At 60.4% G+C, this 56301-nt stretch carries 53 protein-coding genes, 1 other RNA gene and 1 riboswitch (2 of these 55 running past the window's edge); of the genes, 35 read left to right on the top strand and 19 right to left on the bottom strand.

All coding sequences use genetic code 11. The features are described from left to right. Together ssrA and smpB are read right to left on the bottom strand one after the other, a co-directional pair. Positions 1-183: a transfer-messenger RNA gene (gene ssrA, locus AB5Y71_RS14155) on the bottom strand; it reaches 177 nt to the left of the window's first position. 166 nt (positions 184-349) lie between these two features. Next, a complete protein-coding gene (gene smpB / locus AB5Y71_RS14150) occupies positions 350-838 on the bottom strand; it encodes an SsrA-binding protein SmpB (protein WP_005334498.1) in 489 nt (162 codons plus the stop codon). Positions 839-1007: 169 nt separating this feature from the next. Here smpB and AB5Y71_RS14145 point away from each other — a divergent pair, with 169 nt between their 5' ends. Further along, positions 1008-1442, top strand: a complete 435-nt coding sequence (locus AB5Y71_RS14145; protein WP_005334496.1) for an SRPBCC family protein — start codon at positions 1008-1010, stop codon at positions 1440-1442. After that, the gene (locus AB5Y71_RS14140) at positions 1435-1782 is read left to right on the top strand and encodes an RnfH family protein (protein WP_058059898.1); all 348 of its coding nucleotides are present in this window, start codon (positions 1435-1437) and stop codon (positions 1780-1782) included. The genes AB5Y71_RS14145 and AB5Y71_RS14140 overlap by 8 nt, the downstream gene beginning before the upstream one ends. An 81-nt stretch (positions 1783-1863) precedes the next feature. Here the strand turns inward: AB5Y71_RS14140 and AB5Y71_RS14135 are convergent, their stop codons facing one another. Next, a complete protein-coding gene (locus AB5Y71_RS14135) occupies positions 1864-3138 on the bottom strand; it encodes an amidohydrolase (protein WP_058059899.1) in 1275 nt (424 codons plus the stop codon). A 180-nt stretch (positions 3139-3318) separates the two neighbouring features. Then, positions 3319-5775 carry an acyl-CoA dehydrogenase FadE gene (gene fadE / locus AB5Y71_RS14130; protein ID WP_368171838.1) on the bottom strand — a complete coding sequence of 819 codons (2457 nt, stop codon included), beginning with the start codon at positions 5773-5775 and terminating at the stop codon, positions 3319-3321. Between the two features lie 254 nt (positions 5776-6029). On the opposite strand from fadE, the gene lpcA reads away from it, so the two are divergent. The 3 genes from lpcA to AB5Y71_RS14115 all read left to right on the top strand — a co-directional run bounded on the left by lpcA (position 6030) and on the right by AB5Y71_RS14115 (position 8209). Further along, positions 6030-6608, top strand: a complete 579-nt coding sequence (lpcA, locus tag AB5Y71_RS14125; protein ID WP_005334485.1) for a D-sedoheptulose 7-phosphate isomerase — start codon at positions 6030-6032, stop codon at positions 6606-6608. A 164-nt stretch (positions 6609-6772) separates the two neighbouring features. Further along, a complete protein-coding gene (locus tag AB5Y71_RS14120; protein WP_194495833.1) occupies positions 6773-7582 on the top strand; it encodes a class II glutamine amidotransferase in 810 nt (269 codons plus the stop codon). A gap of 291 nt (positions 7583-7873) precedes the next feature. Further along, on the top strand, positions 7874-8209 hold the full coding sequence (locus tag AB5Y71_RS14115; RefSeq protein ID WP_040095299.1) for an Hpt domain-containing protein: 336 nt from the start codon (positions 7874-7876) through the stop codon (positions 8207-8209). A gap of 39 nt (positions 8210-8248) precedes the next feature. Here the strand turns inward: AB5Y71_RS14115 and yvcK are convergent, their stop codons facing one another. After that, positions 8249-9163: a uridine diphosphate-N-acetylglucosamine-binding protein YvcK gene (gene yvcK, locus AB5Y71_RS14110; protein WP_019446542.1), complete on the bottom strand. Its 915-nt coding sequence runs from the start codon at positions 9161-9163 to the stop codon at positions 8249-8251. 113 nt (positions 9164-9276) lie between these two features. Here yvcK and AB5Y71_RS14105 point away from each other — a divergent pair, with 113 nt between their 5' ends. Then, complete coding sequence (locus AB5Y71_RS14105) at positions 9277-10461, top strand: FIST signal transduction protein (protein ID WP_368171837.1); 1185 nt, start codon at positions 9277-9279, stop codon at positions 10459-10461. 31 nt (positions 10462-10492) lie between these two features. Further along, a complete protein-coding gene (locus AB5Y71_RS14100; RefSeq protein WP_368171836.1) occupies positions 10493-12589 on the top strand; it encodes an ATP-binding protein in 2097 nt (698 codons plus the stop codon). A gap of 248 nt (positions 12590-12837) precedes the next feature. Here AB5Y71_RS14100 and AB5Y71_RS14095 read toward each other — a convergent pair whose 3' ends face one another. The 3 genes from AB5Y71_RS14095 to narQ all read right to left on the bottom strand — a co-directional run bounded on the left by AB5Y71_RS14095 (position 12838) and on the right by narQ (position 15867). Then, positions 12838-13413, bottom strand: coding sequence for an LON peptidase substrate-binding domain-containing protein (locus AB5Y71_RS14095; RefSeq protein ID WP_005334473.1), 576 nt, complete (start codon positions 13411-13413; stop codon positions 12838-12840). A 103-nt stretch (positions 13414-13516) separates the two neighbouring features. Further along, entirely contained in the window at positions 13517-14155 is a 639-nt protein-coding gene (narL, locus tag AB5Y71_RS14090; RefSeq protein ID WP_005334471.1) for a two-component system response regulator NarL, read from the bottom strand. Beyond that, positions 14155-15867, bottom strand: a complete 1713-nt coding sequence (narQ, locus tag AB5Y71_RS14085; protein ID WP_005334468.1) for a nitrate/nitrite two-component system sensor histidine kinase NarQ — start codon at positions 15865-15867, stop codon at positions 14155-14157. Before narQ ends, narL begins: the two co-directional genes overlap by 1 nt. Before the next feature lie 78 nt (positions 15868-15945). Next, positions 15946-16086: riboswitch (molybdenum cofactor riboswitch) on the top strand. Here narQ and moaA point away from each other — a divergent pair. The 16 genes from moaA to AB5Y71_RS14005 all read left to right on the top strand — a co-directional run bounded on the left by moaA (position 16074) and on the right by AB5Y71_RS14005 (position 28977). Further along, positions 16074-17069 carry a GTP 3',8-cyclase MoaA gene (gene moaA / locus AB5Y71_RS14080; protein WP_041202018.1) on the top strand — a complete coding sequence of 332 codons (996 nt, stop codon included), beginning with the start codon at positions 16074-16076 and terminating at the stop codon, positions 17067-17069. It overlaps the preceding riboswitch by 13 nt. A gap of 239 nt (positions 17070-17308) precedes the next feature. Next, on the top strand, positions 17309-17851 hold the full coding sequence (gene napF / locus AB5Y71_RS14075; protein WP_064336554.1) for a ferredoxin-type protein NapF: 543 nt from the start codon (positions 17309-17311) through the stop codon (positions 17849-17851). A 29-nt stretch (positions 17852-17880) separates the two neighbouring features. After that, positions 17881-18135 carry a chaperone NapD gene (locus tag AB5Y71_RS14070; protein ID WP_031227438.1) on the top strand — a complete coding sequence of 85 codons (255 nt, stop codon included), beginning with the start codon at positions 17881-17883 and terminating at the stop codon, positions 18133-18135. Positions 18136-18236: 101 nt separating this feature from the next. After that, complete coding sequence (gene napA, locus AB5Y71_RS14065; RefSeq protein WP_319889900.1) at positions 18237-20726, top strand: nitrate reductase catalytic subunit NapA; 2490 nt, start codon at positions 18237-18239, stop codon at positions 20724-20726. Positions 20727-20742: 16 nt separating this feature from the next. Continuing rightward, positions 20743-21480, top strand: coding sequence for a ferredoxin-type protein NapG (napG, locus tag AB5Y71_RS14060; protein ID WP_100653339.1), 738 nt, complete (start codon positions 20743-20745; stop codon positions 21478-21480). Continuing rightward, positions 21477-22352, top strand: coding sequence for a quinol dehydrogenase ferredoxin subunit NapH (gene napH / locus AB5Y71_RS14055; protein WP_368171835.1), 876 nt, complete (start codon positions 21477-21479; stop codon positions 22350-22352). Before napG ends, napH begins: the two co-directional genes overlap by 4 nt. Then, positions 22352-22807: a nitrate reductase cytochrome c-type subunit gene (locus AB5Y71_RS14050; RefSeq protein ID WP_005334452.1), complete on the top strand. Its 456-nt coding sequence runs from the start codon at positions 22352-22354 to the stop codon at positions 22805-22807. The genes napH and AB5Y71_RS14050 overlap by 1 nt, the downstream gene beginning before the upstream one ends. A gap of 11 nt (positions 22808-22818) precedes the next feature. Further along, the gene (locus AB5Y71_RS14045) at positions 22819-23409 is read left to right on the top strand and encodes a cytochrome c3 family protein (protein WP_005353459.1); all 591 of its coding nucleotides are present in this window, start codon (positions 22819-22821) and stop codon (positions 23407-23409) included. Positions 23410-23651: 242 nt separating this feature from the next. Then, complete coding sequence (gene moaB / locus AB5Y71_RS14040; protein WP_107685088.1) at positions 23652-24158, top strand: molybdenum cofactor biosynthesis protein B; 507 nt, start codon at positions 23652-23654, stop codon at positions 24156-24158. 9 nt (positions 24159-24167) lie between these two features. Continuing rightward, on the top strand, positions 24168-24692 hold the full coding sequence (gene moaC, locus AB5Y71_RS14035) for a cyclic pyranopterin monophosphate synthase MoaC (protein ID WP_236268391.1): 525 nt from the start codon (positions 24168-24170) through the stop codon (positions 24690-24692). After that, positions 24689-24934, top strand: a complete 246-nt coding sequence (gene moaD, locus AB5Y71_RS14030; RefSeq protein WP_120415736.1) for a molybdopterin synthase sulfur carrier subunit — start codon at positions 24689-24691, stop codon at positions 24932-24934. Before moaC ends, moaD begins: the two co-directional genes overlap by 4 nt. Before the next feature lie 2 nt (positions 24935-24936). Then, positions 24937-25410, top strand: a complete 474-nt coding sequence (moaE, locus tag AB5Y71_RS14025; RefSeq protein WP_368171834.1) for a molybdopterin synthase catalytic subunit MoaE — start codon at positions 24937-24939, stop codon at positions 25408-25410. Positions 25411-25497: 87 nt separating this feature from the next. Beyond that, positions 25498-26226, top strand: a complete 729-nt coding sequence (modA, locus tag AB5Y71_RS14020; protein ID WP_368171833.1) for a molybdate ABC transporter substrate-binding protein — start codon at positions 25498-25500, stop codon at positions 26224-26226. Between the two features lie 111 nt (positions 26227-26337). Then, positions 26338-27018 carry a molybdate ABC transporter permease subunit gene (gene modB / locus AB5Y71_RS14015; RefSeq protein ID WP_005361814.1) on the top strand — a complete coding sequence of 227 codons (681 nt, stop codon included), beginning with the start codon at positions 26338-26340 and terminating at the stop codon, positions 27016-27018. A 14-nt stretch (positions 27019-27032) separates the two neighbouring features. Further along, the gene (gene modC / locus AB5Y71_RS14010; RefSeq protein WP_368171844.1) at positions 27033-28115 is read left to right on the top strand and encodes a molybdenum ABC transporter ATP-binding protein; all 1083 of its coding nucleotides are present in this window, start codon (positions 27033-27035) and stop codon (positions 28113-28115) included. Positions 28116-28200: 85 nt separating this feature from the next. Next, the gene (locus tag AB5Y71_RS14005) at positions 28201-28977 is read left to right on the top strand and encodes an alpha/beta fold hydrolase (RefSeq protein WP_368171832.1); all 777 of its coding nucleotides are present in this window, start codon (positions 28201-28203) and stop codon (positions 28975-28977) included. A 71-nt stretch (positions 28978-29048) separates the two neighbouring features. Here AB5Y71_RS14005 and moeB read toward each other — a convergent pair whose 3' ends face one another. Together moeB and moeA are read right to left on the bottom strand one after the other, a co-directional pair. Beyond that, on the bottom strand, positions 29049-29804 hold the full coding sequence (gene moeB, locus AB5Y71_RS14000) for a molybdopterin-synthase adenylyltransferase MoeB (RefSeq protein WP_113739138.1): 756 nt from the start codon (positions 29802-29804) through the stop codon (positions 29049-29051). Continuing rightward, a complete protein-coding gene (gene moeA, locus AB5Y71_RS13995; protein ID WP_368171831.1) occupies positions 29801-31027 on the bottom strand; it encodes a molybdopterin molybdotransferase MoeA in 1227 nt (408 codons plus the stop codon). The genes moeB and moeA overlap by 4 nt, the downstream gene beginning before the upstream one ends. A gap of 309 nt (positions 31028-31336) precedes the next feature. Between moeA and folE the strand changes: the two genes are divergently transcribed. Continuing rightward, on the top strand, positions 31337-31993 hold the full coding sequence (folE, locus tag AB5Y71_RS13990; RefSeq protein WP_042054628.1) for a GTP cyclohydrolase I FolE: 657 nt from the start codon (positions 31337-31339) through the stop codon (positions 31991-31993). Between the two features lie 411 nt (positions 31994-32404). After that, a complete protein-coding gene (locus AB5Y71_RS13985; protein WP_368171830.1) occupies positions 32405-34060 on the top strand; it encodes a methyl-accepting chemotaxis protein in 1656 nt (551 codons plus the stop codon). Between the two features lie 125 nt (positions 34061-34185). Here the strand turns inward: AB5Y71_RS13985 and AB5Y71_RS13980 are convergent, their stop codons facing one another. Then, a complete protein-coding gene (locus AB5Y71_RS13980) occupies positions 34186-35916 on the bottom strand; it encodes a formate--tetrahydrofolate ligase (protein WP_368171829.1) in 1731 nt (576 codons plus the stop codon). 67 nt (positions 35917-35983) lie between these two features. Here AB5Y71_RS13980 and AB5Y71_RS13975 point away from each other — a divergent pair, with 67 nt between their 5' ends. Beyond that, on the top strand, positions 35984-36412 hold the full coding sequence (locus AB5Y71_RS13975) for a hypothetical protein (protein ID WP_201957808.1): 429 nt from the start codon (positions 35984-35986) through the stop codon (positions 36410-36412). A gap of 58 nt (positions 36413-36470) precedes the next feature. Here AB5Y71_RS13975 and AB5Y71_RS13970 read toward each other — a convergent pair whose 3' ends face one another. Continuing rightward, entirely contained in the window at positions 36471-37370 is a 900-nt protein-coding gene (locus AB5Y71_RS13970; RefSeq protein WP_368171828.1) for a LysR family transcriptional regulator, read from the bottom strand. Between the two features lie 109 nt (positions 37371-37479). Here AB5Y71_RS13970 and AB5Y71_RS13965 point away from each other — a divergent pair, with 109 nt between their 5' ends. The 4 genes from AB5Y71_RS13965 to AB5Y71_RS13950 all read left to right on the top strand — a co-directional run bounded on the left by AB5Y71_RS13965 (position 37480) and on the right by AB5Y71_RS13950 (position 40469). Continuing rightward, entirely contained in the window at positions 37480-38040 is a 561-nt protein-coding gene (locus AB5Y71_RS13965; protein ID WP_005334411.1) for a YceI family protein, read from the top strand. After that, positions 38040-38777, top strand: coding sequence for a hypothetical protein (locus AB5Y71_RS13960; protein WP_120415745.1), 738 nt, complete (start codon positions 38040-38042; stop codon positions 38775-38777). The genes AB5Y71_RS13965 and AB5Y71_RS13960 overlap by 1 nt, the downstream gene beginning before the upstream one ends. A 182-nt stretch (positions 38778-38959) precedes the next feature. Beyond that, entirely contained in the window at positions 38960-40084 is a 1125-nt protein-coding gene (locus AB5Y71_RS13955) for an adenosylhomocysteinase (protein WP_005361782.1), read from the top strand. Positions 40085-40160: 76 nt separating this feature from the next. Further along, complete coding sequence (locus AB5Y71_RS13950) at positions 40161-40469, top strand: SelT/SelW/SelH family protein (RefSeq protein WP_019445942.1); 309 nt, start codon at positions 40161-40163, stop codon at positions 40467-40469. Between the two features lie 114 nt (positions 40470-40583). Here the strand turns inward: AB5Y71_RS13950 and AB5Y71_RS13945 are convergent, their stop codons facing one another. Then, positions 40584-42293 carry a lysophospholipid acyltransferase family protein gene (locus AB5Y71_RS13945; protein ID WP_368171827.1) on the bottom strand — a complete coding sequence of 570 codons (1710 nt, stop codon included), beginning with the start codon at positions 42291-42293 and terminating at the stop codon, positions 40584-40586. 181 nt (positions 42294-42474) lie between these two features. Then, a complete protein-coding gene (gene pepT / locus AB5Y71_RS13940; protein ID WP_368171826.1) occupies positions 42475-43698 on the bottom strand; it encodes a peptidase T in 1224 nt (407 codons plus the stop codon). Positions 43699-44712: 1014 nt separating this feature from the next. Between pepT and speA the strand changes: the two genes are divergently transcribed. Further along, on the top strand, positions 44713-46614 hold the full coding sequence (gene speA, locus AB5Y71_RS13935) for a biosynthetic arginine decarboxylase (protein WP_005344160.1): 1902 nt from the start codon (positions 44713-44715) through the stop codon (positions 46612-46614). 84 nt (positions 46615-46698) lie between these two features. On the opposite strand, the gene AB5Y71_RS13930 is transcribed toward speA, so the two are convergent. Together AB5Y71_RS13930 and AB5Y71_RS13925 are read right to left on the bottom strand one after the other, a co-directional pair. Then, positions 46699-47223 carry a hypothetical protein gene (locus tag AB5Y71_RS13930; protein WP_236356988.1) on the bottom strand — a complete coding sequence of 175 codons (525 nt, stop codon included), beginning with the start codon at positions 47221-47223 and terminating at the stop codon, positions 46699-46701. Next, complete coding sequence (locus AB5Y71_RS13925) at positions 47220-49217, bottom strand: alkyl/aryl-sulfatase (protein ID WP_368171825.1); 1998 nt, start codon at positions 49215-49217, stop codon at positions 47220-47222. The genes AB5Y71_RS13930 and AB5Y71_RS13925 overlap by 4 nt, the downstream gene beginning before the upstream one ends. A gap of 262 nt (positions 49218-49479) precedes the next feature. Between AB5Y71_RS13925 and AB5Y71_RS13920 the strand changes: the two genes are divergently transcribed. Next, positions 49480-49668, top strand: coding sequence for a hypothetical protein (locus AB5Y71_RS13920; protein ID WP_368171824.1), 189 nt, complete (start codon positions 49480-49482; stop codon positions 49666-49668). Positions 49669-49748: 80 nt separating this feature from the next. Here AB5Y71_RS13920 and AB5Y71_RS13915 read toward each other — a convergent pair whose 3' ends face one another. The 3 genes from AB5Y71_RS13915 to AB5Y71_RS13905 form a co-directional block, all read right to left on the bottom strand. Further along, positions 49749-50036 (bottom strand): hypothetical protein, encoded by a 288-nt coding sequence (locus tag AB5Y71_RS13915; protein WP_107685105.1) that lies wholly within the window; start codon positions 50034-50036, stop codon positions 49749-49751. A gap of 267 nt (positions 50037-50303) precedes the next feature. Beyond that, positions 50304-52310 (bottom strand): methyl-accepting chemotaxis protein, encoded by a 2007-nt coding sequence (locus AB5Y71_RS13910; RefSeq protein WP_368171823.1) that lies wholly within the window; start codon positions 52308-52310, stop codon positions 50304-50306. Between the two features lie 192 nt (positions 52311-52502). Continuing rightward, on the bottom strand, positions 52503-53798 hold the full coding sequence (locus AB5Y71_RS13905; RefSeq protein WP_368171822.1) for a hypothetical protein: 1296 nt from the start codon (positions 53796-53798) through the stop codon (positions 52503-52505). 251 nt (positions 53799-54049) lie between these two features. Between AB5Y71_RS13905 and AB5Y71_RS13900 the strand changes: the two genes are divergently transcribed. The 3 genes from AB5Y71_RS13900 to AB5Y71_RS13890 form a co-directional block, all read left to right on the top strand. Continuing rightward, on the top strand, positions 54050-54433 hold the full coding sequence (locus AB5Y71_RS13900; protein ID WP_064340989.1) for a Rid family detoxifying hydrolase: 384 nt from the start codon (positions 54050-54052) through the stop codon (positions 54431-54433). A gap of 22 nt (positions 54434-54455) precedes the next feature. After that, positions 54456-55745: a serine dehydratase subunit alpha family protein gene (locus AB5Y71_RS13895; protein ID WP_368171821.1), complete on the top strand. Its 1290-nt coding sequence runs from the start codon at positions 54456-54458 to the stop codon at positions 55743-55745. Positions 55746-55809: 64 nt separating this feature from the next. Then, on the top strand, positions 55810-56301 hold the 5' portion of the coding sequence (locus AB5Y71_RS13890) for a transcriptional regulator (protein WP_005334376.1). 162 nt of this gene lie beyond the right edge of the window; the window shows 492 of its 654 coding nt (coding positions 1-492); the start codon lies at positions 55810-55812; its stop codon lies off the right edge, out of view.

The raw sequence follows: 56301 nt of genomic DNA, 5'->3' as shown, positions 1-56301 counted from the left end.
TGACCTTCCGATTCCCTAGGACACAGGCAAGCTAGGGTAGAAGGGCTCTATGCAGGTTATTAAGCTGCTAGTGCGTAGTTTTCGTCGTTTGCGACTATTTTTTTGCGGTTTATTAACGAGGCCTACCGCACCTCGGCATGCACCTTGGGTTTCGTGAATCTTGTCGAATCCAGAATCAGCCCCAAGTTGTTAATTGCGATTGTACGCAAAAATGCTGTCATAGCAAGGCGTTGATACCCATTCCCTCTGGCAGCCAGTCTGTTTGCCGATTTATTGTACGCAGCTGAGCCTGAAGAGCCAGCTGCGCCGGGGGAAGGTGAACTGGCGTTCTGATCCTGCCAGTCGCAGGTTAGCCGCGATGCTTGTTCTTCATGATGCGAGCTTTTTCCCGATCCCATTCGCGGGCCTTGGTATCTTCGCGCTTGTCGTGCTCTTTCTTGCCCTTCACCAGGCCGATCTCGACCTTGACCCAGCACTGTTTCCAGTAGAGGGCGAGGGGAACTATGGTGTAGCCCTGACGGGCAATCAGGCTTTCGAGCTTGTCGAGTTCACGACGGCTCAGCAGCAGTTTGCGGGTGCGGGTCGGGTCACATACCACGTGGCTGGAGGCCGCTTGCAGTGGCAGGAAGCTGGAGCCGAACAGATAGGCCTCGCCATCGCGGAAGATGACATAGGCTTCGCTGATGTTGGCCTTGCCCGCCCGCAGGGATTTGACTTCCCACCCTTGCAGGGACAGACCCGCTTCGATCTTCTCTTCGATGAAGTATTCGTGGCGCGCGGTTCTGTTGAGTGCAATGGTGCTGGACCCGGCTTTGTTTTTACTGTTTTTTTTGCTCATGACGGGCGATTTCCGGCAATGACTAGGAGGCTCGTATTATACGTAGGCAGGGGCGGCTGTAAAACGCGCAGCAGGTCAAGTGGTGGCTTTCTGAGCGGTTTGGCTGAGGTTTTACCTCCACAACCCCAAACATGGTGATAAAATCGCGCCGATTGGATGAGGAAAAGCCATGCCCCGAATTACGCGCAGTGCCCTGGTGATGTTCAGTGCAGAACAGATGTTCAAGTTGGTTAACGATGTGGATGCCTATCCGCAGTTTTTGCCCGGCTGTGTCGGCAGCCGTGTCCACGAGGCTGGCGATGACTACATGATGGCGTCGGTCGATGTGGCCAAGGCGGGGATTGCCAAGACCTTTACCACCCGCAATCAGCTGGATGTGAACCGTCAGATCAGGATGGAGCTGGTGGATGGCCCGTTCCGCAAGCTGGCGGGCTGGTGGACCTTTACCCCGCTCGATGTCGACGCCTGCAAGGTGGAGTTTGATCTCGATTTCGAGTTTACCTCCAAGCTTATCGAGGTGGCCTTTGGTCAGGTATTCCGCGATCTGGTGAGCTCCATGGTCTCCGCCTTCTCCAACCGGGCGAAGGAGGTCTACGGTGTCTGACCAGCTCAATATCGAGGTTGTCTATGCCTTGCCGCAGCAGCAGACGGTGATTGCCCTGCGGGTGGCGCCCGAGACCTGCGTGCTGGCGGCCATCGAGCAGTCCGGCATCGTGCAAAAGCACCCCGAGATTGACTTGTCGGTCAACAAGTTCGGCATCTACAGCCGCCCAGTGAAAGGGAGCGAGCCGCTGCACGACGGGGATCGTATCGAGATCTACCGCCCGCTCATCGCCGATCCCCGCGAGATGCGCAAAAAGCGGGCCGAGAAGGCCAAAGAGGAGGGGAGAGCCGATAGCGTGACCGGTGGCCGCCCCGATGTACATCGCAAGCTCCGCGAGTAGTGCTCAGGTTTTTCGTGCAGAAAAAAGGCGCCAAGGCGCCTTTTTTTGATCCCGTTAGCCGGTGAGCTTGCCGAGGGGATATCAAGAGAGGGCTGCTTCTATCACACCCAGCCGGGCGCGGGCCCAAGCGGCCAGTAGCTCTACCCCGCTTTGCATCACCCGCTCATCGAAATCGAATTCGTTGTGATGGTGCGGCGCCGCCAGATCGGCCCCCAGGATGAGGTAAGCCGCTTCGCCCCCCTGCTTTTGCACCCGCTCCATCAGAAAACCGGCATCTTCGCTGGCGCCAAAGCGGCGAGTCTGGATGGTGGCAAGCCCTTGCTTGCGGGCCAGCGCCGCCAGCTCGGCCTGCAGCGCCGGGCTGTTGTCGAGGGCAATGGCCTCGCCCTGTTTGATGATGCGGTAGGTGACGCCGTGGGCGAGGGCGGTACCTTCGACGATGCGCTGTACCTGACTGAACATGTAGTCGTTGAGCGTGCTATCGGCGCCGCGGGTTTCACCGCGTAGCTCTGCATGATCGGGGATGACGTTGCGGCCGCTGCCAGCGTGAAGCTGGCCGACGTTGATGCGGGTCATGCCGTCGCGGTGGCGGGGAATGCCGAGCATGGCGGTGGTGGCCATGCAGGCGGCTGCCAGCGCATTGCTGCCGGCATTGGGTTCGAGCCCCGCGTGAGCGGCGGTGCCCATAAAGTGGACGTCGAACTTGGTGGAGCAGAGAAATTCGGTGGGATTGATCACCAGCTCGCCGCTGCCAGCGTGAATACCGATATGTAGCGAGAGCAGGGCATCCACGTCATCGAGTGCGCCACCGGCAGCCAGCGCCTTGCCACCGCGGCACCCCTCTTCGGCGGGCTGGAAGAAGAGCTTGATGCGGCCGCACAGCTGCTCCTTCATCGCCATCAGCTGGCTGGCCAGCCCCATGCCGATGGCGGTGTGGCCATCGTGGGCGCAGGCATGCATCCATCCCTTGTTGTGGGAGGCAAAACCCTCCTGCTGCGGCTGGTGCTGTTCGGCGTCGGACTCTTCCACCTCCACCGCATCGATGTCGAAGCGAAAGGCCAGGGTCGGGCCGGGACGGCCGGTATCCAGCTCTCCCATCAGGCCAGTGACATCGCCGATCCGCTCCAGCCAGTCGGGATGGGCTCCCTGACGACGGGCGCGAGCCTTCTCGGCCGCCACATCCACATCACGGCCCATCATCAGATTGCTGGCCAGCAGTTTGTCGCCAAGCACAATGCGATAACCGAGCTCGCTCAGGTGGTGGGCAATCAGGCTGGTGGTGCGAAACTCTTTCCAGGCGGCTTCCGGCAGGCGGTGCAGGTCGCGGCGCCACAGGATCAGGTGCTCAAGGGTCATCTTGGCTTCCTTGGTGATTCGATTTGTCGACTATTGTGCCTTTTTTCCCGGCTGACCACACGGGGCCTGCAGCTGGTCGGGGGAGCTGTGCGTGCGAGTGATGTCTGTGAGGGCCGTGAATAGTGGTGAGCGCCCATAAAAAAACGCCTCCACAAGGGAGGCGTTGTCGATAGCAGGTTATCAGGCCGCGTGATGGTAAGCGGAGGCTTCAAACAGCTTCTTGTTGGCCACCAGATCGATGGGGTCAAAATCATCGACGTTGATGGTGCGCAGGCGACTCACTTCGGCGCGGCGCAGCAGCTCGGCTTCGCTCTGGGTCAGTACGCCAGCGGCCAGGCCGATGTCGGCCACCTTGTCCAGCGCCATGAAGGGACGCTTGATACCATCGCTCTTGCAGACTTTCTCGAACAGCGGCTCGGCGGCCAGCACGTCATCGAGCGCCTGCTCCAGCAGACCGAAGGGGTTGCCCTCTTCGCGAGTCAGGTATTGCCCCTTGGCCAGGCGGCTGCGGGTCTCGCTCGGGGTTTGCAGCAGACGGGCAACTTGCTGGTCCAGCTTGTCGCACGGACGGTTCAGGTCACGGCCCAGCGGCAGCACCACGGCGCGCAGGGCAAGGCCAATCCAGCGGTTCGGGAAGTTGCGCAGCAGCTCGTCGATCGCCTCTTGTGCCTTGAACATGGCATCTTGCAGTGCCCAGTGCAGCAGTGGCTGGTCGGCCTGCTGGCGTCCCTCGTCCTGATAGCGCTTGAGGGCGCTGGAGGCCAGATAAAGCTGGCTCAGCACGTCGCCAAGACGGGCGGAGACCCGCTCCTTGCGCTTGAGCTCGCCACCCAGGGTGCCCATCGCCATGTCTGACAGGAACGCCAGGTTGGCCGAGAGGCGGGAGAGTTGCTGGTAGTAGCCCTTGGTCTGATCCTTGTAAGGGGCCGCGGCAAAGCGGGCGCCGGTGATACCGAGCCAGAAGCTGCGCACCAGGTTGCTGATGGCAAAGCCGACGTGGCTGAATACCGCCTTGTCGAAATCTTTCAGCGCCTGCTCTTTATCCGGGTGGCTGGCAGCCAGCATCTCCGGCAGTACATACGGGTGGCAGCGGATAGCGCCCTGACCGTAGATGATCATGCTGCGGGTCAGGATGTTGGCCCCTTCTACCGTAACGGCGATGGGGGCACCCTGATAGCCACGGGCCAGATAGTTGTTGGGGCCCATGCAAATGGCTTTGCCGCCGTGGATGTCCATGGCATCGATGATGCACTTCTGGGCACGGTCGGTGAGGTGGTATTTGACGATGGCGGAGATGACCGAGGGCTTCTCGCCAAGGTCGATGCCGGTCACGGTCAGGTTGGCTGCGGCGCCCATGATGTAGGCGTTGCCACCGATGCGGGCCAGCGGTTCTTCAATCCCTTCCATCTTGCCGATGGGCAGCTTGAACTGGCGACGGATGCGGCTATAGGCGCCGCTCGCCAGGGCCAGCATCTTGACGCCACCTGTGCTGTTGGAGGGTAAGGTGATGCCGCGACCGACTGACAGACACTCGACCAGCATGCGCCAGCCCTGACCAGCCATGGCTGGGCCACCGATGATGAAATCGAGCGGGACGAACACATCCTTGCCCCGGGTCGGGCCGTTCTGGAACGGCACGTTGAGCGGGAAGTGGCGACGTCCAATGCCGACACCCTTGATGTGAGTGGGGATCAGCGCGCAGGTGATACCAAGCTCTTCCTCGTCCCCCAACAGGTGTTCCGGATCACGCAGTTTGAAGGCCAGACCCAGCACGGTAGCAATGGGGGCGAGCGTGATATAACGCTTGTTCCAGGTGAGGCGCATACCTAGCACCTCTTTCCCTTCCCACTCGCCTTTGCAGACGATACCGAAGTCGGGGATGGAACCTGCGTCAGAACCCGCTTCCGGGCTGGTCAGGGCGAAGCAGGGGATCTCTTTACCTACCGCCAGGCGGGGCAGGTAGTAATCCTTCTGCTCGTCAGTGCCATAGTGTTGCAGCAGTTCGCCCGGGCCCAGCGAGTTGGGTACGCCAACGGTGGAGGCGAGCACGGCGCTGGCACCGCACAGCTTTTGCAGGACACAGGACTGGGCGTAGGCCGAGAACTCCAGACCGCCATATTTCTTCTTGATGATCATGGCGAAGAACTTGTTGTCCTTCAGGTATTGCCACACCTCGGGGGAGAGGTCCGCGCGCTCGTGGGTCACTTCCCAGTCGCTCACCATGCGGCACACTTCCTCGACCGGACCATCCATAAAGGCCTGCTCTTCGGCAGAGAGGGTGCTGACCGGAATGGCGTGCAGCTTTTTCCAGTCCGGGTTGCCCGCGAACAGATCGGCTTCCCACCAGGTGGTGCCCGCTTCGATAGCCTCTTTCTCGGTGCGGGACATCTCCGGCATGATCGATTTGTAGATCTTGAACAGCGGCTTGGTTATTTGATTGCGGCGAAATTCCACCAGATTGAGCGGGATGGCGATCACCGCGAACAGCGCCCATACCAGCAAGGGCACATGACCATAGATGGTGCCAAGTACCAGGGCGGCGCCGGTGACCAGGGTGGAGATGAACAGGGATGCCCGGCGATAGGCCAGGGCTCCGATAACCAGGATCACCCCGAGCAGAGTGAGGGTCGTCGTCATTGCTTGCTCCTTGCGTGGTTAGGTTGCCAACGTGGCGTAACTGATCCAGAGGTCTGACCTGTTGGATATGGCCACTGTTGTAATTCATACGCACAAAATTATCAAGCTGTTTACATCTTCATTACCTTCTCTCTGTGATCCCCATAACGCTCACGCGCCGCCAGCGCTGTGGCTCGCAGGGGGCGACTGTGCGATTCGCTTGTGCGAGAATAGCCGCGATCTACACGCACACTAAAAACAGTGGAAGAGACATCATGTACCAAGAATTGATCCGCAATGAACTGACCGAAGCTGCCAGCGTGCTGCAGGCCTTCCTGGCTGATGAGCAGAACCTGAAAAACATCGAAGCGGCCGCCAAACTGCTGGCTGACTCTTTCAAGGAAGAGGGCAAGGTGCTCTCCTGTGGCAACGGTGGCTCCCACTGTGATGCCATGCACTTTGCCGAAGAGCTGACCGGTCGTTACCGCGAGAACCGCCCGGGTTATGCCGGTATCGCCATCTCAGATCCGAGCCACCTCTCCTGCGTCTCCAACGACTTTGGCTATGACTATGTCTTCTCCCGCTATGTGGAAGCGGTCGGCCGCCGTGGCGACGTGCTGCTCGGCATCTCCACCAGCGGCAACTCCGGCAATATCCTGAAAGCCATCGAGGCTGCCCGCGCCAAAGGGATGAAAGTGATCGCCCTGACCGGCAAGGATGGCGGCAAGATGGCAGGCCTGGCGGATGTCGAGATCCGCGTGCCGCACTTTGGCTATGCCGACCGTATTCAGGAAGTGCACATCAAGGTGATCCACATCCTGATCCAGCTGGTCGAAAAAGAGATGGCCAAGTAATCAGGCCATAACTACCAGATAAGGGCTGCGCCGGTAGCATGGTTCGCCATCTGCCGGTTGTTGCCAGTCACAGGGGAAGGGATTGCGCCTTCTCCTGCTGTCTGTCGAACCAGCGTGCTGGTCGAACATGACACAAGCCAAATCATGAAAGGAGTCTGCCGGATATGTGCGAACTGCTCGGCATGAGTGCCAATGTGCCGACCGATATCTGCTTCAGCTTTACCGGGTTGATGCTGCGCGGCGGCAAGACCGGGCCCCACAAGGATGGCTGGGGGATCACCTTCTACGAGGGGAAGGGCTTTCGCACCTTCAAGGATCCCGAGCCCAGCGCCCAATCTCCCATCGCCAGACTGGTACAGGCGCTGCCCATCAAAAGCTGCGCCGTGGTCAGCCACATTCGGCAGGCCAACCGTGGCTGCGTGTCGCTGGAAAATACCCACCCCTTTACCCGTGAGCTGTGGGGTCGTTACTGGACCTTCGCCCACAACGGTCAGCTCACCGGCTACAAGAAGCTGCCAACCGGCCGCCACCGTCCGGTGGGGGATACCGACAGCGAGCACGCCTTCTGCTGGCTGCTCGATCGGCTGGAGCAAAAATATCCCAAGCGTCCGGCCAACTTTCCCGCCATGTTTCGCTATCTCGCTACCCTGTGTGACGAGCTCAGAGCGTTCGGAGTGTTCAACATGCTGCTCTCGGATGGGGAGTATGTGATGAGCTACTGCAGCAACAACCTGCACTGGCTGACCCGCTGTGCGCCCTTTGGCGAGGCGAGCCTGCTGGATGAGGAGGTGGTGATCGACTTTCAAAGGGAGACCACCCCCAACGATGTGGTCACCCTGATCACCACCCGTCCGCTGACCGGCAATGAGAATTGGGTCAAAATGGCGCCCGGCGAATTCAATCTGTTTCGCATGGGGGAGCGGGTGGCGACCAACCAGGTCGTGCTTGAGCAAGATAAAAAAATACCAGGGTAGATACCTACCCTGGTTCTTCGCAGCAGCCATAAAAGGCAAAAGGGATGAGAGGTGTTGCTGAGCATCATCACTCTGACGGTATTGAGTGTTGATCAATTGTTAATTTTTGGCAATCAAGTTGTTGTCTTGAGGGGCGTTTCAGCATCGCTATTTCGATACTGATCACATTTTTTGCCACTCTATTCCCTGAGCCATCCAATCGGGTGCTTCATCATTGCCTGGTCATGAGCCACGACATCGAAAACTATCTATAGTATGGTCTGTTTGAATACCGTTCTGGAGGAGCCTCGCATGGAGTGGGTGGATCGCAAGGTGTTGCAGCAGCTGGCAGAGGATATCGGTCCGGATATGCTGCCCGTGGTCATCGCAGTCTTTATTGAAGAGGTGGGTGAGCAGCTGAGTCAGCTCAGACCCCTCTATGAACAGGGAGAGTGGGAGGCGCTGGCTCGGGTGGCGCACAGCATGAAATCATCCTGTGGCAGCTATGGCGCCATGCCGAGCTATCAGCAGGTGATGGCGCTGGAGATGGCCAGCAAGCAGGCCGATGTGGCCGAGGCAGAGCGCCAGTTGCAACTGCTGGAGGTCTCCTTGCCTCAGGTGCTCGCGTTTCTTGCCGATTATCAGTAACGGCGCCATGCAGGGATGCCGGGGCGCCGTGACCGTTGCCTAACGCTGGTTGAGCAGTTGCTGGATGATCCGGTCCAGCGCCAGTTTCAGCTTCAATCGATCGTGCCGATGGGGCAGCTCAAGCTCGCCCAGCTCGGCTTCGATCACACGCCCTTGCCAGTCCCCCGCATCACTCGCGCCCTGTGGGGCCAGGATGGCATCCAGCCGACCCTGACCGACCCGGGATTCCAGCCAGCGACACTGACTCATCAGATCCAGCTGACTGGCAGGGCCGTTTTCCGCCACCAGATTGCAGACGAAAACCAGCATGGCGCTGCTCTCGTTGATGGCCTGGGCGATCTCGGCCAGCAGCAGTGGTGGCATGATGGAGGTGAGAAAACTGCCCGGCCCAAGAATGATCATGTCCGCCTGCTGCAGTGCCAGCACCGCTTCCCGAGTCGCTTGCACCTCCGGCATCAGGCCGAGGGAGAGGGGCGGTGTTGCCAGTTGATCGATGGATACCTCTCCCAGGATCTGGGTGCCACACTCCATATGGGCGCAGAGATCGGTGGGAAATTCAGACATGGGTAGCAATTGTGACTCGATTTTGAGCATGTCACTGATCAGCTTGATAGCATCAAGAGGACGGACACAGAGATTATCGAGCGCCAGCAGCATCAGGTTGCCAAGGTTGTGACCCGCCAGCTCGCCTTTGCCGGCGAAGCGGTATTCGAACAACAGGCTGCCGATGCTGGGATCGGTCACCAGCTGGTTCAGGCAGTTGCGCAGATCGCCCCAGGCGATGCACTCCTGACTCTTGCGCAGGCGTCCGGTCGAGCCGCCATCATCTGTGGTGGTGACGATGCCGGTGAGCCGTTGACCGAGAAACGAGAGGGACGAAAGCACTCGTCCCATGCCGTGGCCACCACCGATGGCAACAACCCGATCGAAGTCATTGATGTTTTTTTGCCACATATGGGCGTCCTGTCATTGGTCTCAGTTGACCGCTATGTTAGCAAGCGAAGCGAGATAATTGTTTGATAAAGGTATGATTTTTGCTTGAGGCTGCCATTCGATAAAACAAGGAGATGGTGTTGAAATTTCTGACCGTTCACTCCCTCGCCCAGAATTCATCGCTGGCGGCCCAAGATATCTGCGCGCAGCTGCGCCACCATGCCGATCAGGCCCCCTCCCTGCTGTTACTCTATTTTACCCAAGCCCATGACGGGGCGATACTGCGCGACGCGCTCAAACGCCAGTTCCCGACGACCCGCCTGCTTGGGTGCAGCTCTTGCGGTGGCGTCATGACCGAGATGGGACACCACGCCCGAGACGGATATGGGCTGGCCGTTGCTGCTCTGTACGATGAGAAAGGGGCATTCGGGGTAGCCGGTGCCAGCGGTGACGCGGTGGATGTGCGGCAGTTGCTGCGCCGAGCCATGAGCGACTGTGGTCGGCCGGGCGAGCTGCCCCAGCTGATCCTGTTTCATGCCAGTCCCGGCAAGGAGGAGGGGCTGCTGGCCGGTATCGAGGCCGAACTCGGTGCCTCGGTGCCGGTGGTCGGTGGATCCGCGGCTGATAGCAGCGTCAGCGGTGACTGGCAGCTCTGCTGGGATGAGGCGGTGGCTCAGGATGGCATCGGTCTGGCGGTGCTCTATCCTGATTGCCAGCTCGCTTTTCAGTTTCATTCGGGCTATGTGCCTGCCGAATTCAGCGGTGAGATCACCGCCTGCAACGGGCGGGAGGTACTAACCATCGATCACCTGCCTGCCGCCGAGGTCTATGCCCGCTGGTGCGGGCGCGAACAGCCCTGGCCGGTGGGGGCGATTTTGCGCGAGACCACGCTCACCCCGCTGGCCCGTCAGGTGGGAGCGCTGGATGGCATTCCTTACTACAAACTTTCCCATCCTGAAGCTGTGACCGAACAGGGCGGGCTGCGGCTCTTTACCGATGTGGTGCAAGGAGAGCGTCTGCTGTTGATGTACAGCAGTCAGGAAGGGTTGCTGCAGCGCAGCCTCAATGCCATGCGTATCGAGCCAGGGTATGGGGTCGACGTGGAATTGCAGCCCATCGGCGCGCTCATCATCTTTTGTGCTGGTTGTCGTTTGGCGCTAGGTGATATGTTGTGCCAATTTGTCGAGCAGAGCCAGGCTCGCCTCGGCAAGATCCCCTTTATCACCCCCTTTACCTTCGGCGAGCAGGGGCGGCTGCCCAATGGCGAGCTGGCCCACGGCAACCTGATGGTATCGAGCGTGATTTTCCTGACCCGTTGAGTCGGCAGAACATAACAGAGCAGGCAACAAGATGATTGGCAACAGTGAACTGGAAGCCCTCGGCGACAAATTGCAGACCACGCTGGTCGACCTTATGCGTTGCCGCGAGCGCGAGGCCAAGTATCGTCACGAGTCCCAGACTCTGCTGGGGGGGGTTGCCACCCTCGCCGATGCCAAGACGCTGGAGCAGGTGCTGGAGAGCCTTATCCAGGTGCTCAAACCCTTTATCGGCTTTGAGCACGCGGATGTGGTGGCCTGGGAAGGGGAGCAGGGAAGTACCCACCTCAGCACCGAGCCAATGCTATCAGCCCGCAGCTGGCGCATGACCCCGGCATTTGCCCGCGCCATCTCGGGTGAAACCTTGGTGATTTACGATCCCGCCCAGCTGCCTGAGCTTGCGCCGCTGGCGAGCGAGCCGGGCTGGGCCAGCGTGATGCTGACCGGGCTGCAGGCCCCCGGTTTTACCGCCACCCTCATCTGCCGCCACGCTCGGGCGGGCACCTTCGATCTCACCAGCAAGGCCGCAATGGAGCGTTGCCGTCCTCTTATCGCCCAGGCGCTGGTCAACATCACCTATCGGGCCCGCTTGCAGGAGCAGGTCGCGGTAAAAACCGAGGCGTTACAGGCCAGCGAACGCCGTTTTCGCAGCTTCGCCGCCATGGCTTCAGACTGGTTCTGGGAGACAGATGCCGAGCATCGCCTCAGTTATGCCTCAGAGCCGGGTTATCTGGATGAGATGACCCCGCAAGCGACCCGGCCGACCCTCTATGACTACGTCTGCAACAAGCAGAGCTGCGATGCCCAGAAATATCTGCAGCTTTTGGAGCTGCGCCAGCCGGTGCGAGGGGTGCGGATGCAGGTTGCGCTGCAACACGGCCCCTGCTGGATGGAAGTGAGCGCCGAGCCCTGTTTTGACCATGATGGCCTGTTTATCGGTTATCGCGGCACTGCCCGGGATATCAGCAACCAGATCCGTAGGGAAGAGGAGCTGGCGCGGGCACGGGATGAGGCCGAAGCGGCCAACCGTGCCAAGTCCCAATTTCTGGCCATGATGACCCACGAGATCCGTTCGCCCATGAATGCGGTGTTGGGGATGCTCGATCTGGTGCAGCATGCCGAGCTGGCGCCGGAGCAACAGAGCCTGCTGCGTCATGCCACCCACTCGGCCAGATTGCTGCAAACCATCATCGACGACGTGCTCGATTTTTCGAAAATCGAGTCGCAAACCCTGGTGTTGCACTGCGAAACCTTGCAGCCAGTCCAGCTTTGCCAATCCCTGGTCGAGCCGCTGCAAACCCGTGCCGCCGCCAAGGGGATCGCGCTGGTTTATCGGGTCGATGAGTCTGTGCCCCGGGAGTTGCAGGGGGATCCGATGCGTTTGTCACAGGTGATGGGCAATCTGCTGGACAACGCCCTCAAGTTTACCGAGCAGGGGCAGGTGACTCTGCACCTGGGTTGGCAGGATGAGAAGCTGCTGATCTCGGTCTCCGACACCGGGATCGGGATCGCTGATGCGGATCAGGCGCTGCTGTTTGAGCCCTTCTCCCAGGTCGACAACTCGGCCACCCGGCGTTTTTCCGGTACCGGCCTCGGTCTTGCCATCAGCAAGCGTCTGGTGACGCTTATGGGGGGAGAGATCCACCTGAAGAGCGAGCCGGGTAAGGGAAGCTGTTTCTGGTTCGAACTGCCCGGCATGGCGTTGCCTTGCCATTGTCAGCCCCAGCGGGAGGAGGGGGCTTCGGCACTGCTGCCACTGGATGTGCTGGTGGTGGAAGACAGCCCGGTGAACCAGTTGGTGGTGTCGCTGATGCTGCAAAAACTGGTGGGTAAGGTACGGCTGGCTGCCAATGGCCTGGAGGCGCTGGCACAGGTGGATGAGCAGCTCCCGGATTTGATCCTGATGGATATGCGGATGCCCCTGATGGACGGACTGGAAGCGACTCGCCGGTTGCGGGAGTTGGGATGCACCATGCCTATCGTCGCCCTGACGGCTAATGCGATGGCGGAGGACAAGGCGTGCTGTCTGGCGCAGGGGATGGATGACTTTCTCGCCAAGCCTATCACCTTGTCACGGCTGAGAGAGTGTTTGCAGCGTCACTTTGGTCAGCGGTTGCCGACGCGCGGATAAAAAAATGGTCAACTTTGTGGGTTGACCAGTTCTTCAGCAAATACTGAAGAGAGCACGGGATAAATCGGGTTGTATCAATCTATATGAAAAATCTGTGCCAACTTTTTTGGGACTCTTTTGTGTTCAATTTTGGCCGTTTAGCGCAGCGGCTCTCTCTTGTTATGGCGTTTTGCGTTCCTACTTAGTCGCAAAATGCGAATTTCACATTTTCATTGTTGGAATAATTGCATTTTGCAACGCTGTTTTTGTCATTGTGAAATCAGGCGATGCAGGAATTTACGGGCCGCTTCGCTGTTTTGTTTGGCAATCAGCATCTGCTTTTCATAAATCGGCATCGGTAATATCTCGAGCCAGCGCTGGCAGAGCCAGGCGGCATCTTCAAAGCGCTTGTCCGGATAGAGCTCATCAAGCTCCGGATACTGCTCGAACACTTCCCGCAGGCGATTGACCAGCAGCTTGTCGTTGAAATCGGAGTGGGTGCTCGGCCAGTTGGGCAGCATCTCCACCTTGGCCCGGCGCAGGCCCATCTCGTCTGTTTCCATCTCGTGGATGCAGAAGCGCTCCAGTCCCAGCACCGTCACACCCAGCAGGCCATCATTGAGGGTGTAGAAGTCGGTCACCTTGACCCGGGTGCCCACCGGCAGAATGCGGCCGGATTGTCCCGAGGTGGTCGACTCTTCCATCACGATGCCAAAGCCCTGATCGTTGATGAATGACTCCTTGAGCATCTGCAGGTGGCGTGGCTCGAACAGACGCAGAGGAAGCTTGCCGCCCGGCAGTATGTGGGAAGGCAAGGGGAACAGTGCCAAAGGTTGTAGTTTCATGTTCCATCCTCCATTGAGTAGTTGCTGAATATGACAATGCAGCGACTGTGCCAGAGAATGAAAAAAGCCACCGGAGGGTGGCTTTTCGGGCGGTTGAGGGCGCTTAGTTGCGCTGCTCCAGATACATGACAGCCGCTTCCACGCGGCTTTGCGCCTCGAGTTTCTTCAGCAGGCTCTTCACGTGAACCTTGACCGTTCCCTCGGAGATATGGAGTACCGAGGCGACCTGTTTGTTGGAGAGGCCTTTTGCAATTTCGCGCAGGATTTGCATTTCGCGACGCGTTAAGCTTTCCAGCTTCTGCTGCAGGTGATCCAGCTCGTAGATGTTTTCGAGATAGGGGCGCAGCGGTTCGCTCAGGATCTGCTTGCCGGTCATCACGTCGGCCAGCTGTGCCAGCAGCAGATCAGGCTCGGTATCCTTGAGCAGGTAGCCGTCGGCACCGGCCTTGAGCAAAGCCACCACATCCTGACGGGCATCGGAGACGGTGAGGATCACCACCCGGGAGGTGATCTCTTCGGCCCGCAGCGCCTTGAGGGTATCGAGGCCGGAGAGCCCCTTCATGTTGAGGTCGAGCAGGATCAGGTCCGGCTCTGATTCTTTGGCCAGCGCCACGGCATCTGTGCCGTTGGAGGCTTCACCGGTCACCTCCATGTTCTCTTCCAGAGCCAGCAACTGCACAATCCCTTTGCGCATGAGGGGATGGTCATCTACGACCAGAACTGTGTATTTCATCTCGTCCATCAGGCGTCTCTCGCTAGACTGGTGGGAAAGGTCAGATGCACGCAGGTGCCTTGTGGTTGCTGCTCGTTGATGGTCAGCAGACCGTGCAGTTTGCTGGCGCGCTCGTTCATGATGCTCAACCCGTAATGGTTGATCGCCGAGCTGGCGAGTCCGATCCCGACACCGTCATCTGAAATCTGAACCTCAATGTTACCACTGGCGAGGGTCTCACAGCTAACATCAATCACTTGCGCGTTGGCATGTTTGATGGCATTGAGCACTGCCTCACGGATCAACTGCAAAATGTGGATATGCTGGCCCGCCTCCAGGTCGTTGTCGGCCAGTCCGTAATGGAACCGGATTTCGGCCTGGGTCTGGGGTTGCAGCTGATCGAGCATGACGCGGATCGCTTCCCCCAGATTGGCATCGCCAATGGTGAGACGGAAGGTACCGAGCAGTTCGCGCAACTGGGTATAGGCATTGCTAAGCCCCTCGTCGATCTGCTGCATCGCCTCCTGCGCCTTGTCATGTTGCCCCTTGGCGTAAGAGCGCTTGAGCAGGGTGGACTGGATCTTGAGATAGGAGAGGGCCTGCGCCAGCGAGTCGTGCAGCTCCCGGGCGATCACCGCCCGCTCCTCCATCAGCAGCAGTCGCTGCTGTTGCAGCAGGGTCTGGTCTTTGTGCAGCACTTGGGCCAGCAGCATGGTGAAGTTTTTAATCAACCGCTCATCGATGGGGTGCTGGCTGATGATGTCGAGGCGGCCGAACTCCTGCTCATCCATCTGCAGATAGAAGCTGGCGACCGCATCGAGATCGCCGGGCCAGCCGGTGCGCCCCGAGATGTAGACCGGCATGGCGTTGTGCTCGAAGCGGGTTAGCCGGATGTGGTCGATATGCTGGTGGGCGGCGGCACGGTCCAGCAGTTTGATAAGGGTACGGGTGCTGAGCGGAGCTGCGTGCAGCTTCTGGGCGGTCGAGTAGAGAAACGAGAGAGTATCGTTGGCCTGCTGCAGCTTGGCGGTTTTCTCCTCCACCTTGTTTTCCAGCTCCCGATAGAGCTTGCCCAGCTCGTCGGCCATGGTGACGAAGGCGCGCGACAGTTCCCCCAGCTCGTTTTCGCCGTGGGCGGGCAGCTTAAGATCGAAATCCTGCCGCTGGATCTGGCGGGCGCAGTAGACCAGCTGGTTGAGGGGGGCGACCACCTGCTGGCGGGTGAAGCGCACCGTGAACCAGGCGATGGTGATGATGGCCAGCAGGCCGAGCCCCTCCGCCAGTGCCAGCATCCGCACCTTGAATTCCACGTGGTACTGCATCTGATTGACGAAATTGTCGATGGCCGCCACAAACTGCTCGGTGTTATCGGTGTACCGTCTGGGGGTGCGATCCTCGATGTGCTGGCGCATCACCTGCCACTGGCCGAGCACCTCGCCATAGGTGCGACGCAGGGAGGCAGGAGTGATCCAGCGCTGGGTCTCCTGCAGCTCTTCGGCATGCAGGGTCTCTTCAAACTGGGAGAGGCGCCCCAGCACGCTGTCGCCCCGCTCGATTTCGTAGGCCATCCGGTAGGCTTGCATCCGCAGCGAACCGGAGAGGTTGATCGCCTTGGCATCGGGCACCGAGTAGAAGAGGGTGACCATGGCGACCAGCGCGATCAGGCTGGCCATGAAGAGGATCAACACCATGGCGCGGCCAATGGCACTGCTGACCGAATGGACCCTGAACCGTTTTCCCATACTGATGCGCACCTCTGAATAGTGATAAGGACCCCGCAAGATGCGTGGGAGTGTACTCCAACTTGTGTTAGCATCGAAAAACTAGATGAACTCCGAGCGGTTTTGCCTAAGTCCTAGCGATAGGGGGAAACCAGCCGTCAGCCGACGTTCGAGCTGTAAGGGTCAGGAAAGAAATGCCCTGGCCTCCCGTATTTGGAAAGGTGTTTATGTTGCCACTTGAAGATGGTTTTTCCCGTCGTTTTTACTATTTGCGTCTGTCAGTGACCGATGTGTGCAATTTCCGTTGCACCTATTGCCTGCCTGACGGTTATCGCCCCCCGGAAGGTCACAAAGCGGGGCGTCAACCCTTTCTCTCGATTGACGAGATCCGCCGTGTGGTCAGTGGTTTTGCCGCCATGGGCACCCGCAAGGTGCGCATCACGGGGGGCGAGCCCTCCCTGCGCCGCGATTTCACCGAGATCGTCAAGGTGATTGCCACCACCCCAGGCATCGAGAAGGTCGCCATGACCACCAACGGCTATCGCCTCAAGGAGCGGGCTCAGGAGTGGTTTGATGCCGGACTCAACGCGCTGAATGTCAGTGTCGACAGTCTCGACCCGCGCCAGTTTCACCAGATCACCGGTGAGAACAAGCTGGCCGAGGTGATGGAGGGGATCGAAGCAGCGCTCGCCGCCGGTTTCAAATCGGTGAAGATCAATGCGGTGCTGCTCAAGGGGCTCAACGACTACCAGCTCGATGCCTTTCTGGGCTGGATCAGGCACAAGCCCATCGAGCTGCGCTTTATCGAGCTGATGCAGACCGGCGAGATGGATACCCTGTTTCGTGACCACCATGTCAGCGGGGAGCAGATCAAACAGCGCTTGCTGGAGAGTGGCTGGGTGCAGCAGTTGCGGGGCACGGATGACGGTCCGGCGCAGGTCTTTATGCACCCCGATTCGCAAGGTGGGGTGGGGCTCATCATGCCCTACAGCAAAGATTTCTGTGCCGGTTGCAACCGGCTGCGGGTCTCCTCGCTGGGGAAGCTGCATCTGTGCCTGTTTGGCGACAACGGTATCGACCTGCGGGATCTGCTCGGCGCAGATGCACAATCTGATGAGCTGCAACAGCGCATTCGCGCGGCACTGGCGGGCAAGAGTGCCACCCATCGTCTTCATGAGGGCAATGCCGGCATCACCCCTCATCTCGCCTCGATCGGCGGATAACCGCAAAAAATCGCCAACGATTAAATAGCAATCCTCACATGGAGGTATTTTAACCGATACCTCCTTTTTTATTGCGCTGCAAGGCTTTGATCTGGCGCAAGAATCCCCCCTGTTTATCTCCCTGGTGGTATATCCCTTACCTTGTCAGGGCCGCAATATACACCCACTCTTATAATTGGTATCAAGAATGCCAATCATGGACTCGCACTGTCCCCTTTTTCACCAGAACAGGAGTCAACATGCCGGATGAGATCGATCTTGCCCGCCGCGGCCTGTTCCGGGGGCGGCTGAGAACTGCCGAACCGCCGGTGCAGTTGCCCTGGTCAGTCAACTGGTCGGCATTTGTCGCCGACTGCACCCGCTGCGGGGAGTGTCTGGCGGCCTGTCCGGAGCAGATCCTGGTGAATGGCGAGGGCGGTTTTCCGGTGGTCGATTTCCAGCGTGGCGAATGCACCTTCTGCACCGAGTGCGCCACGGTCTGCAAGGCGCCTGTGTTTCGCCCGACCAGCGAGTCCCCCTGGCACTACAAGGCCCATGTCGAGGCCAACTGTCTGGCCAATGGTCAGGTGTTCTGCCAGCGCTGTCAGGACAGCTGTGAGCCCAATGCCATTCGTTTTATTCCGGTGCTGGGGCGTGTGCCCACCCCGACGGTCGAGCCGGATCGCTGTAATGGCTGCGGCGCCTGTGTGCAGGATTGTCCAGTTGGCAGCATCAAGGTCGACGGGCGAGCCGCCCCATCCGGTGGTGCGAATCAGCCCACCCTCAAGCAGGAGTCAGAATGAGTCAGAAGCCGTGTGACACAGAAGCCACAATGGATCAGGAGTTCCATGTATCGAGTCTGGTGGTGCTGACCCAGCCCCCTTTGCGCCATCAGCTCGCCGAGCAGATTGGCGCCCTTGAAGGGGCCGAGATCCACGCCGTCAGTGACGAGGGCAAGCTGGTCGTGACCCTGGAAGGTCCGAGCCAGCGGCCGATCATGGCGGCCATTGATGCGATACAGGCGATGCCGGGTGTGCTCTCTGCCGCCCTGATTTACCACCAGTTCGATGAACTGGGCGGTCACTGAAAAGAGTGATGGGATGCCGGGCGTGCCCTCTGCCGCTGATGGCTGGCTCCCGTTCGACAGATTCGACAACTATTACGCGATAAGCAATGTGAGGATATGCCATGAAGCTGAGTCGACGCGACTTTATGAAGGCCAACGCGGTGGCAGCTGCCGCTGCCGTGGCCGGTGTCAGTGCCCCCACGCTGGCAGCCAATCTCATCACCAGTACCGACAAGACGGCCATCCATTGGGATAAGGCTCCCTGCCGCTTCTGCGGTACCGGCTGCTCCGTGCTGGTGGGCTCTCAGGATGGTCGGGTCGTGGCGACTCAGGGTGACCCCGATGCGCCGGTCAACCGTGGCCTCAACTGCATCAAGGGTTACTTCCTCTCCAAAATCATGTATGGCCAGGATCGCCTGACCCAGCCGATGCTGCGGATGAAGAACGGCCAGTTCGACAAGGATGGCGACTTTGCCCCCATCAGCTGGGATCAGGCGTTCGACATCATGGCCGAGAAGTTCAAGGCAACCCTGAAAGAGAAGGGGCCGACCGCTGTCGGCATGTTCGGCTCCGGCCAGTGGACCGTCTGGGAAGGCTATGCCGCCGCCAAGCTGATGAAGGCCGGTTTCCGCTCCAACAACATTGACCCCAATGCTCGTCACTGCATGGCCTCTGCGGTCGTCGGCTTCATGCGTACCTTCGGCATGGACGAGCCGATGGGCTGCTACGACGATATCGAGCAGGCCGATGCGTTCGTGCTGTGGGGCTCCAACATGGCCGAGATGCACCCCATCCTCTGGTCGCGGATGTCCGATCGTCGCCTCTCCAACCCGGATGTGCAGGTGCACGTGCTCTCGACCTTCGAGCACCGCAGCTTCGAGCTGGCGGACAACGGCATGGTGTTCACTCCGCAGACCGACCTGGCGATCCTCAACTATGTCGCCAACTACATCATCCAGAACGACAAGGTGAACTGGGACTTCGTCAACAAGCACACAGTGTTCAAGAAGGGGGTCACCGACATCGGTTACGGCCTGCGCCCGACCGATCCGCTGCAGCAGAAAGCGAAGAACCCGGACAGTGGCGATGCCACTCCGATGACCTTCGAGGAGTTTGCCAAGTTCGTGGCGGATTACGATGTGGAGTCGGTCTCCAAGCTCTCCGGCGTCTCCAAAGAGAAGCTGGAAAAGCTGGCCAAGCTCTATGCCGACCCGAGCAAGAAGGTGGTCTCTTACTGGACCATGGGCTTCAACCAGCATACCCGTGGCGTCTGGGCCAACAACCTCTGCTACAACATCCACCTGCTGACCGGCAAGATCTCCGAGCCGGGTAATGGTCCTTTCTCACTGACCGGTCAGCCCTCTGCCTGTGGCACCGCGCGTGAAGTGGGTACCTTTGCCCACCGTCTGCCTGCCGACATGGTGGTGACCGAGCCCAAACACCGCGCCATTGCCGAGAAGATCTGGAAACTGCCGGAGGGGACCATTCCCGACAAGGTGGGTTTCCACGCCGTGCTGCAGGATCGCATGCTCAAAGATGGCAAGCTCAACGCCTACTGGGTGATGTGTAACAACAACATGCAGGCCGGCCCCAACATGAATACCGATCGCCTGCCTGGCTATCGCGATCCGCGCAACTTCATCGTGGTCTCTGACCCTTACCCGACCGTCACTGCCCAGGCCGCTGACCTCATCCTCCCCACCGCCATGTGGGTGGAGAAAGAGGGGGCCTATGGCAACGCCGAGCGCCGCACCCAGTTCTGGCACCAGCAGGTGAAAGCGCCGGAAGGGGCCAAGTCCGACTTGTGGCAGCTGATGGAGTTCTCCAAGCGCTTCAAGGTTGAGGAAGTCTGGCCGGCTGAGCTGATTGCCAAGATGCCGGAAGTGAAGGGCAAAACCCTGTTCGATGTGCTCTATGCCAACGGTCAGGTCAACCAGTTCCCGAAAGAGCAGAGCAAGGGGATGCTGAACGACGAAGCCGAGCACTTCGGTTTCTACGTCCAGAAGGGCTTGTTCGAAGAGTACGCCACCTTCGGTCGTGGCCACGGTCACGATCTGGCACCGTTCGATCAGTACCACGAAGCGCGCGGTCTGCGCTGGCCGGTGGTAGATGGCAAAGAGACCCTGTGGCGCTACCGTGAAGGGTTCGACCCCTATGTGAAAGCGGGCGAGGGGGTGCGCTTCTATGGTAAGCCCGATGGCAAGGCGGTCATCTTCGCTCTGCCGTTCGAGCCCGCCGCCGAGTCGCCCGATAAAGAGTACGATCTGTGGCTCTCCACCGGTCGCGTGCTGGAGCATTGGCACACCGGCACCATGACCCGTCGGGTACCCGAGCTTTATCGCGCCTTCCCGGATGCGGTGCTCTTCATGCACCCGGACGATGCCAAGGCTCGCGGCGTGCGTCGTGGCGAAGAGGTGATCGTCTCCTCCCGCCGTGGCGAGGTGAAGACCCGTGTAGAGACCCGTGGTCGCAACCGTCCGCCGAAAGGACTGGTCTTCATGCCCTTCTTTGATGCGAGCCAGCTGGTCAACAAGCTGACCCTGGATGCCACCGATCCGCTCTCGAAAGAGACCGATTACAAGAAGTGCGCCGTCAAGGTGATGAAGGCTTAAGGCGGGGGAGTACGAGATGAGTCGTAGTCGTCGCCAGTTTCTGGCCGACATGGCCAAGGGGGCCTGCGGTGTGGGCCTGCTTGGCGTGGGGCTCGGTGGCGTGGCCCGCCAGCAGGCGCAAGCTGTGCCTGCTCAGGCGCTGCGTCCGCCCGCCGCTCTCGATGAAGCAGAGTTCCTCAGCGCCTGCGTGCGCTGTGGGCTCTGCGTCGAGGCGTGCCCCTACGACACCCTCAAGCTCGCCCGGCTGTTTGACCCTGTGACCACCGGTACTCCTTATTTCAAGGCGCGTGCCGTGCCGTGCGAGATGTGTGATGACATCCCTTGTGTGGTGGCCTGTCCGAGCGGGGCGCTGGATCAGCAGATGACCGACATCGATCAGGCCCGGATGGGGGTGGCAGTGCTCATCGATCACGAGACCTGCCTCAACTATCTGGGGCTGCGCTGCGATGTCTGTTATCGGGTCTGCCCGCTGATTGACAAGGCGATCACTCTTGAGCTGCAGCATAACCAGCGTACCGGCAAACACGCCATGTTCCTGCCCACGGTACACAGCGATGTCTGTACCGGCTGTGGCAAGTGTGAGCATGCCTGCGTGCTGGAGGAGGCCGCCATCAAGGTGGTGCCACGTCAGCTCGCCAAAGGTGAGCTGGGTCATCACTACCGACTCGGCTGGGAAGAGAAGGCCAAGGCGGGGAACAAGTCGCTCATCGGCGACAGGCTCACCCTGCCCACCCGCAAACCGGAGGGGTTATGAGTCGTTATCCGGGGGAAGAGGCTCGCATCAAGCTGGGGTGGTGGCGTTCCCACCGCTTCCTGTTGCTGCGTCGGCTGAGTCAGTTCAGCGTGCTCGGGCTGTTTTTGCTGGGGCCGCTGGCGGGTATCTGGATCCTCAAGGGCAACCTCTCCAGCTCGCTGTTGCTGGAGACTGTGCCGCTGACCGATCCCCTCACGCTGTTGCAGTCGCTGATGGCGGGCCACTGGCCCATCACCACCCTCTGGTTGGGGGCTGCCATCGTGCTGGCCGGTTACTGGCTGGTCGGGGGGCGGGTGTTCTGCTCCTGGGTCTGTCCGGTCAACCTCATCACGGATGCCGCAGCCTGGCTCCGGGGGCGACTTGGATTAAAGGGCAACGGCCAGTTCAGCCGTGCGACCCGCTACTGGTTGCTGGCCATGGTGCTGGTGGTGCCAGCGGGGGTCGGGATGATGGCGTGGGAGTTGGTCAATCCGGTGTCGCTCGCCATGCGCGGTCTGCTGTTTGGCATGGGGGCGGGCTGGGCCCTGCTGGCGGCGCTATTCCTGTTCGATCTCTTCGTGGTTGAGCGGGGCTGGTGCGGTCATCTCTGTCCGGTGGGGGCCTTCTATGCCCTGGTCAACCGGGTCGGATTTATCAAGATTTCTGCCAAGGGGCGCGAGCGGTGCAACAACTGCATGGATTGTTATGCGGTCTGCCCGGAGCGTCCCATCCTGCGCGGGCCTGTTCATGGTGCCAAGCGCGGTCACGGGCCCTTGATTGCGGCTCAGGAGTGTACCAACTGTGGCCGCTGCATCGATGTCTGCGCGGAGCAAGTTTTTGAAATCACTGTAGGTTTTGCCGTCAAGGCAGAAAAAACGTCGGAGAACAAATAATGAAAAAGCTGATTGGAGCAATGCTGGCCTGCCTGATGGCGGGATCCTTGATGGCAGCGGCCCCCGAGATCACCAACAGTACCGGTGGCCTCAAGTCCGAGCGTGGCGCCACCGATCTGGTGACCGATGCCACCGCCGCGCCCCTGAAAAACTTCCGCAAGGATGGCGCGCCCTACGATCGCCAGTACATGCATCAGCCGCCGCTGATCCCCCATGACATTCGCAACTATGAGGTGGACACCAAGGTCAACAAGTGCCTGGCTTGCCACAGCTTCAAGAATGCCAGTGCCATGAAGGCCCCCAAGATCAGTCCGACTCACTTCGAGACCCGCGACGGCCTGACCCTGGGTGAAGTGTCGCCGCGTCGCTACTTCTGCCTGCAGTGCCATGTACCGCAAGCGGATGCCAAGCCGCTGGTGGAAAATACTTTTAAACCGGTTGAAGCGCTGAACTGAGGAATCCATAGATGAAATTACCCGGCTTTATCCAGCGTCTGTGGACCACCTTCAAGTCACCATCGAAGGCGGCTCTCTGGGTCATCTTGCTGATGGGCTTCTTCGGTGGCGTGATTTTCTGGGGTGGTTTCAACACCGCCATGGAAGCATCCAACACCGAGGCCTTCTGCACCAGCTGTCACGAGATGAAGGACAACGTGTTCGAGGAGTATCGCGACACCATCCACTACGCCAACCGCTCCGGCGTGCGGGCCAGCTGCCCGGATTGCCACGTACCGCACGAGTGGACCTACAAGATCATCCGCAAGGTGCAGGCTTCCAAGGAGCTGTGGGGCATGATCACCGGCAAGGTGGATACCCGTGAGAAGTTCGAGTCGCACCGGCGCGAGATGGCGGAGCGGGAGTGGCAACGAATGAAAGAGACCGATTCGCGCGAGTGCCGCAACTGCCACAACTTCGAGTACATGGACTTCTCCCTGCAGGGGCAGCGTGCCGCCAAGATGCACTCTACCAATCTGGCCAGTGGTGAAAGTACCTGCATCGACTGTCACAAGGGGATTGCTCACCAGCTGCCCGACATGACCGGGGTGAAAGGGTTCTGATCCTGCGACGACAGGCCGGGTTTGCCCGGCCTGCGTTTTGTTCATATATGGGACAAGCATCAGATTTGTGTGTCTTTTAAATCCCATATCTCGTGAAACCTTTGATAGAATCAGCCCGCCGTCACACGCTTGAGCAAGTTGGTCACCCCTGTCTGCGTCCGTTTTTGCGCCCTGACAGCTGGCCTCTCATACCCCTTCTCTTCCTGCCTCGTTGACGGCCCATAGCCACAAGGAGCTGCCCGATGGGACAGAAACACAACGCATTTATTCCCCTCAAGATTGCCGTGCTGACGGTCTCCGACAGCCGCACCGCCGCCGATGACAGCTCGGGCGACTATCTGGTCTCGGCCCTTACCGACGCGGGCCATCAGCTGGCCGATCGGGCGCTCTGCCCCGACAACCTGTTTCGCATCCGCGCGCGGGTGAGCGAGTGGATCGCCGAGGAGGGGGTGCAGGTGGTACTGATTAACGGCGGTACCGGCTTCAACGAACAGAACCGGGTGCCGGAAGCGGTCGGTGTGCTGTTCGAGCGCACCGTACAGGGTTTTGGCGAGATGTTCCGTCAACTCTCTTTTGCCGAGATTAAAGGCTCCGCCATGCAGAGCCGTGCGCTGGCGGGACTCGCCAATCGCACCCTGATCTGCTGTCTGCCCGGTTCCACTGGCGCTTGCCAGCTGGGTTGGGAGCAACTGATCCGCGATCAGCTCGATGCCCGCACCAAGCCGTGCAACTTTGTCTCCCACCTCTGAGAGCAAACGATGAACCAGACCGATCCCAAGCAGACCCAGCCCAACCTGACGCATCTGAACCAGAGCGGCGAAGCCCATATGGTGGATGTCACTGACAAGCTGGTGACCGAGCGCGAAGCCCGTGCCGAGGCGTTTGTTGCCATGGCCCCCGAGACGCTGGCGCTGATCCTGAGCGGCCAGCACCACAAGGGGGACGTGTTCGCCACCGCCCGCATCGCAGGCATCATGGCTGCCAAGAAGACCGCCGATCTTATCCCCCTCTGCCATCCGCTGGCCTTGACCAAAGTCGAGGTGGAGATAGTGCCGCTGCCCGAGCAGCACAAGGTGCATATCCGCACCCTCTGCAAGCTCTCTGGCAAGACCGGGGTGGAGATGGAGGCGCTGACGGCAGCGTCGGTAGCGGCGCTGACCATCTACGACATGTGCAAGGCGGTGCAAAAGGACATGGTGATCGAACAGGTGCGGCTGGTAGAGAAAAAGGGCGGCAAGTCCGGCCATTTTCAGCTGGGGTCAAATAGCGGGGAGCAAGCATGATCAAGGTACTGTTTTTTGCGCAAGTAAGAGAGCTGGTGGCCTGTGATGAACTGAGCCTGCCGTGCGACTATGCCACTGCGGAGCAACTGCGTGCGGCGCTCTGTGAACGCGGCGACAAGTGGGCACTCGCCCTCGAGTCAGGCAAACTGCTGGTGGCGGTCAACCAGACCCTGGTGCCCCTCGATACCCCCATCAATGATGGCGATGAGGTGGCCTTCTTCCCGCCGGTGACCGGAGGTTAAGGATGAGCGAGGCAACCATGACCGATCGCATTCTGGTCCAGCGGGCCGACTTCTCGTTGGCGGACGAATATGCCCGCCTAGCCACCCGCCCAGACAGTGGCGCCATCGTCACTTTTGTTGGCAAGGTGCGCGACTTCAATCAGGGGGAGGAGGTGAAGGGGCTGGCCCTCGAGCACTACCCCGGTATGACCGAGAAGGCGCTGGCCGATATCGTGCAGGAGGCCCGTCGCCGCTGGCCGCTGCAGGAGTGTACCCTCATTCATCGTATCGGCGAGTTGTGGCTTGGCGATCAGATCGTGCTGGTGGCGGTGAGCAGTGCCCACCGCGACGCCGCCTTTGACGCCTGTCACTTCATCATGGATTTCTTGAAAACCCGGGCGCCGTTCTGGAAAAAAGAGCTGACCGCCGAGGGGGTGCAACGCTGGGTCGAGGCCAAGGAGAGCGACTACGCCGCCGCCGCCCGCTGGCAAGCCTGACCTGTTCATCACGAGGGGCGCAGGTTCAACGGGAACCACGGCCCCGCCAAGGGGCGCGGATGTGCGGGCCCCATCAGGAGAAAGGGAATGAAACCGCTGTTATCTGTTGTCATCGTCGGCGTCTGCGCCGCCACCTTGCATACCGGTGCCGTGCAGGCCGATGAAGTGAAAGTGGCTGTGGCGGCCAACTTCAAGGGAACCATCGAGCGTATCGGCAAGGAGTTCACCGCCAAGACCGGCCACACCCTGGCCATCTCGTCTGCCGCCACCGGAGTGCTCTACACCCAGATCAGTCACGGCGCACCGTTCGATCTCTTCCTCTCCGCCGATGCGGCGACCCCCGAGAAGCTGGAAAAAGAGGGCAAGGGGAGCGATCGCTTCACCTACGCCATCGGCCAGCTGGGGCTCTGGAAGAAAGGGGGGCCGGCCCCTGACGAGGCGACCCTGCGTAGCTGGAAAGGCAACCTCGCCATCGCCAATGCCCGCACAGCTCCTTATGGTGCTGCCGCCATGGCGACCCTCACCCATCTCAAGATCGATCCCAAGCAGTACCGGCTGCTGACCGGTGCCAACATCGGCCAGACCTGGCAATTTGTCGACACCGGCAATGCCGAGCTGGGCTTTGTCGCCTGGGCCAATCTGGTGGAAGCGGACAAGACCGGTGAAGCCTGGGCCGTACCGGCTGACTTCTATCCCCCCATCGAACAGCAGGGGCTGGTATTGAAGAAAGGGAGTGCGGTCGAGGCGCTGGTCGCCTGGCTCAAGGGGCCGGGTCAGGCGCAGATCAAGGCAGCTGGTTATGCCTTGCCCCAATAAGGGGATGGGCCTGATGCGATACCCTGAGTGGTCGGCCTTCGGGTCGGCCACTCTTTGCAATAAGGATGGATACCATGCCGTTGGGGGCATTTATCAACCGGGAGGTCGGCAATGAGTGAAGGGGATCTGCTGGCGGTCTGGCTCACCCTGAAGCTTGCGGCCTGCACCACAGCGATTTTGCTGTTGCTGGCTCCGCCGCTGGCCTGGTGGCTGTCGCGCAGTCAGAATCGGCTGCGGCCGCTGGTGGAGGCGCTGGTGGCGCTGCCGCTGGTGCTGCCCCCCACAGTGCTGGGTTTTTATCTGCTGCTCGCCTTCTCCCCTGAATATGGCTTCGGCGCCTGGTGGCGCGACACCTTTGGTGCCCCTCTTGCCTTCAGCTTTCTCGGCCTGCTGTTTGCCTCCATCCTCTATTCGCTGCCGTTCGTGGTGCAGCCGCTCACCTCCGCTTTCGTCAACATGGGCAACAAGGAATTGGAGGCCGCCGCTACTTTGGGGCTCGGCCCGCTGGAACGCTTCTTCCACATCATCTTGCCGATGACTCTGCCGAGCTTTGTGATGGCAGCGGCCCTCGGCTTTGCCCATACATTGGGTGAGTTTGGCGTGGTGCTGATGATTGGCGGCAATATCCCCGGCGAAACCCAGGTGCTCTCCATCGCCCTGTTTGATCATGTGGAGGCGATGGATTATCAGAACGCCCATATTCTGGCGGGCGGCCTGATGGCCTTCTCGCTGGTGATGCTGGTGCTGGTCTATGGCGTGTTGCAGCGCAGACAGCGGAGAGTGTTTGGATGAACCAGCCCGCCACTATGCCGCCAGTGAACGAGCCGCACCGCCATGCCCTGAACCTCTATGTTCGGCGCGAGTTTGACCCCTTTACCCTCGATTGCGCACTGACCCTCGAGCTGGGGGGGATCCTCGGCCTGTTCGGCCCCTCCGGCTGCGGCAAGAGCACACTGCTGCGCATCATCGCCGGACTCGATCGCCGAAGCGGGGATCGCTTGCGGTGGCGCGATCGGGAGTATGCTCAACTTCTGCCCGAAGCGCGCCGGATCGGGCTGGTGTTTCAGGACTCGCGCCTCTTCCCCCATCTGACGGTGCTCGGCAATCTGCAACTGGCGGCCCGCAAGGGGCGAGGGCGCTGGCAGCCCGAAGCGCTGGCGGCTCGGCTCGGTTTTGCCGATCTGCTGGGGCTGCCTGCCCATGCCCTCTCTGGCGGTCAACGCCAGCGGGTAGCGCTGGGGCGGGCGCTGCTGGCCGAGTCTGATCTGCTGCTGCTCGATGAGCCTTTTTCTGCGCTCGATCGGCGCAGCCGCATCCATCAGGCCCATGTGCTCAAGGGGTTGCAGCAGGAGAGCGGTATCCCGATGATCTTCGTCAGCCACGCCATGGAGGAGGTGAGCCTGCTCTGCGATCAGCTGGTGCTGCTGGAAAGTGGCAGGGTGGAGGCGCAAGGCCGGCCGAGCGAGATTTTCGCCCGCACCGATCTCTCGCTCGCCAGCCGTGACGATGCCGGGGTGATGCTGGATGCGACCCTCTCTCACTACGATGAAGGGGAGCAGATGGCGACCCTGCAGCTTGGTGAGCAGCAGTTGCGGGTCACCATGACCCATGTGCCGGACGAGAGTGGCCCTTTGCAGATCAAGGTGGCGGGGCGCGATGTGGTGATCGCCACCGCCCCCATCGAGCACTCCAGTCTCTCCAACTGTCTCGTCACCCGTCTGCTGGCGGTGCGCGAGGTGCGCCCCGGCCAGACCCTGTTGCAGTTGGCGCTGGGTGAGCAGATACTGCTGGCCCGGATCACCAGCCGCTCCGCCAGGCGGCTGGCGCTGGCGCCGGAGCAGCAGATCTACGCTTATATCAAGGCGGTGAGTCTGGTCAGCGAAGGCTGATTGGGCGCCGTGCCGTGGCAGGATAACCACGGGCAACATAACAACAAGAGATGGTTCAGGTGATGAGTCGAGAGGCAATACACTGATGCGCCGCAATCAGGTGATGAAATTCAACGGTCTTGCCCTGCGCAGTGCGGGGGAGGGCCCCTTGCTGTTGCTGCTGCACGGGCTGGGCTCCTCCAGCCTCGACTGGCAGGCGCAGATCGAACGGTTTTCCGAACACTACCGGGTGGTGGCGCTGGACTTGCGCGGCCACGGCCAGAGCATGCTGGAGGGGCCGTTCGATGTGGCGACCCTGGCAGCCGATGTGGTGAACTGGCTCGACGCACAGCCAGAACCCGCCTGGGTCGTGGGATTGTCGCTGGGGGCCATGGTAGCGCTGGAGCTGGCGCTGCAACTGCCCCACAAGGTGCAGGGGCTGGTGCTGGTCAACGGTTTTAGCGAGTTTCTGCTGGATACACCCAAAGAGCAGGAGCGTTACGCCCAGCGCCTCAAGTGGCTGCGCTGGTTTGGCATGCGCCCGCTCGCCTGGTGGCTGGGACGCGAGCTCTTCCCGGGCCCGGATCTGGCACAGGTGCGCCACACCTTCCGGCTGCGTTTCGTGCGCAATAAAAAGAAAACCTACAAGGCGCTGCTGGAGGCGTTACCCGGCTGGTCGGTACGCGCCCGGCTCGGCGCCATCTGGCAGCCGGTGGCCATCATCTCCACCAGTCACGACTACCTACCGCTGGCCAAACGGGTAGAGCAGTTTGCCGCCCTGCCCAACGCCACCATCCACACCCCCAACGGCCACCACGCCTGGCCTGCGGAAGACCCCTCGGGCTTTAATCACCTGTTGCAACGGATCCTCACGACCCATTGAGAAAGGGGTTGTTAGGCGCAGATACCAAAAAGCCGAACCACAGGGTTCGGCTTTTTTTGATCCCGTTTGCGTCAAGGATGGGAACAGACGGGGCAGTCGGGGCGTTTGGGCAGCTTCATCTCGCGGAAGGTGCCGCTCAGGCCATCGATCATCAGCAGGCGGCCGCTGTAGCTTTTGCCCATGCCCGCCAGCAGCTTGATGGCTTCCAGTGCCTGCAGGCTGCCCACCAGACCAACTACCGGAGCGAGTACGCCCGCTTCGACGCAGGTGAGGGCCTGCTCGCCAAACAGGGCGCTGAGGCAGGCGTAGCAGGGTTCATCTTCCTGCCAAGTGAAGCTACAGAGCTGACCCTCCAGCCGGATGGCGGCGCCACTGACCAGCAGTACCCTGTGCTGGCGCGCCTTTTGGTTGAGCAGGTTGCGAATGGCCAGGTTGTCGGTGCAATCGAGCACCAGCTGATGTCGGGGCAGCTGGGTATCGAGCAGCGCCTCATCGGCCACGGCAGCGTGGGTCTCGACGTTGAGCCAGGGATTGAGGGTTCGCAGCGACTGGGCGGCAGAGTCTACTTTGTAGTGGCCAATGCGCTCATCGTTGTGCAACACCTGACGCTGCAGATTGGAGAGCTCCACCTTGTCGAAATCGACCAGGGTGAGCTGGCCAACTCCGGCTACCGCCAGATACTGGCTGGCGGCGCAGCCAAGGCCACCAGCGCCGATCACCAGCACACGGGCCTGCTTGAGCGCCTCCTGTCCCTCGAAGTCGAAGGATTTGAGGATGATCTGGCGGTTGTAACGCAGCAGTTCGGCGTCGCTCAGGATCTCGCTCACAGCAGCAATCCCCCTAATGGCTCCACGGTCACCGTCTCGCCCGCGGCAACGCGGCCCCGCTCGCGCTCAAGAACGATGTAGCAGTTGGCTCGCGACAGTGAGCTGAACACGGCGGAGTCCTGCGAGCCGGTGCTGCGCACCTCGAGGCCGTTTGGCCCCTGACTCAGGATGCCGCGCTGGAAGTCGAGTCGGCCCGGGCTCTTTTTGAGTGGCTCGGCCGCAATGGCTTGCAGCTGGAGCGGGCGCTCGAAGTGCTGGCCCGCCAGCTTGGCCAGCGCCGGTTGCACCAGCTGATCGAAGGTGACCATGGCGGAGACGGGGTTGCCCGGCAGGCCGAAGAACCAGGCGCGGGGCAGACGGCCAAAAGCAAACGGCTTGCCCGGCTTGATGGCAAGCTTCCAGAAGCCAATCTCGCCGAGCTCGTCCAGCAGTTGTTTGGTGAAATCCGCTTCCCCCACCGAGACGCCGCCGGTGGTGATGAGTACATCGGCCTCTTCGTCGGCGCGGATAAAGGCAGCGCGTAGCTGGGCCGGATCGTCGGGGATGATGCCAAGGTCGAGGCAGTCGCAGCCCATGCGCGCCAGCATGGCCCGCACGCCGTAGCGGTTGGAGTCATAGATATCGCCATGGGCGAGCGGGGTACCGACCGGTTTGAGCTCATCGCCAGTGCTGAAGATGGCCACTTTCAGCGGTCGGCGCACCGCGACGGTAGCCACGCCGAGGGAGGCTAGCAGTGGCATCTCTCTTGGGGTGAGGCGAGTGCCGGCTGGCAGCACGCAGGCGCCCTTGCCGATATCGCTGCCGGTGCGGCGGATATTCTGGCCCGGTTCGGGTTGCGTAAGAAAAGTGATCCGATCGCCGTCGGCCTGCGTTTCTTCCTGCATCACCACCGCATCGGTGCCTGCGGGAACCGGGGCGCCGGTCATGATCCGCACGCAGTGGCCGGCGGGCCACTCGCCCTGATAGGGCTGACCGGCAAACGCTTTGCCCGCCATGATGAGCGGGGTGCCAGCAGTGAGATCCGAAAGGCGCACGGCGTAACCGTCCATGGCGGAGTTGTCGAACGGAGGCACGGCGAGGGGGGAGGCGATATCGCTGGCAAGTACCCGGCCAAGAGCCTCTGGCAGGGGCAGCTGCTGGCTGTCGCAGCAGCAGGCGAGTTGCTCCAGCATCCCTTGCAGGGCATCGCTTAAGGGGAGTAGTCCGCTGGTATCAAATCCCATCGTCATGACCTCTTTCTATGATTGAAGGCGGGATTATCACAAAATTCCCCGGGGATGGGCAGGTTATCTCAAGGGAATCTCGAGGTAATCAGCGCTGAAACGGGGTGAGATGGCCATAAAGTATGAGGTGACGCACAAGTTGACTTGAATCTTGGCGGCAATGGCCGTTTACTATGCCGCCATAACAGATGGCCGTCACATCCCGTGTGGCGACCATTACAGCGATACCGTCGGCCCTGTGCGCCGCAATAACATAAGGGGTTGCTCCTTGAGCTGCCCTCACAGTCCCTGAGCGTGGGAGAGAAGATAATGACAACCTTAAGTCCGGAAGCCTTGCTGGTCAGGGCTGCCCTCGAAGCCCAGGGACTGGAAACTCCCCTGGTCACCAACGAGCTGAACAGCCAGCAGAAGCGGGAGAAGATCGAAGGCCATATGCGCTCCATCATGGAGACCCTGGGGCTGGATCTGGCCGATGATAGTCTGGCCGAGACGCCGCATCGCATCGCCAAGATGTACGTCAACGAGATCTTCTCCGGCCTCGACTATTCCACCTTCCCCAAGGTGACGGTGATCGAGAACAAGATGCAGGTGGACGAGATGATCATGGTGCGGGACATCAGCCTCACCAGCACCTGCGAACACCACTTCGTCACCATCGACGGCATGGCCCATGTGGCCTATATCCCTCGTGGCAAGGTAATTGGCCTGTCGAAGATCAACCGAATCGTGCAGTTCTTTGCCCGCCGTCCCCAGGTGCAGGAGCGGCTGACCCAGCAGATCCTGCTGGCGCTGCAGACCCTGCTCGGTACCAAGGATGTGGCTATCAGCATCAAGGCGACCCACTACTGCGTTAAGGCACGCGGCGTGATGGACTCCACTTCCTATACCACCACCACCTCCCTCGGCGGGGTGTTCAAGACCCAGCCCGATACCCGGGCCGAGTTTCTCGGTGGCCTGCGCGGATAAGATGGCGGTTGTTTTGTAACCGCCACGCTGAATAAACGAGACGCCAGCAGCCATTGCTGGCGTTTTTCATTGGTCCCGGATGAGAGTGGCGGCCTGCAACGGCTTGGCCCGTGTGGCTTGCCTTATGCAAACGTTATGCATTTTTCCGATTTATTCATCTGAGCGGTATATTTAATCGAACACGAAAAACCCCTCGTTTTCACCTTACAAAAAGTAACCGGGCAGACTCTTTCCGAACCGTCACAATCCGGTTACTCTAGCGCCCCCTCACGGCTCTCGCTGCCGCTCATGGAATTCAGAGATATTCATCAAGGTTGGATGGTGCGCCACTGAACAGGTGGCCAGATAGTTCATGCCAGGAGGGCGTGAACCGGACGAGTGCTACGAATTTAACGACCACCAGGATATCCCATGAATACCAGTTCCATGACCATAGGCAAAAAACTCACCGCCGGCTTTGCCGTGCTCGGTTTGATGGTCGCCTTTATCGGCGGTTTTTCCCTTGTCCAGTTTGGCAACATGAATGATGTTGCCATCCGGTTTACCGACAGCATCTTGCCAGCGGTTAATCGCACCAGCGCGATCGGGGATTCTCTCGGTGAGTTGCGTCGTTATGAGCTGGGTTATTTCGTGGTGGCCGCCGAGCCGCTGAAAAGGGCTGAATATCGGAATATTGCCAGTCAGCAGCTTAACGCGATCGCGCAGCAGCTGATTGCCCATGACAAGACGATCTGGCCTGAGGATGTGGCGGAGCGCCGTACCTTCGATACGGTGAAATCTGACTGGGATCGTTACGTCGCCCTGCACCAGCGAGTCCAACAGCTGCAAGACAGCGATCAGCTTGCCGAAGCCCAACGCATCTTCCTTGAGGAGGGGGTTCCCCTTTACACCGCGCTGAGCAAGTCAGTGGCCTCCCTTATCCAGATTAACCATGGTTATGCGTCTGAATCCCGCAGCGATATTGTCGACTCTTATCAATCCGCCAATCTGAGTGTCACCATCGCGCTGGTGCTCGGTCTGATCCTTGTGGTGCTGCTCTCCGTGGTACTGACCCGCCAGATCCGCGATCCGCTGATCATGCTGGCCCGTCAGGCCCAGCGTATTGCCAATGGCGATCTGGGTCAGGGCGAACTGCAGCAGTGGATCCGTGACAGCCGCTTCAACCGCGATGAACTGGGTCAGCTGGGTTCTGCCATCAACCGGATGCAGGGCTCCCTCTCCGATCTGGTGAGCGAGATCGCAGGCTCCGTGAGCCAACTCAGCAGCGCAGTGGAGGAGGTGAGCGCCATCTCCAGCCAGTCCGCCAGCGGCATGGCTATCCAGCAGAACGAAGTCTCCCAGGTGGCGACAGCCATGAACGAGATGCAGTCCACCGTCAATGAAGTGGCCCGCAACACCACGGATGCCATGAGCGCCGCCAAGGATGCCTCCCGCACCTCTGCTGCCGGCAGCGAAGTGGTACGCAGTTCGATTGCCAGCATCGAAGAGGTGTCGGTCAAGATTGAGCAAGCAGGCACAGTAGTGCAGCAGCTGGAGGCCGACAGCGCCAACATCAGCGTGGTGCTGGATGTGATCCGCGATATCGCCGGTCAGACCAACCTGCTAGCCCTTAACGCCGCCATCGAAGCGGCCCGTGCCGGTGAGCAGGGCCGTGGTTTTGCGGTCGTTGCGGATGAAGTGCGCTCATTGGCCCAGCGTACCCAGGACTCCACCGCCGAGATCAGCAAGATGATCGAACTGTTGCAGAGCCGCGCCGCCGAGGCGGGCAACGCCATGCAGCTGAGCCGTCACCAGATGCAGGAGAGCGTCGGTCTGGCGCGGGATGCCGGTACCAGTATCGAGACCATCAATGGTGCCGTGGTGCGCATCACCGACATGAACACCCTGATCGCCACCGCCACCGAAGAGCAGAATGCGGTGACCGAAGAGCTCAACCGCAGCATCGTCAACATTCACAATGCCGCTGACGAGAATGCCCAGGGCGCTCATCAGATCGCCCAGGCTTGCGTCGAGCTGAGCAAGCTGGCCAATACCCTGCACCATATGACCCAGCGCTTTACCCTCTAAGAGCGTTTGGCAGATAGCAAAAGGCCCCGTCCAGTGACGGGGCCTTGTTGTTTCTGGCAGTTTTTTTATCGCAGTGCTGATTAGCGCAGCCTAATCGGCCGGAACCAGACCCTTTATCCGACAATTCAGCTCAGGCCGACGATGTCGCCGTTATCATCGATGTCGATGTGACGATAGGCCGGCAGGCTGCCAAGGCCCGGCATGGTCATGATGGGGCCCGCCAGTGCATAGACGAAGCCGGCACCGGCGCAGAGCTTCACCTCGTCGATGGGCACCTCGAAATCGGTCGGCACGCCCTTGAGAGCGGGGTCATGGCTGATGGAGAGCGGCGTCTTGGCTACGCAGATGGGCAAGTGATCCCACCCTTCGGCGGAGAGTTGCGCCAGCTGCTGGCGCGCTCTGTCGGAGAGCAGCACTCCGCGGCCGCCGTAGCCGCACTCCACCAGGGTAGCCAGCTTGGCGTCGAGGCTCATCTCGTCGGGGTAGAGCAGTTTGACTTTGCTTGGCTGCTCGCAGGCGGTGGCCACGGCGCGGGCCAGCTCGCTGGCACCGGCACCACCCTGGGTGAAGGCGTTGGAGATGGCTGCGCCACAGGCACCGGCTTGCTGCGCTTCATGGGCCAGCAGCGCCAGCTCGGCCTCGCTGTCGGTGGGGAAACGGTTGATGGCGACCACCACCGGCACCCCGTAGCGACGGGCGTTCCGGATATGCCAGGCGAGGTTGGCGCAGCCCTGCTTGAGGGTTGGCAGATCTTCTCCCTGCAGGCTGGCTGGCAGCGGCTGGCCCGGGCGGATATCGAGCAGGCCGCTGTTGGCCTTGAGGCCGCGCACCGTGGCCACCAGCACCACGCAGGCGGGGGTAATACCGGATTGGCGGCTCTTGATGTTGAAGAACTTCTCCAGCCCCATGTCGGAGCCAAAACCCGCCTCGGTCACCACATAGTCGGTCAGGCCAAGGGCGATGCGATCGGCGATCACCGAGGAGTTGCCGTGGGCGATATTGGCAAAGGGGCCGGCGTGCACCAGCACCGGCGTCTGCTCGGTGGTCTGCATCAGGGTCGGTTGCAGCGCATCCTTGAGCAGTACCGTCATGGCGCCTGCTACTTCCAACTGTTCGGCGGTAATGGGCTCGCCGTGAATATCGCGGGCTAGCTGGATGCGGCCGATGCGCTGGCGCAGGTCTTTCAGATCGCTCGCCAGCGCCAGAATGGCCATCAGCTCGGAGGCGGCGGTGATGACGAAGCGATCGCTGCGTTCCACCCCATCGGCTGCTCCACCTTGACCTATGGTGAGGTGGCGCAAGGCGCGATCGTTCATGTCGAGGGTGCGCGGCCAGAGGATGTTGTCGGCATCGATATCGAGCCGCGGCAGGCCGGTTTTGGCGCTGAACTGGTCGCCGAGTTTGCGCTCATGGAACAGCCGGGCATCGAGGGCTGCCGCCGCCAGATTGTGGGCCGCCGTCAGGGCGTGAAAATCGCCGGTGAGGTGGAGGTTCATCTCCTCCATCGGCACCACCTGGGCGTGGCCGCCACCAGCGGCCCCCCCCTTGACCCCGAATACCGGGCCGAGGCTCGGCTGGCGGATAGTGGCGATGCTGGGCTGGCCGATATGGTTGAGCCCCATGGAGAGGCCAAGGGTGGTCACCGTCTTCCCTTCACCGAGCGGGGTGGGGGTGATGGCGCTCACCAGCACCAGCTTGCCGCTCTGTTCTGGCTGCGACTTGAGCAGGTCGAGGCTGAGTTTGCCTTTGTAGTGGCCATGAGGGCTGAGCAGGTGCTGGGGGATGGCGAGGCGTTCGGCCAGCGCGTGGATTGAGAGGCGGGGGGACTGGCGGGAGATCTCGATATCGCTTAGCATCAGCACCTCGTTGGCATATCGGGGTAAAATATGCGGCGCAGTCTAGTGGAATATAACGGGTAATCCAATGACGAAAACGATTTTATTTGGTGGGGGTGAGGTTCGTCAGAATCCTGTTCGGCTGGATCTCAACGCACTCTATCATCCCCCCAAGCAGCCGATGACGGCGCTGGGGATTGTCAGCGCGCTGGTGCCGTTGTTCGGTTTCGGCTGGCAGGCGATGACCCAGGACCCCGAAACCCAGCTGCGCCACGAGATCCGCAAACGGGTCAACAAGCACAAGACCGACGAGGCAAACCTCATTCTGATCCTGCAGCTTGCCGCCATGTTTGACTGCCCCGAGATTGAAGTGGCGCTCCCCTATGCCCTCAGTGAGCAGCAGTTGTCGGTAATACGCACCCGTTTGCCACGCTGGCAGTTGCACCCCGAGCAGGATCGTCTGCTAGCCAAGCTCACCCCTGTTGCCGCATCCACCACCGCACCCGACCAGCGTTAGGTTTCAAGCCGGACCAGCAGGCCGGACAGTCAGGCCGTATCCTCTGCTCTGGCAATCATCACGGCTTATCCCACTGTTGCGGGGCGAGATAGCGCTCCTGCACGAACTCGATAAAGCAGCGCACCTTGGCCGAGACGAAGCGGCGGTGCGGATAGACCGCATAAAGTCCCACCTCTCCCTTGTCCCACTCCGGCAGCAGGCTGACCAGCTGCCCTGACCGCAGTGCCTCCCCCACGATAAAGGTGGGCTGCAATATGATGCCCTGATCATCACAAGCGGCGCGGGTCAGCGCCACCCCGTTGTTGGCCCGCAGCGGCCCCTGTGGCCGGATGCTCTGCTGCTCGCTTCCCCGTTTGAAGTGCCACTCCGGCTGGGTCAGGGTGTAGATCAGACAGTCGTGCTGCTTGAGATCCTCGGGTTTTTCCGGTCTGCCCTTGCGTGCCAGATAGGCGGGGCTGGCGCAGAGTTCGACCCGAATGGTGGCCAGCTGGCGCGCCACCAGCGAAGAGTCGCTGAGGTGGCCGATCCGCAGCGCCAGATCGAACCCCTCTTCCACCAGGGCCACTCGCCGGTCGCTGTACTCGATATCGAGCTTGAGATCGGGAAAGCGCTGGCGAAACAGCGGCAGGGCGGGGGAGAGGTGCAGATAGCCAAAATCCATCGGCACCGAGAGCTTGAGGGTGCCGTTCGGCTGCTGGTTGTGGTGGGTCAGCTGGCTGTGGGTCTCTTCCAACTCCGCCAGCAGGGCGAGGGAGCGCTGGTAGTAGAACTGGCCCGCTTCGGTGGGATTGACCTGACGGGTGGTGCGCGACAGCAGCCGGGTGGCGAGGGACTCCTCCAGCTGCTGCATTAGCTTGGAGGCCATGGCGACCGAGATGCCGAGCTGGTTGGCGGCCCTGGTAAAGCTCTGGCACTCCACCACCTTGATAAAGGTGCGCATGGCGGCGATCTGATCCATTTTCCATCCTCAGTAAATAATGAATTTAATAAATCACTGATTATTCATCTTCAGAACGAGGTTAGCATTTTAACCACTGATGTGGACCCCAAGATGAAGGAACGAACGGATGAAAATGACCAAGGCTCTGCTGGCCTCCTGCCTGTTTATGGCTACCCCTCTGATGGCGGCGGATTACGATGTGGATGCGGCGCACACCACGGTGCAGTTCAAGGTGGGTCACCTGGGCTTCTCCGAGCTGGTGGGTCGCTTTAACACCTTCAGCGGCACCTTCAGCATGGATGACGCCAACCCGGCGGCCGCCAAGGCGAGCTTTGAAGTGGATGCCGCCAGCGTCGACTCCAATCACGAGGCCCGCGACAAGCACCTGCGCAGTCCGGACTTCCTCGACGTGAAGCAGTATCCCAAGATGACCTTCGTCAGCTCCGCTTACGAGGGCACCAAGGATAAAGGCGTGCTGAAAGGGACTCTGACCCTGCACGGCGTCTCCAAGGAAGTGGCCTTCGATCTGGTCAAAATTGGCGAAGGCAAGGATCCCTGGGGCGGCTACCGCAGCGGTTTCAACGCCTCCACCACCATCAAGCGCAGTGACTTTGGCGTGAGCTACATGCTGCCCGGCATTCCGGACGAGATGAACATCAACCTGTTTGTCGAAGGCGTGCGCAAGTAATGGGCGCGGAACTTCTGCTGCAAACCCTGGCGGCTCCTCTGGGAGCCGCTTTGCTATCGTGGCGCTGGCCGCGACTGGGGTATCTGTGGGGGGCGCTGGCGCTCTGGTTGGTGGGATCCTGGCTCGGCGGCCTCTATGGCATGCCGGAAAAGGCGTGGCAGTGGCTGCCGCTGACCCTGCTGGTCCCTGCCATCGCGGCTCAGGTGAACGATCAACGCGGCTCGTTGCTGCTCTTTGCCGTTATCAGCGCGCTGGTGTGGTGGCAGGGATTGGCCTCGGTACTGGTGAGCGAACCCGGGATCTGGCTGGCGCTACTGCCCGCCATCCTCTGGTTGGGCTGGAGCACCTTGCGCTGTGATAGCCGCGAGGGGCTCGGGTTTGCCCTCGGCTTTATCTGGCTGGCGCTGGTGATCGGCATCGATGGCAGTCTGCTGATTGCCCAGTTGGCCGGTGCGCTGGCCGCTTTCGCCGGTTTTCGCGCCCTGCTTGCCACCTTTGCTGGCATCAAGGTAGCCCCAGCCGGTCTGGCGCTGGCCCTCGCCTTCGTCCAGATGCTGGCCTGGCAATATGTGGAGGTGCCGCTGGTGGTGTTGCTGCCGGTCTGGTTGCTGCCGCTGCTGGAGTGGGCGTTGCGTGACAAACCCTGGCCAGTGCGTTGGGGTGGGTTGATCTTGCTCGCTGCCGCGGGAACCGGGCTCAGCCTGTGGTGGGTGTGGCCTGCTGCTTCTTTGTACTGATTTTTGCATGAAAAACAGGCAATTACAGTCATTTTTGCATACTCGCTCATACTCTTGGTAGATAATGATTGAGCCCCATATGTGTTTCAGATAAAAAGGATTTTCATTTTATTTGGACACACACAGAACCCGGCCGCGCCGGGTTCTGTTTGCCTGCTTTGCGGCACATAAGGAGGCCACAGTTGCGCAGTCAAGGATCTGAGCATCTGTTTTTTCGCCATTTCACCGGACAGGGACGTATCGATGGTCTCTGCATTCTGCTGGTCACTCACCTGCTTCCCGATCGCCCCCGTTTTATCGACGCTCTCGGTCAGATTGGACGGATTGGCGCCATTTTGCCCAAACCGAAATCGGTACACGGTCCGACCCTGGAGTGGGTATCCCAGCACTATCCGGTGCTGCCCCTCAACCGACGCTGGACCAATGAACCCGACAGCATCATCCAGCAGATTGCGCCGCTGGTGGCCCCCCACGAGCGGTTGCTGATCCTCGATATTGGCGGTTACTTTGCCAAAACCCAGGTGATCTTGAGTGAATACTTCGGCCCCCGTTTCCTCGGGGTGGTGGAGATGACCGAGAACGGCCATCAACGCTATGAGCAGGAGGTGCTGGCGACCCCGGTGGTGTCGGTGGCGCGCAGCCCCCTCAAGCAGGCCGAGGATATCCAGATTGGTTTGAGCGTGGTCTACTCCGCGGAGTCGCTGGCTCGTAATCTCAACCGTACTTTCAACGTCTGCGAAGCCGTGCTGTTTGGCTATGGCAAGGTGGGGCGCAGCATCGCCCGCGACCTGCGTTGTCGCAACCTCCATCTCGGGCTGGTGGAAACCGATGTGCTGCGACAGGTCGAAGCGCTCTCTCACGGTTTTCGCTTGATCACCAAGGCTGAAGCCTTGAGCCGCGCCGAGCTGGTGATCTGCTCTACCGGCAACGGCTCGCTGGATTTGGCGGATCTGCAGGCGCTGCGCCCCGGCACCATGGTGGCCTCGGTCACCTCGGCTGACGACGAGTTCGCCTTCTCGCTGGCCCAGTTGCCGTGGCCGAGCGAAGAGGTGTGCCCCCATGTGCTGGCCCTCAACCGGCCGGATGGTACCCAGATCTACCTGCTCAACCGGGGCGAGGCGGTCAACTTCGTTCATGGCGCCGTGATTGGCGAATATGTCTATCTGGTGCTGGCGGAGATTATGGAAGGGATCCGGATGCTGGCGGCAGGCCCTCTTGCTCCCGGCCTGTTCGAGCTGCCAGAATCGGCGATGCGTACCATTGCCCGCCATTGGCTGGCCGATTTTCATGGGGTTGATCAGCACTGATTTGACCAAACCGGGAGCGGCCATTGGGCAGCGGTACGCCACTTCCCGCCATTGTCGCTTTTTTATGGAGTCACTCATGACCGAGTCTGAAACCCTGATCAGCAAACCCCGCATCGAAATCCGCTACTGCACCCTCTGTCGCTGGATGCTGCGCGCCGCCTGGCTGGCGCAGGAGCTGCTCTCCACCTTCGACAGCGATCTGGGGGAGGTGGCGCTGGTGCCGGCCAGCAAGGGGGAGTTCCGCATTCTGGTGGGCGGGGTGCAGGTGTGGGATCGAGTGGTCGATGACGGCTTCCCCGAGGCCAAGGAGATCAAGCAGCGGGTGCGCGATGTTATCGCCCCTGAGCGGGATCTCGGCCACTCGGATCGCAAGGCGGCCGAGTAACGCCAGATGGGCCGAGCGCCTCGAAAAGGTGCTGAGCATGAGAGCGAAAGGAGAGGGAGGCGATGGCCTCTCTCTCCTTTTTTGCCTTTGGCTGTTTGCCTGGCTCCAGCAGGGTTATAAGCGCGGCTCGACCAGATGACTGCCGATATAGCGGGCCCGCTTGTGGGACTTGATGCGGCTCACATCGACCCACACCAGCCCGTCGATGCAGTGGTTGAAGTCGGGGTCGATACCAAAGTCCATGAACTGCACTCCGCCCGGCTCGCACAGCTCGGAATACTGCTTGTAGAGGGTAGGGATGGCGCAGCCCAAATTGTCGAGGCGGGCCTTGAGCGCTTTGAGGTCGGCGCCGTAATCCACCCCTTCGAACAGAGGCTGCGTTTCGGGGTAGGGACGGCGGGAGGGGGCCAGCGCCAGCTCGGGGGCAAAGTGCTGGCGGTAGAAGCTCACCAGCAGATCCTTGGCCGCCGGCGGTAGGCTGCCGGAGAGCGACACCGGGCCAAACAGGTAGCGGTAGCGGGGATAGCGGGCCAGATAGGCACCGATGCCGAACCAGAGATAATCGAGCCCCCGCTTGCCCCAGTAGGCGGGCTGGATAAAGCTGCGGCCAAGCTCGATGGCCTGCTCCAGCCGGGGCAGCAGCTTATCCTCAAAGCCGAACAGGGTGTGGCTGTAGATACCATCCTTCCCCTTGCTGGCCAGCAGCTCCGCCACCGGGGCAAAGCGGTAGGCGCCGATAATGTCGAGTCGGGCCGGATCCCAGAGGATCAGGTGGTGATAGTCGTTGTCAAAGCCATCGAGATCCCGCCGCTTGCCGGACCCTTCCCCCACCGCGCGAAATGCGATCTCCCGCAGCCGCCCCAGCTCGCGCAGGATTACCGAGTGACTCAGTTCGTGGCGGCGGTAGAGGTAGATCCCCTGACCATCCGGGGTGGTGCCGAGCTGCTCGCAGCTTTCAATGGCCTGTTTGAGTTGGCGGCGATCCTCCGGCAGGGCGATGGGGGCCTCGGTCTGCAGGCGCCCTGCCTTGCCACGGCCAATCCGGTAGAGATGGTTGCGCACCAGCCGCGCCGCCGTCTTGGCGGGCAGCTCCTGAAAACTGCCGAGCGGAATGCGCGCTCCTATGGTCACCGGCAGGGTCTGCCCCTGCTGGCGAAATAGCTGGCGCACCAGCAACAGGGCGGAGGCGGGCTTGTTGAGCCAGGAGGCGAGATAGAACCAGAGGCTGTTGCGCCCCCCCAGATGGATGGGCACCAGTGGGGTGCGGGTGCGCTGGGCCAATTTGATAAAGCCTGACTGCCAGGGGCCATCTTTCACCCCCTTGAGGCCAAGCCGGGAGACTTCGCCAGCGGGGAAGATCACCAGCGCCCCTTCATGGGCGAGGTGTTCGTTCATGGCGAGGATGGCCTGCCGATCGGTTTTGCCCGCCATGTTGTCCACCGGCAGCAGCAGGGGGCGCAGCGGCGCGAGTTGGGCCAGTAGCTGGTTGGCAACGATCTTCACATCGGGGCGAATGCGGCCGAGCAGCTGCAGCAGCACCAGTCCGTCCAGCGAGCCGATGGGGTGGTTGGCGACAAGCATGACCCGGCCGCTGGCGGGAATGTGCTCCAGTTGCGCCTCGCTGACCCGATAGTCGAAATCGAGGCGTGTCAGTGCCTGTTCGACAAAGTCGAGGCCGCGCAGGTGCGGGTAGCGGGCGGCAAAGTCGGCAAATGCCTGCTCGTTGAGCAGCCAGCCCAGCAGCCGCTTTAACCGCGGGGTGAGCAGGGGGTAGCCAAGCAGGCGGGGGAAGTGCTGGGTCAGCAGGGTATCGATAGTGAACATCTGGGGGCTCCGGCGATCCGTTCTCCCCAGCATGGTGTGGCACTGTTCCCGCGACATGTCAGCGGGATGACAGTTTGATGGCAGCGGCGGCCAGTGGCTCGCGGCTGGTGGTCAGATAGCAAAGGGGGGAGCCGGTTAATCGGCTCCCCCCTCGGTGGTCGTGGTAATGATAGCGACCCGATTAGCCGCGCCAGGCGGCGGTGAGGCGCACCAGCTCCACCAGGGTGGCGACCGATTTCTCCATGGATTGCAGCGGGATAAACTCGTGCTTGCCGTGGAAATTGTGGCCACCGGTGAAGAGGTTGGGGCAGGGCAGGCCCATAAAGGAGAGGCGGGCGCCATCGGTACCGCCGCGAATGGGCTTGATCTTCGGCACCACGTCTGCGGCTTCCATGGCGGCCTTGGCCAGCTCGACGATATGCATGTGCGGCTCAATCTGGCTGCGCATGTTGCGATAGCTGTCGGTCAGGGTCAGCTCGATGCGGGCCTTCGGATACTCGGCTTGCATGGCGGCGACCCGGCTTTGCATCTCGGCCTTGCGCGCGGCGAAACGCTCGTCGTCGAAGTCGCGGATGATGTAGTGCAGGGTGCTCTCCTCCACCGTGCCGCTCATCTGGGCCAGATGGAAGAAGCCCTCATAACCGTCGGTGCACTCCGGGGTCTGCTCGGCGGGCATGGCGGCGTGGAAGCGGGCGGCCAGAGTCTGGCTGTTGATCATGCTGCCCTTGGCGGTGCCGGGGTGGACGTTGTTGCCGACAAAGCGCAGGTTGGCGCTGGCGGCGTTGAAGTTTTCATACTCCAGCTCGCCCAGCTCGCCGCCATCCACGGTATAGGCCCACTTGGCCGGGAATCTGTCCAGCGGGAACAGGTTGGCGCCGCGGCCGATCTCTTCATCCGGGGTGAAGCCGACCCAGATATCGCCGCGCGGAATCTCGGGGTGGGCCTGCAGGTGAGCGATGGCGGTGAGGATCTCGGCGATGCCGGCCTTGTCGTCAGCCCCGAGCAGGGTGGTGCCGTCGGTGGTGATGAGATCCTGACCCAGATAGTTTTTCAGGAAACGGTAGTCACGGATGGCAAGCACCTCGTCACCCTTGCCAAGGCAGATGTCGCCACCCTGATAGTTTTCGATGATTTGCGGTACTACGTGCTCCGCCTCGTAGTCGGCGGTATCCATGTGGGCAATCAGGCCGATGGCGGGGGCGTCCGGCTGGTTGCCCGGCAGGCAGCCGGTGAGGTAGCCGTGTTCATCCAGGGTGACCCGGGTTAGCCCAAGCTCCTTCATCTCTTCTTGCAGGGCGCGGGCAAAGATCAGCTGGCCTTCGCTGCTGGGGCAGGCTGGATTGGTCTCATCGGAGCGGGTATGAAAAGTTACGTAACGCAGAAAACGCTCAAGCAGGGTATCCATTAGTCAGCCTCTAACCGATTGTGAGCGGTCATTGTGGCCAATCCGTGCGGGGCACTCATTGCGTCAGCGCAGGTTTTTCCCATTTTTTGACGCAAGGGAAGAGCGGCGAATGTGCGGCGCGCGGGGCAACGTCCGGGAGGGAGAACGCATAAATTTTACGTTTATTACGATATTTAGGCGCTGGCGGTGGCGACCAAATTTCCCTCAGCCACCGCACAGCAAGGCGTCAGCCCAACCATGGCGTTTTCGCACACTTTTCAAGGGGAAACCGGGCTGTCGCATAACCTGCGCCATCCCAGAGCCCGCCTGCTCGCCAGCAAGATTTGATCGACTTATTAAAAGGGGATTTTGAACACTATTTTTTATTGTCACTGCCCGCGGTAAGTGTGTACACTCCGCGCCGATCCAAGGGCAACCCTGAAGCAGGCAGAGCCGCCAGAAACCCGACCGATCATACGCCTATAGGGCGAGGCACGCAGAAACGACAGACACTGCTGGGGAATGGTTTCTTTAATACCGGTTAGGCTCCGGTATCAGGGAGAACAACAGACTCTCATCCTTCATTTGACCGAGTGGGCCACCGGCTCATCATCTTCCCTTGTCATGGGCGGTCACTGACGGTGAGGTGGGCTGTGGTTGTTGTCGTCTATCAACACGCATGCGTGCTGGCGCCTTCGCTTCTCTTCCTTGGAACCCTCTCCTTCTGTCGGGATCGCTGCCGAATGATGAACTGACGGCGTGGCTGATGTCGTCTGTCATCAAAGTACCGCGGCGCTACGGCATAGTGGCACCGCATACCGTTGAGCTTGATGTAAAGCCACCAGCCCCACATCAAGACTCGTTACTTCCCCAAGATCCACCAGGCAGCCTCTGGCTTGCCGCGATGTGCAAAGCGTTGGTTTGGGTGGCTGCGTCTCGTGATGGCAGCGCTCGCCGTACTCTGCACTAGATGGTCTGGATGTGATTGAGGGTAACGAAGGCGACTTTGGGTCGCTCATTTGCGAGGCATAGCCCATGACTAACTGGTCCAGCAAGGACTCCTTGAAGGTCTACAACGTTCCCTACTGGGGTGCGGGTTTTTTCAATATCAATGACGCCGGTCATGTGACCGTCGCCCCCGACAAATCACGCCCTGACGCGCATATTGTGCTCTCTGACGCCATCGAACAGTTGCGTCAGTCCGGGCTGACCACCCCCGTGTTGCTGCGCTTCCCCGACATTCTCAAGAGTCGGGTCGATGCGCTGTTCAACGCCTTTGGTCAGGCCATCGAGAAGTCAGGCTATGAAGGGGACTACCTCTGCGTTTATCCGATCAAGGTAAACCAGCAGCGTCGTGTCATCGAGACCATCAGCCAGTCCTACAGCGACAAGCCCCGGCTTGGCCTGGAAGCTGGTTCCAAACCGGAACTGCTGGCCGTGCTGTCCCATCACCATGAGCAAGGCTCGGTGATCGTCTGCAACGGTTACAAAGACCGCGAATATATCCGCCACGCCCTCCTGGGCAACCTGATGGGCCACAAGGTTTACATCGTGGTGGAGAAGCCCTCCGAGCTGGAAATGGTGCTGGACGAGTCAGCTCGTCTCAACATCAAGCCCAACATCGGGGTGCGTGCCAAGCTCGCTTCCACCGGCTCCGGCATGTGGGAATCGAGCGGTGGCTCCATGTCCAAATTTGGTCTCTCCGCCTCCCAGATCCTGGCGCTGATCGAACGTCTGCGCGGGCTGGGCAAGCTGGATTGCCTGCAACTGCTGCACTTCCATCTGGGCTCCCAGATCGCCAATATCCGCGACATTCAGGGCGGCATCCGCGAGTGCGGCCGTTTCTACGCTGAACTGCGTCGCCTCGGTGCCAACATCGAAGTTGTGGACGTCGGTGGTGGCCTGGGGGTGGACTACGAGGGAACCCGTTCCCAGAGCCACTGCTCCGCCAACTACAGCCTCTCCGAGTACGCCAACAACGTGGTATGGGGCATCGGCGATGTCTGCCGCGAGTTCGATCTGCCGCACCCGACCATCATCAGCGAGTCTGGCCGTGCCCTGACCGCTCACCACGCCGTGCTGGTTACCAATATCATTGGTGCCGAAGGGGTGGAGATGAACGACATCAGCGCGCCGGACGAAGATGCACCTACCATTCTGCAGAACATGTGGAAAGGCTGGCTGGATCTGCGCAGCGAAGATCCCTCCCTGCTGGAGATCTTCCATGACTCGGTGGCAGATCTGGGTGACGTGAATACCCAGTACACCATGGGCCTCTTGAACCTTGAACAGCGTGCCTGGGCCGAGATGCTGCACCAGAACACCTGTCTGGCGCTCAAAGAGATGCTCAACCCGGTCAACCGCAACCACCGTGCGCTGGCTGACGAACTGAGTGAAAAGCTGGCGGACAAGTGCTTTGCCAACTTCTCCCTGTTCCAGTCTCTGCCGGATGCCTGGGGTATCGGTCAGGTATTCCCGGTGATGCCGCTGGCTGGTCTCGATCGTCCGCTTAGCCGTCGCGGTATCCTGATGGATATCACCTGTGACTCCGACGGTCAGGTCGAGCACTATGTCGACGGTCTGGGGGTCGAGAGCACCCTGCCAATGCCGGTCTACGGCGAGAACGAAGAGTGCCACGTCGGCTTCTTCCTGGTCGGTGCCTATCAGGAGATCCTCGGCGATCTGCACAACCTGTTCGGTGACACCCACTGCGCGGAAGTGTGGCTGGACGAAGAGGGCAAGATGGACATTCGCAACGTGGTGCGTGGCGACACCGTCGACCAGCTGCTGCGTTACGTCAACATCGACCCGTCCGTGATCCGCGAAAACTACCAGCGGATCGCCGCTCACCCGGCGCTGGACGATGCCACTCGCAAAGCCCTGCTCGACGAGCTGGAGCTGGGCCTGCAAGGCTACGCCTATCTGGAAGACGAATAAGCGCCCGCGCTTGACGTTCGCCGTGAAGGCATAAAAAAGGGAGGCATTTGCCTCCCTTTGTCCTATCTGTTCCTCCTGTGGCGGTCAGGTCTGCGAGCTCAGCGCCTTGTGCAGATCCTGCTGCAACTGCTGATTGTCGTCTCTTTGCAGCTCCACAATACCCAATTGCAGTCCCTGCTCGATGGTGAGCGACCCATTCAACATGGCGTTGATGGCGGCTTCACTCAGCAGCATCACCCGGTCTTTGGGGTTTGGGCCGCTGGTGTGCAACTGGAGCAGTAGGGACTCCTTGCCTCGTACTCTGGACCAGAGTCCTGAGTCGATAAGCAGGATAGAGATCCCGCCGCCTACCCCTGCCTGCTGGAGTCGACTTTTGAGGGTTTGGAGCCATGCCTGGCTACGGGAGAAGCCGGCTTCGCCTGTCAGGGCTGCCAAGGGGGGTAACTGCTCACGGCTCACCGCAGTCGCCGTGGCCATGGCAATATTGACCGTGCCGGGCCAGCTCTGTTCGAACGGATTGGGATAAAGGGCATCATAACCACAGCTCTGCCCCATCCCGGGGATGAGGCAGAGCAGGACCATGCATGCGCGCAAGGTGCGTTGCATCATGGCGTCACTATGTTGAACCAGAAGTTGAACTTGTCGAGCAGGCTGATGAAGTCACTGAACTTCTGCTGATCTCCCTCGATCTTGATCTCGCCGTTGGCGATCTTCTGCTCCATGGTGCCCTGACCGAGCTGGGTATCATCCAGCGTCTTCTTGCTCAGGGTAATGGTCACATCAGGCTTGGCGGCATAGCGGGTTGTGTGGTTGAGCACCGAGTTCTCCAGACTCAGGGTATGTTTCTCCCCGATGTCGGTGAACGCCATGTTGATGACCATCTTCTTGCCCGCCGCTTTCTCGGGGTTAATGCGCACCGAGAGATAGTCAAACAGCATGCTGGGGCTCATGGCCCGGATGGTATCCGGTGAGGCGGTGACTGTTCCGCCAACATTAGGAACGCCATTGCGCAGCTCATAGGCGCCTTGCAGATAGACGGAGCGCCACGGGCCGGATTCAGCCTGATAGCCCAGCTGCTCCAGTGCATCTGCCAGCAGCAGCTTGCCCTCTGTGTTGCTCGGGTTGGCAAACACCAGATGCTTGAGCACTTCTGCTACCCAGCGATATTCCCCCTTGTCGAACGAGGCCTTGGCTTTCTTCAGCAATGCCTCTTCGCCACCCATGAACTCGACATATTTGGGGCCGACCATTTCCGGTGGCAGGTTATCGAGATCGGAGGGGTTGCCGGAGTACCAGCCCATATAGCGCTGATAGACGGCGCGGCTGTTGTGGCGCAGGGTGCCGTAGTAACCGCGGTTAGGCCAGAAGTTGTTAAGCTCGGGCGGCAGGGTGATCTGCTCGGAGATCTCCTCACCGGTGTAGCCCATGTTCATCAGGCGTACCGACTGGTCATGGATGTATTTGTAGAGATCCCGCTGCTTCTTGAAGTAGTCGACGATGTTGGTATTGTCCCAGCGTGGCCAGTGGTGGCTCTGGAATTTGACCTCGGCCTGATCACCCCATGTTTCGATAGTCTCGTTGAGAAAGCTGGCCCACTTAAGCGCATCGCGCACCTGGGCGCCGCGCAGGGTGAGGATGTTGTGCATGGTGTTGGTGGTGTTTTCGGCCATCCACAATGCTTTGCTGTCCGGGAACCAGGTGTTCATCTCGGCGGGCGCTTCGGTGCCCGGGGTCATCTGGAAGACCATCTTGACGCCATCCACTGTTAGCGTCTCACCGGTTTTGGTGATAAAGCGGGTCGGCAGCAGCAGCGAGGGCACGCCGGTGGAGGTGGTTTGCCCCAGACCGCCATTGACGCCGCCCTGCGGGTTGCGCGGCAGCAGGGCGCCATACATGTAGACGGCGCGGCGGGCCATGGCATTGCCGGCGATGACATTCTCCGACACCGCGTGTTCGGTAAATCCTTCAGGCGCGATGATCTCGACGCCGTTCTTTTTCACCTCGTCCAGCGAGTTGAACAGACCGGCGGCACCGCCGTAGTGATCCACGTGGGAGTGGCTGTAGACCACCGCGGTGACCGGGCGCTCCCCTTGGGTCTTGTTGATGAAGGCCAGCGCCGCCTTGGCGGTTTGCGGGGAGATCAGCGGATCGAACACCACCCATCCCTTGTTGCCTTCGATAAAGGTGATGTTGGAGAGATCAAAGCCGCGGATTTGGTAAATCTTGTCGGTGACCTTGAACAAGCCGTACTGCATGTTGAGCTGGGCATTGCGCCACAAGCTGGGGTTGACGCTGTCCGGCGCGGCCTTGTCGAGGCCGATGTAGCTCTTGTACTGCTCCAGATCCCACACCACGTTGCCCTTGTCATCCTTGATGGTTAGGGTCTCCGGCTTGGCGATAAAGCCACGCTGGGCATCCTCGAAATCCTGCTTGTCATTGAAGGGCAGGGTATTGAGCACCTGCTGGTTTGCCTTGATGGTAAATTCGCTGGCAGGCTTGGGGTCGATGGCGGCCTTGGCCGACTGCACAAGAGCAGGCTGCACAAGCAGTGTGCCACAGAGCAAGAGCGAGAAAATCGTGGGGGTGGAAAGCCTCGGTTTCATCGGTATGACTCCAGATGGTGGTGTGGGTCGACAGGGCTAAGTGTAGTCAGGCTCAAGTCAGCGAATAGAAGGGAGATAAGGAAGAGAAGGGAGAGAAGTGGGGGATGCTTGCGGTACAAACCGCCATCCGGGAGGAAAACAGCAGGAATTGCGCCCGCAGGAGCACAGCCGTTGCACATCTTGATCTGTATCAAGATAGGTCGCAGCGGGTTGTCTTACGGTCAGGAGTGATGTTGATGGGATGTAACAAAAGGATGTGCATATGGAACTGAAAAGGGACCCGAGATGCTATACCGACGTCTGTATCGACGGTAAGTGGTATCACTACGACCACTGCAGCACCAACGTCTATATGCTGATGGGAGGCGCCGCGCCGAGCCTTCAGCTGGCCTATGAGCCGAGCAGCGAAGAGGAGCTGATCGAGCTGCTCCAGCAGCTGGGGCGCTTCTGAATCACCGAATTGATGTCTTGCCATATGGCCATCGGGCGCGTTGCCACGATGGCCACCACTCTTCACCGCTGTACCTAATCTCAGCGGTTTTTATTGCCCAATAACCCCTTGCCAATCTCCAGCATGGCGACGGCCGCGGCGTAGCTGCTATCGGACTTGCCTATCTCATCCGCTATATAGAGAAAATTGGATTGGTATTTCTCGACGGCCTCCCGTGGACTGGTCGCGTCAATAAAGTCCTCCTCCACCTCGAATCCTTGGGTCAGTAGTGCCGCCTTTTCACTCAGGAAAGTCGGAGATGCCATGTCGATAAAGGTGTATTGCTGCCGATTGGATGCCGGAATGGTAAAAAACTGGTATCTGGCCATGGGTAAATCCTCGCTTGAAGCGGGTGATAGATGACGTGACGCTGGTTTTAATCTGTGGCTCGCAGGCGGCTTGCTTGCCTCGACGTCGTAGACCGTGCGTGTCGGGAATGCCGCATTTTGTTTTCGTTCGAGACTACTTTGTTGGCGTTTGCCCGGCAAGTGGGCCGCAGAGATTTTCTGGATGATCCGAGCAACCGAGATGTTGTGGGCAGGGGCGAGACCGGGATAATGCCGGGCTCACGTTGAGCCCGGCTTGTCAGCGCTCTGTTACAGCACGAAGCTCTGTACCATGGCGCGCAGCTGTTCGGTGAGCTGGTGGATCTGGCGGGCGGCATCGCGGGCGGCGTTGGCCACTTGCAACGCCTCGTCGCTGCCATCGGAGATGCGCACTACATTACGTTCGATCTCGTTGACCACGGCGCCCTGCTGCTCGATGGCGCTGGCGATGATGGCGTTGGTATCGACCATTCGATCCACCTTCTCGGTAATGGCGCCGAAAGCCTGTTTTGCCTCCTGCGCCAGCCCGACCCCCTCCTGCGCTTCATGGCTGGCCGCCGACATGGCGGTGACCGAGGCTCGGGCGCCGGATTGCAGCTGTTCAATCATCTGCTGGATCTCGACGGTAGCCCCCTGGGTGCGGTTGGCAAGAGACCGCACCTCGTCGGCCACCACCGCAAAGCCGCGACCCTGCTCACCAGCCCGGGCCGCTTCGATGGCGGCGTTGAGGGCCAGCAGGTTGGTCTGCTCGGCGATACCGCGGATCACGCTGATGACGCCACCAATCTGGCTGCACTGCTGCTCCAGTTGGCCGATGGTGTCGGCGGTGCGCAGCACTTCGCGGTTGATATGGTCGATGGCCTTGATGGTGCGCTCCACCACATCCTCGCCCTGACCGACCACGTTCTGCGCCTCCTGGGTCATGCGGGCCGCTTGCAGGGCGTTGCCCGCCATGTCTTGTGAGGTTGCGGCCAGCTCCTTGATGGCGGTGGCGACCTGATGGGTTTCCCCTTGCTGATCGGCAATGACCTCCTGTGAGCGGCAGGTGCGCGCTTCGATCTCGGTGGCGCTCTCCACTACTGTGACGCCATTTTCCCGCACTCGCCGCATCAGGGTGCGCAGGGTCTCCAGGGTCACGTTGTAATCCCGGCTGATGGCGGCCAGCTCGTCCTGACCGACGATCTCGATATGCTGGCTGAGATCCTGGGCGTTGACCCGGGCGGCAATATCACGCACCCGCCCCACGGTTTCGCGCAGGGAGAGATAGGCACCGATCATCAGGTAGAGGTAGAGCAGCAAGCTGACGGTCAGCGGCGCGGTGACCCACCAGAAGTGGCGTTGGTTGGCGGTCAGCCGCTGATGCAGGTCGGCCTCCAGCCGCTGGCGTACCTGGCCTGCCAGCGCGGTGATAGCCTCGTCCATCTTATCCCCCAGTGCCAGCACCTCCTTGGTGGAGAGCTGCACCAGCTGATCCTTCATCATCTTGTTTTCCATGGTTTCGACCCCCTGACGCACCAGCTGTATCAGAGCATCGGTCTGCTGACCCAGCTCGGCGCGGTAGGCGGGTTCAATCTGGTAGAGCAGGGTCAGATCGGCCTCCAGCTCCTGCAGAGTGGCGCTGATCAGGTCGAGACGAAAACGCAGGCCGCTGTAGCCCTCAGCCTGAAACAGGCCGAAATCGGCGATGGTGGCGGCGCGATCCCGCACCTGAGCCAGCAGGTCGCGCAGCTGCGGCAACCGCTCGCTGGCGAGGATCACCATGTAGTAGGTACCGAGCGCCGGATCCTGGATAAGGCTGCTACTGGCGGTAATGTGCTTGTAGAGGTGGCGCACCTCGGTCAGCAGCTTGTCGTGGCGCAAGTTGCTTTGCTCCACTTCCAGCTTGCCCGCTCCACTCTGCAGGGCGGCCCAGCCTTGCTGGATCACCTCAAAGGAGGGGTTGTTCTGGCGGGTGTCGGCAAAGGCTTGCAGGCTCTGATCAACGGCTTGTGCGGCTGCCTTGAGCTGATCGTCACCGACCGGATCCACCTCATAGGCGTGGCGGGTCATCAGATTGCGATGGGTGAGCAGGGCCTGTTCGATGGCGGGAATGGGGGCGAGATTGACCACGCCGGCCAGCTCACGGTTGGCCTGGACGTTGTCATCCTGTAGCCGCCCCAGCAGATTGGTCATGCTGTAGGCCAGTGGCAGCATCATCAGGCAGGACCAGAGCAGGAATTTGTATTTGAAGGAGAGCTGATTGCCCAGCCGGATGGCGGGGTTGAAAATCCATTTCATGTTAAGCCTCGATACCTGAGTGCGGGCGTGATTCGTGTTGCCTGAATAGTACTCCGAGCGGCCTCCCTTGGGTGATGGCCGGTTGCAAGTTGTGATCCCCTTGGCTTTTTACTTCCGGGCGGGGCGCGGTCAGCCGCACCAATAGAAAACGGGCCACCCGAAGGTGACCCGTGGTCGATAAGGGGAAACCGATCAGTTGAACGCCAGGAAGGGCGAGACGCAGAGCAGCAGGCCGGTGACGATGATGATGTAGAGGGAGGTGCCCTTGTACTTGTTCAGCGCCGGTACCTGATAGACCAGATAAGCCGGGATGAGGCAACCCACCATGCCGAAGATGGGGCTGCAGATGGAGGTGAAGCTCAGTACCGGTGCGTTGAGCACGATGGCACCCCAGGAGAGCATGACGGTGAACACCATGATCCCTTTGCCCACCAATCCTTTGTTGATGCGGTTTTCCGGCATGACGCGGCGCAGCAGGTTCATTGCCAGCCCCTGACAGGCTTCACGGAAACCGAGGTAAACGCCGAAGTAGGCGGTCATCACCGCGAAGATGTTGAGGGTGAGGCTCAGGAGCTTGAGGGTCTGGCCGGGCATCCCCTGGGCTACCATGGCCAGCGCGGAGATGTTCTCTTCAGAGGCTTTGACCGCCTGATCGTGGCCCATGGCCAGAGTGAAGGAGACCGCGTAGAAGAACACCACCACGAACAGGATGCCGAAGGCGATATTCATGGCGCGCATCGCCTTGAAGCGGGCCACTTCCAGCGACTTTTCCCGCGAGCGGTAGGAGATCACCATGGGGCTCAGGCTTTGAATAAAGAGGATGGAGGTGAGGGTAAAGGGCAGCATGATGATGGCATCCTTCATCCAGTCACCGGCAGCGGGCATGGCGGTGATGTTGGCCGCATCCCACTTGTCCACCATCATAAGGCCCAGCACCGCAACCACGCTGATCTTGGTCAGCACCATAAAGGTGGAGATCTTGAACAGCAGGTTTTCGCCGCGCGAGGCCAGTGCCACCAGACCGCAGATCAGCACCAGACCGTAGAGCGGGTTTTCGGAGAGCAGGCCATCGGTGACGCCGAAGCTCTGCAGGAAGGAGGCGCTGTCATTGGTGATGGCGGTGGAGTAGACGAAGACCCAGATCACCAGCATCACGAAGTAGAGGGCGCCGAGCAGCACACCCCAGTTCTTGCCGAGGTAGCCGGTGATGACGCTGGGGTAATCCTTGCACTCCGGCGAGGTGGCCAGGGTGTTGATAAAGAGGCGTTGGAACATGTACATGGCGGGGTAGCCGATCACGGCCGAGAGCAGAAAGACCCACAAACCCATCAGACCCACCTGTACCGGCAGGAAGACGATCCCCGCGCCGATGGCCATGCCGATGCTCATGATGATCCAGCCCCAGTCGGTGCTGTCGAAGCGAACCGCTTCTTTCCATTCCAGCGTGCCCATCACGGGGCTGGCGAGTGTAGTGCTATGCGCGTCCATTAAAACCTTCTTTTTTGTAGGGATGTGGGAAATTGGCGCAAATATAGTTGAGTGAAACTGTCATAAACAATGCCCATAAGAGTACTTTTGTTCAAATCAGGATGGTGATCACGGTTTATATTGAGGCCGAAAGGTGCCTTTAAACGCCATTTTTGTATCTTTTTGTTGAATGGATAAAATAAAAAGCAAATAATGTTGAACGGAATGAGATTCATGATTGCAAAAAAAATTGCACAAACAGGAGTGGCTATATGAAACGCATCATCACAGCAGCAGCGGCACCTGACGCTATCGGTCCCTACAGCCACGGCACTGCCTATGGCAACCTCATCTTTACCTCCGGTCAGTTGCCGGTCTGCAAGCAGCAGGGGGGTGTGGTGGAAGGGGGGATTGCCGCCCAGACCCGCCAGTCACTGGAAAACCTGAAATCCGTGCTGGAAGCCGCTGGCGGCTCGCTGGATACCGTGCTCAAAACCACCTGCTACCTCGCCGAGATCAGCGATTTTGCCGCGTTCAACGAGGTCTATAAAGCCTATTTCCAGAAAGATTGTCCGGCGCGCAGCTGCTTCGCAGTGAAGGATCTGCCGATGGGCGTCAAGGTTGAAGTGGAAGCGATCGCCCATATCGCTCGTTAATGCTGATAAAAAGGTTCAAGTGATGAAACAAGCGTGGCAGCAGTATCTGCAGATTATTCAACAGGTTGTCAAACCAGCGCTGGGTTGTACCGAGCCAATCGCCGCCGCCTATGCCGCAGCGGTCGCCGTCCGGCAACTGGGGGGTGAGCCCGGTCGCCTCGAGGTTGCGGTGTCGGACAACCTCTATAAAAACTCGATGGGTGTCTATGTGCCGGGCACCGGCAAGATCGGTCTGGCCATTGCGGCCGCGGCCGGTGCCATCGGCGGCAACGCCGATGCCGGGCTGGAGGTGCTGGCCGCGATCCAGCCAGAACAGGTGGATCGTGCCCAGCAGCTGATCGATGCTGGCAAGGTGCAGGTGAGCCGCACCGCCGCCCCCGAGTTTATCTTCTGCCGCGTGACCGTTTATGGCACTGATGACAAGGGTGAAGAGCACAGCGCCGAAGTGACCCTCTGCGGCGGCCATACCCGCATCGTCGAGCAGCGCCGCGATGGCGAGGTGACCTTCACCGCCGATCAGAGCCAGGGTGGTGCAACCGGTTCCATCTGCGATGGCGTCGATATCAGCATCGCCGCCATCTACGAGTTCGCTACCCAGGTGGAGTTCGATCAGATCAGGTTCATCCTCAAAGCTTCCGAGCTCAACGGCAAGCTCTCTGCCGAGGGGATGAACAACCCCTATGGTCTCGAGATCGGCCGCACCATGCAGCAGAACATCGATGCCGGTCTTATCGGCGAGGATGTGATGAACCGCATCGTGATGATGACGGCGGCTGCCTCCGATGCCCGGATGGGGGGGGCGACCCTGCCAGCCATGAGCAACTTCGGCAGCGGCAACCAGGGCATTGCCGCCACCATTCCGGTGATGGTGATTGCCGAGCGCTTTGCGGCCAGCGAAGAGCAGCTGGCTCGCGCCCTCATCATGAGCCATCTGGGCGCCATCTATATCAAGTCCCACTATCCGCCGCTGTCGGCCTTCTGTGGCAATACCGTGACCAGCGCGGCCGCCTCCATGGCCATGGTCTATCTGGCGGGCGGCAGCTTCGAGCAATCCTGCTTCGCCATCCAGAATGTACTGAGCGACAGTGCCGGCATGGTGTGCGACGGGGCGAAGGCCTCCTGCGCCATGAAGGTGAGTACCTCCTCCGGCGCGGCAGTGCGCGGCTTCCTGATGGCCCTCAACAGTCACTCGGTGTCGGGGCAGGGGATCGTCGCCGGCGACGTGGATCAGACCATCCGCAACGTCGGCCAGATGGTGAAGGAGGGCATGTCTGCCACAGACAGCACCATTATTGATATCATGTCCGCCTGATGTCCCTGTCGGTTGCTGCCCGGCGCCTATTGTCCGGCAGCAACCCTTGCAAGAAGGTCCCATTGTGAAGCTGCAAGAGTTGAGTCCGAGCGATTTTGAGATCCTCAAGTCGATGGAGAACATAGTGGATGGCATCGCCGCCATGTATGGTCAGCACACCGAAGTGCTGCTCCACAGTCTGGATGCGCGCAATCCCTCGATCGTCAAGATTGCCAACGGCCATATCACCGGCCGCAGTGTCGGCGCCCCCATCACCAACCTGGCGATGATGAAGCTCAAGAGCGGGCAGGATATCTCCAGCCCCTACATGACCAAGTGTGCCACCGGCAAGACGCTGCGCTCCATCACGACCGTGATCCGCAACGGGGAGCACAGGGCCATCGGGTTGCTCTGCATTAACAGCGACATGGATGCCCCGCTGCAATCCGTGCTACGGACCATGATGCCGGAGTGCATGCATCCCCACGAGAGCCATGCCACCCCGGAGGTGTTCGCCCGCAACATCGACGAAGCGCTCAACAGCACCATCGACACCGTCAGTGCCGAGGTGCGCGGC

It is taken from the genome of Aeromonas sp. R9-2 (genome assembly GCF_040908025.1).
GTDB classification, from domain to species: Bacteria; Pseudomonadota; Gammaproteobacteria; order Enterobacterales; family Aeromonadaceae; genus Aeromonas; species Aeromonas veronii.
This window is presented reverse-complemented; position numbering and strand designations above follow the sequence as displayed.

Coding starts and splice junctions, on each gene's coding strand:
- napH (WP_368171835.1), top strand. CDS start 21,477: ATGAGTCGTTATCCGGGGGAAGAGGCTCGCATCAAGCTGGGGTGGTGG.
- smpB (WP_005334498.1), bottom strand. CDS start 838: ATGAGCAAAAAAAACAGTAAAAACAAAGCCGGGTCCAGCACCATTGCA.
- AB5Y71_RS13930 (WP_236356988.1), bottom strand. CDS start 47,223: ATGATGCAACGCACCTTGCGCGCATGCATGGTCCTGCTCTGCCTCATC.
- modA (WP_368171833.1), top strand. CDS start 25,498: ATGAAACCGCTGTTATCTGTTGTCATCGTCGGCGTCTGCGCCGCCACC.
- AB5Y71_RS13985 (WP_368171830.1), top strand. CDS start 32,405: ATGAATACCAGTTCCATGACCATAGGCAAAAAACTCACCGCCGGCTTT.
- AB5Y71_RS14135 (WP_058059899.1), bottom strand. CDS start 3,138: ATGACCCTTGAGCACCTGATCCTGTGGCGCCGCGACCTGCACCGCCTG.
- AB5Y71_RS14005 (WP_368171832.1), top strand. CDS start 28,201: ATGCGCCGCAATCAGGTGATGAAATTCAACGGTCTTGCCCTGCGCAGT.
- AB5Y71_RS13920 (WP_368171824.1), top strand. CDS start 49,480: ATGGAACTGAAAAGGGACCCGAGATGCTATACCGACGTCTGTATCGAC.
- AB5Y71_RS13905 (WP_368171822.1), bottom strand. CDS start 53,798: ATGGACGCGCATAGCACTACACTCGCCAGCCCCGTGATGGGCACGCTG.
- yvcK (WP_019446542.1), bottom strand. CDS start 9,163: ATGTGGCAAAAAAACATCAATGACTTCGATCGGGTTGTTGCCATCGGT.
- AB5Y71_RS14095 (WP_005334473.1), bottom strand. CDS start 13,413: ATGAAACTACAACCTTTGGCACTGTTCCCCTTGCCTTCCCACATACTG.
- AB5Y71_RS13965 (WP_005334411.1), top strand. CDS start 37,480: ATGAAAATGACCAAGGCTCTGCTGGCCTCCTGCCTGTTTATGGCTACC.
- moaE (WP_368171834.1), top strand. CDS start 24,937: ATGAGCGAGGCAACCATGACCGATCGCATTCTGGTCCAGCGGGCCGAC.
- AB5Y71_RS13975 (WP_201957808.1), top strand. CDS start 35,984: ATGACGAAAACGATTTTATTTGGTGGGGGTGAGGTTCGTCAGAATCCT.
- AB5Y71_RS14145 (WP_005334496.1), top strand. CDS start 1,008: ATGCCCCGAATTACGCGCAGTGCCCTGGTGATGTTCAGTGCAGAACAG.
- AB5Y71_RS14120 (WP_194495833.1), top strand. CDS start 6,773: ATGTGCGAACTGCTCGGCATGAGTGCCAATGTGCCGACCGATATCTGC.
- AB5Y71_RS14070 (WP_031227438.1), top strand. CDS start 17,881: ATGGATCAGGAGTTCCATGTATCGAGTCTGGTGGTGCTGACCCAGCCC.
- folE (WP_042054628.1), top strand. CDS start 31,337: ATGACAACCTTAAGTCCGGAAGCCTTGCTGGTCAGGGCTGCCCTCGAA.
- AB5Y71_RS13925 (WP_368171825.1), bottom strand. CDS start 49,217: ATGAAACCGAGGCTTTCCACCCCCACGATTTTCTCGCTCTTGCTCTGT.
- AB5Y71_RS13970 (WP_368171828.1), bottom strand. CDS start 37,370: ATGGATCAGATCGCCGCCATGCGCACCTTTATCAAGGTGGTGGAGTGC.
- modB (WP_005361814.1), top strand. CDS start 26,338: ATGAGTGAAGGGGATCTGCTGGCGGTCTGGCTCACCCTGAAGCTTGCG.
- lpcA (WP_005334485.1), top strand. CDS start 6,030: ATGTACCAAGAATTGATCCGCAATGAACTGACCGAAGCTGCCAGCGTG.
- speA (WP_005344160.1), top strand. CDS start 44,713: ATGACTAACTGGTCCAGCAAGGACTCCTTGAAGGTCTACAACGTTCCC.
- AB5Y71_RS13900 (WP_064340989.1), top strand. CDS start 54,050: ATGAAACGCATCATCACAGCAGCAGCGGCACCTGACGCTATCGGTCCC.
- napA (WP_319889900.1), top strand. CDS start 18,237: ATGAAGCTGAGTCGACGCGACTTTATGAAGGCCAACGCGGTGGCAGCT.
- narQ (WP_005334468.1), bottom strand. CDS start 15,867: ATGGGAAAACGGTTCAGGGTCCATTCGGTCAGCAGTGCCATTGGCCGC.
- AB5Y71_RS14100 (WP_368171836.1), top strand. CDS start 10,493: ATGATTGGCAACAGTGAACTGGAAGCCCTCGGCGACAAATTGCAGACC.
- moeA (WP_368171831.1), bottom strand. CDS start 31,027: ATGGGATTTGATACCAGCGGACTACTCCCCTTAAGCGATGCCCTGCAA.
- fadE (WP_368171838.1), bottom strand. CDS start 5,775: ATGACGACGACCCTCACTCTGCTCGGGGTGATCCTGGTTATCGGAGCC.
- AB5Y71_RS14050 (WP_005334452.1), top strand. CDS start 22,352: ATGAAAAAGCTGATTGGAGCAATGCTGGCCTGCCTGATGGCGGGATCC.
- modC (WP_368171844.1), top strand. CDS start 27,033: ATGCCGCCAGTGAACGAGCCGCACCGCCATGCCCTGAACCTCTATGTT.
- narL (WP_005334471.1), bottom strand. CDS start 14,155: ATGGACGAGATGAAATACACAGTTCTGGTCGTAGATGACCATCCCCTC.
- AB5Y71_RS14115 (WP_040095299.1), top strand. CDS start 7,874: ATGGAGTGGGTGGATCGCAAGGTGTTGCAGCAGCTGGCAGAGGATATC.
- moaD (WP_120415736.1), top strand. CDS start 24,689: ATGATCAAGGTACTGTTTTTTGCGCAAGTAAGAGAGCTGGTGGCCTGT.
- napG (WP_100653339.1), top strand. CDS start 20,743: ATGAGTCGTAGTCGTCGCCAGTTTCTGGCCGACATGGCCAAGGGGGCC.
- moaC (WP_236268391.1), top strand. CDS start 24,168: ATGAACCAGACCGATCCCAAGCAGACCCAGCCCAACCTGACGCATCTG.
- AB5Y71_RS13950 (WP_019445942.1), top strand. CDS start 40,161: ATGACCGAGTCTGAAACCCTGATCAGCAAACCCCGCATCGAAATCCGC.
- AB5Y71_RS13910 (WP_368171823.1), bottom strand. CDS start 52,310: ATGAAATGGATTTTCAACCCCGCCATCCGGCTGGGCAATCAGCTCTCC.
- pepT (WP_368171826.1), bottom strand. CDS start 43,698: ATGGATACCCTGCTTGAGCGTTTTCTGCGTTACGTAACTTTTCATACC.
- AB5Y71_RS13980 (WP_368171829.1), bottom strand. CDS start 35,916: ATGCTAAGCGATATCGAGATCTCCCGCCAGTCCCCCCGCCTCTCAATC.
- AB5Y71_RS13960 (WP_120415745.1), top strand. CDS start 38,040: ATGGGCGCGGAACTTCTGCTGCAAACCCTGGCGGCTCCTCTGGGAGCC.
- moaB (WP_107685088.1), top strand. CDS start 23,652: ATGGGACAGAAACACAACGCATTTATTCCCCTCAAGATTGCCGTGCTG.
- AB5Y71_RS14105 (WP_368171837.1), top strand. CDS start 9,277: ATGGTGTTGAAATTTCTGACCGTTCACTCCCTCGCCCAGAATTCATCG.
- AB5Y71_RS13945 (WP_368171827.1), bottom strand. CDS start 42,293: ATGTTCACTATCGATACCCTGCTGACCCAGCACTTCCCCCGCCTGCTT.
- AB5Y71_RS14045 (WP_005353459.1), top strand. CDS start 22,819: ATGAAATTACCCGGCTTTATCCAGCGTCTGTGGACCACCTTCAAGTCA.
- moaA (WP_041202018.1), top strand. CDS start 16,074: ATGTTGCCACTTGAAGATGGTTTTTCCCGTCGTTTTTACTATTTGCGT.
- napF (WP_064336554.1), top strand. CDS start 17,309: ATGCCGGATGAGATCGATCTTGCCCGCCGCGGCCTGTTCCGGGGGCGG.
- AB5Y71_RS13915 (WP_107685105.1), bottom strand. CDS start 50,036: ATGGCCAGATACCAGTTTTTTACCATTCCGGCATCCAATCGGCAGCAA.
- AB5Y71_RS13895 (WP_368171821.1), top strand. CDS start 54,456: ATGAAACAAGCGTGGCAGCAGTATCTGCAGATTATTCAACAGGTTGTC.